52 protein-coding genes and 4 pseudogenes (2 of these 56 only partly in view) are annotated in these 57442 nt (G+C 68.7%); 30 read left to right on the top strand and 26 right to left on the bottom strand.

What is annotated here, in order from left to right; translation table 11 throughout:
* The 3 genes from ACZ4UV_RS45625 to ACZ4UV_RS45635 all read right to left on the bottom strand — a co-directional run.
* On the bottom strand, window positions 1-41 hold the start of the coding sequence (locus tag ACZ4UV_RS45625) for a DUF6112 family protein (protein ID WP_467847034.1). Its footprint begins 274 nt before the window's first position; only the first 41 of its 315 coding nucleotides appear in the window; the start codon lies at window positions 39-41; its stop codon lies beyond the left edge, outside the window.
* A 260-nt stretch (window positions 42-301) separates the two neighbouring features.
* Complete coding sequence (locus ACZ4UV_RS45630; RefSeq protein WP_467847040.1) at window positions 302-622, bottom strand: hypothetical protein; 321 nt, start codon at window positions 620-622, stop codon at window positions 302-304.
* A gap of 171 nt (window positions 623-793) precedes the next feature.
* A complete protein-coding gene (locus ACZ4UV_RS45635; protein ID WP_467847045.1) occupies window positions 794-1927 on the bottom strand; it encodes a C40 family peptidase in 1134 nt (377 codons plus the stop codon).
* Between the two features lie 513 nt (window positions 1928-2440).
* On the opposite strand from ACZ4UV_RS45635, the gene ACZ4UV_RS45640 reads away from it, so the two are divergent.
* The 16 genes and pseudogenes from ACZ4UV_RS45640 to ACZ4UV_RS45715 all read left to right on the top strand — a co-directional run bounded on the left by ACZ4UV_RS45640 (window position 2441) and on the right by ACZ4UV_RS45715 (window position 15001).
* The gene (locus tag ACZ4UV_RS45640) at window positions 2441-3196 is read left to right on the top strand and encodes a DNA-methyltransferase (RefSeq protein ID WP_467847049.1); all 756 of its coding nucleotides are present in this window, start codon (window positions 2441-2443) and stop codon (window positions 3194-3196) included.
* Window positions 3197-3446: 250 nt separating this feature from the next.
* Complete coding sequence (locus ACZ4UV_RS45645; protein WP_467847452.1) at window positions 3447-3995, top strand: DUF4913 domain-containing protein; 549 nt, start codon at window positions 3447-3449, stop codon at window positions 3993-3995.
* Window positions 3992-4471, top strand: a complete 480-nt coding sequence (locus ACZ4UV_RS45650) for a hypothetical protein (RefSeq protein ID WP_467847055.1) — start codon at window positions 3992-3994, stop codon at window positions 4469-4471. Before ACZ4UV_RS45645 ends, ACZ4UV_RS45650 begins: the two co-directional genes overlap by 4 nt.
* Before the next feature lie 735 nt (window positions 4472-5206).
* Window positions 5207-5953: a hypothetical protein gene (locus ACZ4UV_RS45655; RefSeq protein WP_467847455.1), complete on the top strand. Its 747-nt coding sequence runs from the start codon at window positions 5207-5209 to the stop codon at window positions 5951-5953.
* Between the two features lie 183 nt (window positions 5954-6136).
* Window positions 6137-6451, top strand: a complete 315-nt coding sequence (locus ACZ4UV_RS45660) for an SH3 domain-containing protein (RefSeq protein ID WP_467847059.1) — start codon at window positions 6137-6139, stop codon at window positions 6449-6451.
* A gap of 101 nt (window positions 6452-6552) precedes the next feature.
* The gene (locus ACZ4UV_RS45665; RefSeq protein ID WP_467847064.1) at window positions 6553-7035 is read left to right on the top strand and encodes a hypothetical protein; all 483 of its coding nucleotides are present in this window, start codon (window positions 6553-6555) and stop codon (window positions 7033-7035) included.
* The gene (locus ACZ4UV_RS45670; RefSeq protein ID WP_467847068.1) at window positions 7032-7475 is read left to right on the top strand and encodes a hypothetical protein; all 444 of its coding nucleotides are present in this window, start codon (window positions 7032-7034) and stop codon (window positions 7473-7475) included. The genes ACZ4UV_RS45665 and ACZ4UV_RS45670 overlap by 4 nt, the downstream gene beginning before the upstream one ends.
* A gap of 10 nt (window positions 7476-7485) precedes the next feature.
* Window positions 7486-7899 carry a hypothetical protein gene (locus ACZ4UV_RS45675; protein WP_467847072.1) on the top strand — a complete coding sequence of 138 codons (414 nt, stop codon included), beginning with the start codon at window positions 7486-7488 and terminating at the stop codon, window positions 7897-7899.
* Between the two features lie 40 nt (window positions 7900-7939).
* Entirely contained in the window at window positions 7940-8782 is an 843-nt protein-coding gene (locus ACZ4UV_RS45680) for a winged helix-turn-helix transcriptional regulator (RefSeq protein ID WP_467847075.1), read from the top strand.
* Window positions 8779-9297 (top strand): regulator, encoded by a 519-nt coding sequence (locus ACZ4UV_RS45685; RefSeq protein WP_467847080.1) that lies wholly within the window; start codon window positions 8779-8781, stop codon window positions 9295-9297. Before ACZ4UV_RS45680 ends, ACZ4UV_RS45685 begins: the two co-directional genes overlap by 4 nt.
* Window positions 9294-10529, top strand: a complete 1236-nt coding sequence (locus ACZ4UV_RS45690; protein ID WP_467847083.1) for an MFS transporter — start codon at window positions 9294-9296, stop codon at window positions 10527-10529. The genes ACZ4UV_RS45685 and ACZ4UV_RS45690 overlap by 4 nt, the downstream gene beginning before the upstream one ends.
* A 32-nt stretch (window positions 10530-10561) precedes the next feature.
* Window positions 10562-10861, top strand: coding sequence for a hypothetical protein (locus tag ACZ4UV_RS45695; protein ID WP_467847087.1), 300 nt, complete (start codon window positions 10562-10564; stop codon window positions 10859-10861).
* A gap of 289 nt (window positions 10862-11150) precedes the next feature.
* Window positions 11151-12377: an ATP-grasp domain-containing protein gene (locus tag ACZ4UV_RS45700; protein WP_467847458.1), complete on the top strand. Its 1227-nt coding sequence runs from the start codon at window positions 11151-11153 to the stop codon at window positions 12375-12377.
* Window positions 12374-13507: an MFS transporter gene (locus ACZ4UV_RS45705; RefSeq protein ID WP_467847093.1), complete on the top strand. Its 1134-nt coding sequence runs from the start codon at window positions 12374-12376 to the stop codon at window positions 13505-13507. The genes ACZ4UV_RS45700 and ACZ4UV_RS45705 overlap by 4 nt, the downstream gene beginning before the upstream one ends.
* A pseudogene (locus tag ACZ4UV_RS45710) lies at window positions 13504-14104 on the top strand (HAD-IA family hydrolase). The gene ACZ4UV_RS45705 and the pseudogene ACZ4UV_RS45710 overlap by 4 nt, the downstream one beginning before the upstream one ends.
* Window positions 14105-14131: 27 nt before the next feature.
* On the top strand, window positions 14132-15001 hold the full coding sequence (locus ACZ4UV_RS45715; RefSeq protein WP_467847098.1) for an SPDY domain-containing protein: 870 nt from the start codon (window positions 14132-14134) through the stop codon (window positions 14999-15001).
* Between the two features lie 921 nt (window positions 15002-15922).
* Here ACZ4UV_RS45715 and ACZ4UV_RS45720 read toward each other — a convergent pair.
* Window positions 15923-17281, bottom strand: a complete 1359-nt coding sequence (locus ACZ4UV_RS45720) for an AlbA family DNA-binding domain-containing protein (RefSeq protein WP_467847103.1) — start codon at window positions 17279-17281, stop codon at window positions 15923-15925.
* 223 nt (window positions 17282-17504) lie between these two features.
* Here ACZ4UV_RS45720 and ACZ4UV_RS45725 point away from each other — a divergent pair, with 223 nt between their 5' ends.
* Complete coding sequence (locus tag ACZ4UV_RS45725) at window positions 17505-20624, top strand: hypothetical protein (RefSeq protein ID WP_467847108.1); 3120 nt, start codon at window positions 17505-17507, stop codon at window positions 20622-20624.
* A 681-nt stretch (window positions 20625-21305) separates the two neighbouring features.
* Window positions 21306-21794, top strand: a complete 489-nt coding sequence (locus ACZ4UV_RS45730) for an NUDIX hydrolase (protein WP_467847461.1) — start codon at window positions 21306-21308, stop codon at window positions 21792-21794.
* A 104-nt stretch (window positions 21795-21898) separates the two neighbouring features.
* On the opposite strand, the pseudogene ACZ4UV_RS45735 reads toward ACZ4UV_RS45730, so the two are convergent.
* The 5 genes and pseudogenes from ACZ4UV_RS45735 to ACZ4UV_RS45755 form a co-directional block, all read right to left on the bottom strand.
* Window positions 21899-22051: pseudogene (locus ACZ4UV_RS45735) on the bottom strand (ISL3 family transposase); the annotation flags it as partial.
* Window positions 22052-22075: 24 nt separating this feature from the next.
* On the bottom strand, window positions 22076-23470 hold the full coding sequence (locus ACZ4UV_RS45740) for an ISL3 family transposase (RefSeq protein WP_467847111.1): 1395 nt from the start codon (window positions 23468-23470) through the stop codon (window positions 22076-22078).
* A gap of 93 nt (window positions 23471-23563) precedes the next feature.
* Window positions 23564-23848, bottom strand: a complete 285-nt coding sequence (locus ACZ4UV_RS45745) for a hypothetical protein (protein WP_467847116.1) — start codon at window positions 23846-23848, stop codon at window positions 23564-23566.
* Between the two features lie 1069 nt (window positions 23849-24917).
* Window positions 24918-28094, bottom strand: coding sequence for a DEAD/DEAH box helicase (locus ACZ4UV_RS45750; protein WP_467847120.1), 3177 nt, complete (start codon window positions 28092-28094; stop codon window positions 24918-24920).
* A 112-nt stretch (window positions 28095-28206) separates the two neighbouring features.
* Entirely contained in the window at window positions 28207-29607 is a 1401-nt protein-coding gene (locus ACZ4UV_RS45755) for a hypothetical protein (protein WP_467847124.1), read from the bottom strand.
* Between the two features lie 342 nt (window positions 29608-29949).
* Here ACZ4UV_RS45755 and ACZ4UV_RS45760 point away from each other — a divergent pair, with 342 nt between their 5' ends.
* The 3 genes and pseudogenes from ACZ4UV_RS45760 to ACZ4UV_RS45770 form a co-directional block, all read left to right on the top strand.
* The gene (locus ACZ4UV_RS45760; protein WP_467847127.1) at window positions 29950-30453 is read left to right on the top strand and encodes a hypothetical protein; all 504 of its coding nucleotides are present in this window, start codon (window positions 29950-29952) and stop codon (window positions 30451-30453) included.
* A 120-nt stretch (window positions 30454-30573) separates the two neighbouring features.
* A complete protein-coding gene (locus ACZ4UV_RS45765) occupies window positions 30574-30774 on the top strand; it encodes a hypothetical protein (protein WP_467847130.1) in 201 nt (66 codons plus the stop codon).
* A 141-nt stretch (window positions 30775-30915) separates the two neighbouring features.
* Window positions 30916-31109: pseudogene (locus ACZ4UV_RS45770) on the top strand (ATP-binding protein); the annotation flags it as partial.
* 483 nt (window positions 31110-31592) lie between these two features.
* Here the strand turns inward: ACZ4UV_RS45770 and ACZ4UV_RS45775 are convergent.
* The 5 genes and pseudogenes from ACZ4UV_RS45775 to ACZ4UV_RS45795 form a co-directional block, all read right to left on the bottom strand.
* The gene (locus ACZ4UV_RS45775; protein WP_467847132.1) at window positions 31593-32366 is read right to left on the bottom strand and encodes a hypothetical protein; all 774 of its coding nucleotides are present in this window, start codon (window positions 32364-32366) and stop codon (window positions 31593-31595) included.
* Window positions 32367-32520: 154 nt separating this feature from the next.
* Window positions 32521-32800 (bottom strand): annotated as a pseudogene (locus ACZ4UV_RS45780) (transposase family protein); the annotation flags it as partial.
* 247 nt (window positions 32801-33047) lie between these two features.
* A complete protein-coding gene (locus ACZ4UV_RS45785) occupies window positions 33048-34412 on the bottom strand; it encodes a hypothetical protein (protein ID WP_467847135.1) in 1365 nt (454 codons plus the stop codon).
* A gap of 235 nt (window positions 34413-34647) precedes the next feature.
* Entirely contained in the window at window positions 34648-36018 is a 1371-nt protein-coding gene (locus tag ACZ4UV_RS45790; RefSeq protein WP_467847138.1) for a gamma-glutamyltransferase, read from the bottom strand.
* Between the two features lie 689 nt (window positions 36019-36707).
* The gene (locus ACZ4UV_RS45795; protein ID WP_467847141.1) at window positions 36708-39740 is read right to left on the bottom strand and encodes a Tn3 family transposase; all 3033 of its coding nucleotides are present in this window, start codon (window positions 39738-39740) and stop codon (window positions 36708-36710) included.
* A gap of 192 nt (window positions 39741-39932) precedes the next feature.
* On the opposite strand from ACZ4UV_RS45795, the gene ACZ4UV_RS45800 reads away from it, so the two are divergent.
* The 8 genes from ACZ4UV_RS45800 (at window position 39933) to ACZ4UV_RS45835 (ending at window position 44979) form a co-directional block, all read left to right on the top strand.
* Window positions 39933-40847 carry a hypothetical protein gene (locus tag ACZ4UV_RS45800; protein WP_467847144.1) on the top strand — a complete coding sequence of 305 codons (915 nt, stop codon included), beginning with the start codon at window positions 39933-39935 and terminating at the stop codon, window positions 40845-40847.
* 120 nt (window positions 40848-40967) lie between these two features.
* Entirely contained in the window at window positions 40968-41585 is a 618-nt protein-coding gene (locus tag ACZ4UV_RS45805; RefSeq protein WP_467847147.1) for a hypothetical protein, read from the top strand.
* A 38-nt stretch (window positions 41586-41623) separates the two neighbouring features.
* Window positions 41624-42055, top strand: coding sequence for a hypothetical protein (locus ACZ4UV_RS45810; RefSeq protein ID WP_467847152.1), 432 nt, complete (start codon window positions 41624-41626; stop codon window positions 42053-42055).
* A gap of 47 nt (window positions 42056-42102) precedes the next feature.
* On the top strand, window positions 42103-42534 hold the full coding sequence (locus ACZ4UV_RS45815; protein ID WP_467847156.1) for a hypothetical protein: 432 nt from the start codon (window positions 42103-42105) through the stop codon (window positions 42532-42534).
* 32 nt (window positions 42535-42566) lie between these two features.
* Window positions 42567-43136 carry a hypothetical protein gene (locus ACZ4UV_RS45820; RefSeq protein ID WP_467847159.1) on the top strand — a complete coding sequence of 190 codons (570 nt, stop codon included), beginning with the start codon at window positions 42567-42569 and terminating at the stop codon, window positions 43134-43136.
* A gap of 256 nt (window positions 43137-43392) precedes the next feature.
* A complete protein-coding gene (locus ACZ4UV_RS45825; RefSeq protein WP_467847162.1) occupies window positions 43393-43746 on the top strand; it encodes an SPDY domain-containing protein in 354 nt (117 codons plus the stop codon).
* A gap of 105 nt (window positions 43747-43851) precedes the next feature.
* Window positions 43852-44142 (top strand): hypothetical protein, encoded by a 291-nt coding sequence (locus tag ACZ4UV_RS45830; RefSeq protein ID WP_467847169.1) that lies wholly within the window; start codon window positions 43852-43854, stop codon window positions 44140-44142.
* Window positions 44143-44157: 15 nt separating this feature from the next.
* Window positions 44158-44979, top strand: a complete 822-nt coding sequence (locus tag ACZ4UV_RS45835; RefSeq protein ID WP_467847172.1) for an SPDY domain-containing protein — start codon at window positions 44158-44160, stop codon at window positions 44977-44979.
* Window positions 44980-45128: 149 nt separating this feature from the next.
* Here the strand turns inward: ACZ4UV_RS45835 and ACZ4UV_RS45840 are convergent, their stop codons facing one another.
* The 10 genes from ACZ4UV_RS45840 to ACZ4UV_RS45885 form a co-directional block, all read right to left on the bottom strand.
* A complete protein-coding gene (locus tag ACZ4UV_RS45840) occupies window positions 45129-45824 on the bottom strand; it encodes a hypothetical protein (RefSeq protein WP_467847175.1) in 696 nt (231 codons plus the stop codon).
* Window positions 45825-45903: 79 nt separating this feature from the next.
* Window positions 45904-46392, bottom strand: coding sequence for a hypothetical protein (locus tag ACZ4UV_RS45845; RefSeq protein WP_467847178.1), 489 nt, complete (start codon window positions 46390-46392; stop codon window positions 45904-45906).
* A gap of 394 nt (window positions 46393-46786) precedes the next feature.
* Window positions 46787-48529: a relaxase/mobilization nuclease domain-containing protein gene (locus ACZ4UV_RS45850; RefSeq protein WP_467847181.1), complete on the bottom strand. Its 1743-nt coding sequence runs from the start codon at window positions 48527-48529 to the stop codon at window positions 46787-46789.
* Entirely contained in the window at window positions 48526-49152 is a 627-nt protein-coding gene (locus tag ACZ4UV_RS45855; RefSeq protein WP_467847184.1) for a plasmid mobilization protein, read from the bottom strand. The genes ACZ4UV_RS45850 and ACZ4UV_RS45855 overlap by 4 nt, the downstream gene beginning before the upstream one ends.
* Entirely contained in the window at window positions 49149-49337 is a 189-nt protein-coding gene (locus ACZ4UV_RS45860; protein ID WP_467847186.1) for a hypothetical protein, read from the bottom strand. Before ACZ4UV_RS45860 ends, ACZ4UV_RS45855 begins: the two co-directional genes overlap by 4 nt.
* Window positions 49338-49473: 136 nt before the next feature.
* Window positions 49474-49665 (bottom strand): hypothetical protein, encoded by a 192-nt coding sequence (locus tag ACZ4UV_RS45865; RefSeq protein ID WP_351488917.1) that lies wholly within the window; start codon window positions 49663-49665, stop codon window positions 49474-49476.
* Window positions 49662-51263 (bottom strand): hypothetical protein, encoded by a 1602-nt coding sequence (locus ACZ4UV_RS45870; RefSeq protein ID WP_467847189.1) that lies wholly within the window; start codon window positions 51261-51263, stop codon window positions 49662-49664. Before ACZ4UV_RS45870 ends, ACZ4UV_RS45865 begins: the two co-directional genes overlap by 4 nt.
* Window positions 51260-51901, bottom strand: coding sequence for a WhiB family transcriptional regulator (locus ACZ4UV_RS45875; protein ID WP_467847192.1), 642 nt, complete (start codon window positions 51899-51901; stop codon window positions 51260-51262). The genes ACZ4UV_RS45870 and ACZ4UV_RS45875 overlap by 4 nt, the downstream gene beginning before the upstream one ends.
* A gap of 162 nt (window positions 51902-52063) precedes the next feature.
* Complete coding sequence (locus ACZ4UV_RS45880; protein ID WP_467847195.1) at window positions 52064-52762, bottom strand: zinc finger domain-containing protein; 699 nt, start codon at window positions 52760-52762, stop codon at window positions 52064-52066.
* A gap of 2 nt (window positions 52763-52764) precedes the next feature.
* Entirely contained in the window at window positions 52765-53655 is an 891-nt protein-coding gene (locus ACZ4UV_RS45885) for a helix-turn-helix domain-containing protein (protein ID WP_467847198.1), read from the bottom strand.
* Between the two features lie 783 nt (window positions 53656-54438).
* Between ACZ4UV_RS45885 and ACZ4UV_RS45890 the strand changes: the two genes are divergently transcribed.
* On the top strand, window positions 54439-55341 hold the full coding sequence (locus ACZ4UV_RS45890; RefSeq protein WP_467847202.1) for a helix-turn-helix domain-containing protein: 903 nt from the start codon (window positions 54439-54441) through the stop codon (window positions 55339-55341).
* A gap of 40 nt (window positions 55342-55381) precedes the next feature.
* Here the strand turns inward: ACZ4UV_RS45890 and ACZ4UV_RS45895 are convergent, their stop codons facing one another.
* Both ACZ4UV_RS45895 and ACZ4UV_RS45900 read right to left on the bottom strand, forming a co-directional pair.
* On the bottom strand, window positions 55382-56584 hold the full coding sequence (locus ACZ4UV_RS45895; protein WP_467847206.1) for an amidohydrolase family protein: 1203 nt from the start codon (window positions 56582-56584) through the stop codon (window positions 55382-55384).
* 28 nt (window positions 56585-56612) lie between these two features.
* A protein-coding gene (locus tag ACZ4UV_RS45900) for an MAB_1171c family putative transporter (protein ID WP_467847209.1) crosses the window boundary here: on the bottom strand, window positions 56613-57442 show its 3' portion. 286 nt of this gene lie beyond the right edge of the window; 830 of the gene's 1116 nt are visible here — the last part of the coding sequence; its start codon lies beyond the right edge, outside the window; the stop codon is at window positions 56613-56615.

A 57442-nucleotide genomic window follows, 5' to 3' on the forward strand; every position in this document is an offset into this window, starting at 1 on the left:
TAGGCGAGCTGGATGAAACGGTCTGCGAGAGGGACGGACATTGGTGTGGCGAGGCTCCTTGCGTACGCAGGCCAGGCGGGGGCCGACGGGAAGGGGGGAGGCGCGAGGCGACTGCCTCGGGAAGGAAGACCGACAACGGTGCGGGAATTGGCCGGCCCGGTTGATATCCGCGGCGCGGCAGCGTGGCGTGCACGAGGACATGCAGGTGTCGTCCCGAGGCTGCGGCGGGGCCACCAGCTCGTGCCAGGGACTGCTGGCGCCAGCGCTTTGCCTCACGCTCCGGGGCGGCGGCCGAGGCGCGCTACTTCGGGATCGACGGCTTCGGCGCGGGGTTGGTCTTGTAGGGATTCGCGCAGTTGTAGAGCATGTAGCCGCGGATCTTCTTGCCGTCGGCCTTCCGGGTGACGGTGCCGCGGGTGTACCAGGTCCGCTCGGCCTTCTTATACGCCCACTGGTCGTAGACGACCTTGTCGTGCCGGTAGCCGATGCCCACGACCGTCGATGTCGTCGACGGCGCCTTGTGGACCTTGACCGCACTGCAGCTGATCGTGGTGGTGTCGGTGTCGTACGCCTGTGCCGTGGAGGCGGCGGCCAGGCCGCCTGCGGCGACGGCCAGGGTCAATGAGACTGCCGTGATGGCACGCTGGGCGCGGTGGTGGGGTATCAAGGAAATGCTCCGTACTGTGGAATGGGATGGCCAGGACTGCGGGTCCGGTGAGGCTCGTCCGCGCAAGTGCTGGCGAAGCCCGGGAGGTATCCCGTTCAGGGGCGGTGCGGCCGGGCGCACCGGTGGTCAGATGACGCTCCGCGCGGCGAGGACTTCCCAGTCCGCGAGCGCAGTGATGCGAACTGGTTTTCCAGTTCTGGGTGCTTCGATCGCGAGTCCCGAGCCGAGGTACATGCCGACGTGCTCAGGCCGGGCGGGGGTGCCGCGGCTGAAGATCAGGTCGCCGGGCTTGAGCTGGGCGGACGAGACCGCCTTGCCCTCGCTGACCTGCGTGTAGGTGGTGCGGGTGAGTGTGACGCCGGCATGCGCGTACGCCTGCTGCATCAGGCTGGAGCAGTCGCAGCGGCCCATCGGGTCGGGGCCGTGCGCGTTCTTGCAGGACCCGCCCCACTGGTAGAGCGTGCCGAGCTGCTGCATCGCCCACTCGATGGCTGCGCGTGCCTTCGGATCTGCGTCCTCGGGGATCTTGTAGCCCTTGGGGACGCTTCCCTCGGGGATGCGGTCGAAGCTGGAACCGTCCTCACCCGGAGTGCAGCCGCTTGTGCCGGGCGACGGTTGCTTGCCCTGGTCCGCACCCTTGCCGTCCGTGTCGTTGCCGCCGCCGGGGAAGGTCTGGACGATGGCTTCCTGCAGCACAGTGGCCAGGTTCTCCCACTGCGCGTACGCGTCCGGCAGCCCGGACTTCTGCACAGCTTGGGCGGCTTGGGTGACGGTCATCTGCTGCCAGCCGTCCACCTTGAGCAAGTGTTCGTAGAACTGCTCGGAGGCGTAGACCGGATCACGGATCTGCTGGGCGCTGCCCCAGCCCTGGGAGGGACGCTGCTGGAACAGCCCGAGGGAGTCACGGTCCCCGTAGTTGAGGTTGCGTAGCCGGCTCTCCTGCATCGCGGTGGCGAGCGCGATGATCTGTCCCTTCTTGGGGGCGTCGAGGGAGAGACCGGTGGCCACGATCGTAGCCGCGTTGGGGACTTGTTCGGCGGGCTGGTCCAGGCCCTCGATGCGGACGTCTTTGCCGGACGCGCCGTCAAGGATCTTGGTGACCTGCTCGGCGACCTTGCCGGTGTCGATGTCAGTCAGACAGCTGCTGAAGGAGCCGCTGCTCTGCACCGCGTCGGCCGAGGAGGCGAGCATCATGCCGGTGCCGGCGATCAGGATCGGGGAGAGGAAGACGACGCCGATGCCGGCGGCGAGCGCCTTCAACCCGAGCGGACCGCTCGCCGGTCAGCGAAGTCGGACAGGGGCGGGTAGCGAGACGTCATGAACGTGTCCTTCGGGGTGCGGTGTCCAGCGTGCCGCGTGCACAAGGCGAGTTGGAAGGGCGCGGCAGCCGGGGTGGGTGATCAAGGCGGGCCGGTGTGGGCGAGTTGCCGCTCGCTTGGCGTGGCCGGGCCGTGAGCTAGATGTGCCAGGACAGGGGGTACCTCCGTGAGGCGTGGCAGGGTGTAGCCAGCGGCGGTGTGCGCCGGGCGGTTCAAAAACAGTAGGCGCAGATCGGCGGTTGACCAAAAAGTCGGCGTGGGGTGCCGGAATTCGGCACCTCGGCAGGGCACTTCTTGGCCGTCGGCGGATTCGCCTCTACAGTTTTTGGACTCCCCCCTCGTCCTCCTCGGTCCGTGGCCGTGGGTTTTCCGCATGCCCACTTCCGGCCCGCAAGGACTCTGCGCGAGACGGGTAGTTCCCTCCGCGATCCCGCACCCGAATTGGGGTTCCTCTTTGCCTTCTTCCCTGCACCAGGGCGATGCACTCAGCGTTCTCGTCGGCCTCCCGGACTGCTGTGTCGACTCCGTCATCACCGACCCGCCGTACAACTCGGGCGGCAGGACGGCGAAGGAGCGCACCACCCGCTCCGCGAAGCAGAAGTACACCTCCGCCGACGCCCAGCACGCCCTGCCGGACTTCACCGGCGAGAACATGGACGGCCGCTCGTACGGGTTCTGGCTGACGCAGATCATGACCGAAGCCCACCGCCTCACGAAGACCGGCGGCACCGCGTTGCTCTTCACCGACTGGCGCCAGCTCCCCACCACAACGGACGCGATCCAGGCGGCCGGTTGGCTGTGGCGCGGGGTGCTGGCCTGGCACAAGCCGCAGGCCAGGCCGCAGATGGGTCGGTTCACCCAGAACTGTGAATTCATCGTCTGGGCGTCCAAGGGCGCGATCGACGGCTCCCGCAACCCCGTCTACCTGCCCGGCCTCTACAGCGCCTCGCAGCCCTCGGGGGCAAAGCGCCGGCACATCACGCAGAAGCCCGTCGAGGTGATGCGCGAGCTGGTCAAGATCAGCCCCGAGGGCGGCACGGTCCTCGATTTCTGCGCTGGCTCAGGCTCCACGGGCGTCGCCGCCCTGCTGGAAGGCCGCGACTTCATCGGCGTGGAGAAGACCGAGCACTACGCGTCGATCGCGGCCGACCGGCTCACCGAGACGATCCGCGAAACGCTCACCCAGGACGACGTGGTTCTCACCGTCTGATCCGCTGCGGCATATTCCGCTCCGGGAACCCGCGCACCCTCCCAGTCTGTTCCCAAGTCCGCCGAGAAGCTCGTGCAACCCTCCGGCGGGTCGGTGCGCCGTGAATTCCGCTTACCTGTCATCTCGTGTCTCGTAGGAGGCCGTACCTTTCATGCCCGAAGCCATAGAACCCGCAGACGGCGGGGAATTGGAACCGGTTCGCATTCCGGACCCGCAATTGGAGGGGATCGAGGCGAGCGTCCGACGGCTCATGGAGCAGTCGGCGCAGCAGGCCCAGCAGCTCGACCAGATCGCGTCCGCCCCCGTGCCGGGCGGATCGCCGTTCGCGGCCTTCGGTATGCCCAGGCTCGGCGGGCCGCCGGCTCCGGCCGTTCCGCCAGGGCCCCGGCCGATCCTGGAACTGGACGGAGAGGAGCGCGAGGACGAACTCGACGCCCTGTCGGACTGGGTCGACGACTTCTACCTCCCGGTCTACGGGGCGGAGGTCACCACCGCGGCGCCTTGGTGTTTGCAGTGGCAGGAGCACGACGACGTCGTGGCCTGGCTCCATGCCCTGTGGCTCGCCTACCAGCAGCACAAGGACCCCGAAGCCGGGCTCTCCGGCCTGTTCGTGTGGCACCGGGACTTCCTCACCCACGCCGTTGCGGCGATCCGCGCGCCGGGCGGGCCGCTGTCGGCCTGCATGACCTCTCCCGACCGGCCCGCGCACCGCCTTCTGCCCGGCCCGCCGCCATCGGTACGCACGGAGACGGCGTCGGCCACGGCAAAGGTCGCCGAGCCGGACGAGCCGACGTCATGACCGCGGGACAGCCCGCCTTCGGCCTCAGCTTCGACCCGCGCGCGCTGACCGATCTCCTGCAGGCACCCAGCGATATCCGCGACCTCACCCTCGCCTACCTGCAGGAAGTCGTGAACGCGCAGCGCTTCGGGCTGCGCCTCGACGGCGATCTGGAGGGTTATCGAAAGCTGTTCGTGGATTCGCGTAAGGACTGGCGCGTCGTCTACGGCGTCCGTCCAGCGCCCGCGGAGTCCGCGCACCCGAAGGAGATTCACGTCGTCGCGATCCGGCCGCGTGCGGGCAACGACGTCTATGACGAGGTCGGCCGCCGGCTGGGGATGACCCGCCGGCCGCTGAGCGCCCGCACCCACGCGGCTCGCTCCCGTTCCCCGCAGCTGACCACCCGCACCCCCGCGCCCCGGCCCGGCCCGTCATCCACCGCACTGCCGGGCCTGCCCCGCCCCGCACACAACCTCGCGCACCATCAGGCCCGTTGATCGCCCGGAGCGTCGCCTATGCCCCCTGAACCCGCGCCGCCACCAGGCTGGCGTGTGCTCTCCCCGCTCGACCACCGCATCGAAGCCGTCACCGGCCACGACATCGGCTCCCTGTGGGCTTTCCGAGACCGCGGCGTCCTCGACGAGCCACACGCCCACTTGGTCGACCGGCACCGCGAGCTGGCCAAGACCCAGACCGGCATCACCTTCTACCTCCGACTCCTCCATCGCCTGTCCAGCGGCGAGTTCGTAGTCGATGACGCCCTGTTCACACGCATCGATCGCACCGTGGACCAGCTGGAGGACGCCACTGACGCGCGTGAGGCCGCTGCCCGGTATGTGCTCGCCGCTCTGGAGCCGATCGAGGCCGCTGCGGCGGCCTCGGCGCCCTACTCGCAGCAGCTCTCGACGGACGACCAGGCCGCGCTGCTCGCCGTCGCCGGCGGCGCCAAGCTCTACGAACACCTGTTGACCGGCCGTATGTCCGTGACCACTGCCTCCGGCACCCGCATCCCTCACGCCAAGCTCCAGCGGCTGGAGGACGCCGGTCTGGTCGTCCGGGACACCGGCCACCCCGTGCACGCCGGCCAGCCGGTCGTCCTCACCGACGCCGGACGCGCCGCGCTGTTCGCCGCCCGGCGGCCCCCCACGACCCTGGCACCCAAGCTGCCCGGCCCGCCCCGGCACGTCGCCATCTGCCCCGGCGCAGCGGCGCTGAACTCCACCGAAAGGCCCTTGTTGTCTCCCACCGAACCGGCGCCGGCTCGGAGATCCATCCCCCAGGTCGACTTCAAGCTGGACGACTTCGACGCCGACGAGGAGATGTACCGCGACTTCTACCGTAAGGTCGCCGTCCGCGAGGACATGCTCGTCCCTCTCGCCGAACACCACAACGAAGCGCACAGCTACTACGTCCTGTTCGACCGCACCGCCACCTGGGGACACCCCGGTATGCCGCAGGTCCTCGCCGTCCATCTGCAGCGGGACCGGGAGAAGAAGACGTTCACCTTCGAGCAGGCCCCCCTGCCGCTGCCCGCGATGGCGGAGTCCTGGCTCATCCACCGCGGCTGCCCGCACGACGCCATCAGCCTTGATCCCGAGCTGGGCCCACCGCCGGCGGACGAGGCGACGCGGGCGCTGGAGCGACGCCTCGCGGGCGACGGCGACCACTACGCCCTGGGCTACTCCTACACCAGCGACGACCTGGACGACATGGCCACCGTTGTGGCACTGCGCGCCCTGGACGAGCGAGCTCCCAGCCCGTTCCGTGTCGTGGTTGAGGAGGTCGACACTGACACCTGGACCCACACCCTGCGCGAGGGCGGCTTCGACACGAAGGAGGCCGCCCTGCAGTGGTGCGAGGACCGCCTCACCGGCGACGCCGGCCCCCTCCCGTCGGTCCGCCCCGCAGCAGCCGCAGTCAGTCGCCCGGCCGGTGTGCCAAAGACCCCTGCTCCGTGCCCGCCCGGCCGTCGGTTCTGAGCCGCCACCCTCGACCGTGGCCGCCGGAATATAGCCGACGATCGCCGGTTAGCCAAACCGGCGATTCTCCGGACTCTTGTACAGCCGCTGGAACAACTCCCGCAGCGTTCTTCCCCGCAATCCCCATGCCTTCACGGAGGTTTCTTCCGCATGCGCTCCACTCGAATTGCCATATTTACGGCAATGCTCGGCGCGCTCGCCCTGCCGGTGCTCTCCGCCACCACCGTCAGCGCGGCACCTGCTGCCGTCTCCGCGGCCCCGGCGAGCAGCTGCCCGTCCAAGCCGCCGCTGCGGTACGAGGTGCACGCCCAGGCCGTGACCATCCGGTCCAAGGCCAGCTCGAAGTCCACCGCGCTCGGCGTGCTCTACAAGAGCCACAGGTTCAGCGTGGCCCAGAAGAGCGGCAACTGGCTCTACATCACGGACAAGGCGACCGGCGTCAAGGGCTGGGTGTCCGGCACGTACGTCTACCGCGACGTCCGCATGTGCCTGGAATGACAGGAATTCAACAGACGCCCATAGGCGGCTGAGCCGCCGAATACGGCGTCCCCTCACATTCCCCCAAGGCATCGGCACTTTTTCAGAACAGGAGTTTCCTTTTGTCCGACGGCATATCCGATGACGCTGAGGATGTCGTGGGCGTGCTCACCGAACGGATCGAAGCGCGCTTCGGCATGGACATGGACCAATTGAAGGCCGCGGTCGCCGCAGCTCCGGTGGCGAATCCTGGCGCCACCGATGTCGTCAGGTGGCATGGCCTTCTCGTCGAGGCTCAGTCCGTGCTCGACCGCGCGGAGGACGATCTTCTCGCCGCGCTGGAGACCCAGCCCAATGAGGTCGATGACCCGACGATGGGCCTCGCCCACCGCGTGAACGCGGCCGTCACCGCCCGCGACGGCCGGGCCATGGTCGTGCGATGGCTCCTCGACCCCGACGCTCCGGGCAAGAAAGACCTCGCCGCCGAACGGCTCGCCCGCCTTCGCCCCCGAACCGGTCCGGCGGTGCAGACCAGCGCTCCCCACCGACCAGCGGGTACACCCGCGCCGGCGTCGGCGTGGCGGGCGGGAAGACCGGCTCGATGAGCCCGGTCAGGGCCAGCACCATGGACGCCGACCTGCAGCAGGTCTTCGGCAGCCCGCTCCCCGAGCTGCACGAAGCGGCCGTCGGCCACGATGCCTCTCCGGCCCTCGCCCGTGCCCTGGAACTGCGCTCGTTCCTGGCCCTGACCGAGGAGCAGGTCGTCCGCGTCCGCGACCGGGTGCACGCGGACATGGATCCAGACCGCGACATCGGCGAGCTGTCGGCGGACAAGCTCCGCTTCGACGCGCAGTGGCTGGAGGCCGCGCTCGATGCCCGCGACAGCTACCGCGCGGCCCTCGGCGAGCTGCTGCGCACGATGCCCCCGCCCGACCAGCAGGCCAGGCCCGTCCGCATGACGCAGGTCAAGGCCACCGCCACCCTGCCCCCGTCCGCCGCCCCGGCACCTCAGCGTGTCGGGGCGGCCCGGGCCCGCCGACCCTGAAAGCCCCGGCTTGCCCCACCTCACGTCCACCGAGATAGCCGGACGGATCGAGGACCTGTACGGCGCGCCGCTCGCCGACCTCGAAGCCCACGCTCAGGATCAGCCGCCCGGCATGCTTTCCGCCCTGCTCAGCATGCACGACGACCTCGCTCACGCCGAGCGCAGCATCGACGTCCACCGCGATCACGTCGCCCGGCTCGTCCACCCCGAGCGGCAGGTCGGCCGGCACGAGGTCTCTCACCTCCTCGACGGTTCCCGTCGGCTTGCTGAAGCCGTCGCCGTGCGTGATGTCCAGGCCAAGGCAGTTGCCGCTGTCCTCCAGAGCCTCACCCGCGTCCCGGCCCCAGCGCAGTCCCCGCCGCCCCCCTCCCCGTCGCTACCGGCTCCGCCCCTTGGAGCCCAGAGCGTGGCGCGCAGCCGCTGACCCGCGGGCGATTCCCCTCATTCACCCAGGAGTTCCTCCCTTGGCCGTTACTGCTCTGCCTCCCGACACCGACGCCGACATCGCCCGGGTCACCGAGGCCCTCGCCATGATCACCCCGCGCTGGAACGTGAGGATCCTGCTGGCACTCTCAGGGCCGCCGCTGCGGTACACCGAGCTGGCGGCCAAGGTGTCTTGGCTACAGAGCGGCCAGCTCCACCCCAAGCTCAAGTCGCTGTGCGACGCCGGGCTCGTCGAGCGCAGCGAACACACCGCACGGCATGTGGCTTACGGCCACACCGAGCGGGGCGTGGCTCTGCTGCCGGTCCTGCCGATGCTCGTCACCTGGGCCGAGGAGCATCTGGAGACCGCGGACCGTCCGCTGCCCGCGATCGAGCAGATCGAGGACAGCCTCACCCTGCTCACCCGGCGGCACGCCGCCGCCATCCTGTGGGTGCTGAAGTCCCGTGAGGAGGTCAGCGGGCGGGCCCTAGCCCGGATCGTGATGCCCAGCAGCGACTGGACCAATGTCTACCCCCCGTTGCGGCAGCTCGTGGCCGACGGCCTTGTCGACTCCGAGGGCACCGGCCGGCCCTACCGGCTCTCGGCGGCGGGCGGCGGGCTGGGTCCGGTGCTCAGCGCGCTGTCCGCGTGGTCCGCCGGGCAGCCCCTCAATCGGGCGGCCTACCACCCGGTCTGGGGGCAGCCGCAGGCGAGGTCCGCGCCGAGGCCGTGGGTCAGCAGCCCGTCCCGGCCGGCCCCCGCGGCGCTCCTTCCGGTCCGGACGGGCGAGTCCGCTCCGGCCTGGCAGAGCCGCGATCTCTTCTCCCATGCCACGATCGCCCGCCCGAAGGCGGCCGTCCCGGCAGGAGGCCCGCGCCGATGACCACCCTCTTCACCCCCGTCGAAGTGCGCGACGCGGTCGAGCTGCTGGCCTCTCGCTCCTTGATCCGGCTGGTCACCGAGATCGACGACAACGGGGCGATACCGCCACGACGGCTGGCCGCCACCCTCCCCGACCTCTCCACGCACGAACTGCGCCGCGCGGTCGAAACAGCCCGCACCCACGCTCTCGTCCGGACCGCGCCCGGCGCCGGACTCAGACTCACGGACGCTGGTGCGGAGTTGGCCGACCTGTATGACGCGGCGGCGCGATGGTCCCGACGCCACGCCTCCCCGGCACCGGTCTGTGCGTTCAGTACCCGCGTCCGCTACGTCCTCGACCTGCTGACACCCTCGCTCGCGGCCGACAGCGCCGACAGCCTGGCCCGGTTGCCCGCCGCGCGCCTGCCTAGTGCTGAGGCCGAGGCGGACCTTGCCCGTCCCCGCGCCCTCCTGCTCCGGTGGCTGACGGGCAACCCGCAGTTCACCGCCCTTCCCGATCCCGAGCCGGTCGCGTGAGCGCAGCGGTCACGCCCCGGCACGCGCGCTACATCGCCGGGCTGGTGCGCGGTATCTACCTACCGCGCACAGCTGAGGCGTTGGCGTCTGCGATGTCCGCCTACGGCATCCCGCTGTTGGTCCTGGCCACCACGCGCTCCGCCGCCCTGACGGGCACCGCGTTCGCCCTGGAATGGATCCCGCGGCTGGCAGCGTTCGGGTGGGCCGGATCGATCGTGGACCGGCGCGGGGCATCCGTGGTCTTCCACCTTGCTTCCCTCGGACGCGCGCTGGCCCTCGCCGCAGGCGCGGTTCTCCTCCACCTCCACCCGGTCGGCGCCATGGCGAGCGTGACCGTCATGGCGCTCGCGGCGCCCACCGGAGTGCTCACCGAGTTCAGCTACATCGCGGCCGAGACTGCGGGCGCCGCTGCCGGCCGCCGGGCAGGTGCACGGGCCCATCGTGTCCAGGCTGTCCTGCTCGGTATCGACCAGACCGCGACGCTGGCCGGCCCGGCGCTCGCCGGACTGCTCCTGCTCGCCGGGCCGCCGACGATGCTCGCCGTGATCACCGTGCTCTCGCTGCTCGCCGCGCTGCTCGCTCTGCGCACACCTCCCTCACCCGTCGTCCCGGCCCGCGCGCCGAAGGGGCGGCCCGGCTCCGGCCTCCTCGCCGGGTGGCGCACCATCTCTTCGCTGCCCGCGCTCGGCTGGCTGGTGACCGGGCTGACCCTGTCCAACCTGGCCACCGGGCTGCTCCAGGCGGCCGGTCCGGTGATCGTCGTCGAGCACTTCGGGCAGTCCACCACCGCCGTCGGCCTGGTCTGGTCCGCAGCCGCCGGAGCGACGCTCCTCAGCGTCGCGCTCTGCCGGTTCGCGCTGGACCGTCTGGGCCTGTGGCTGGTCGGCGCCGCCTGCGGTGCTCTCGCCTCGGCCGCCTGCCTCGCCACCGCCCAGGCCCCCGACTACCTGTCCTACCTGGTCCTGGTCGCGATCCTCATGGCGGCGGACGGCGGCATGACGATGGTCCTGCGCACCCTGCGCTCCCGCCTGATCCCAGCGGAGAAGTTCGGCAGCACCCTGTCGGTGACCGTTCTCATCCTGCTGCTGCCGTTCCCCGTCGCCGGCGTACTGACCGCGCTCACCCCGCCTGACGCGTTGGACCACGTCATCACGGCCTGCGCCGTCTTGCAGGCCCTCGGCCTGTTCCTTGCCTTCGCCCGACTGCGCACGGATCCCGCCTTGCGCACCTGACCCTGCTTCGCCCCCAGCCTGCGGAGAACCTCATGCCCCCCACCGTCCTCGGGAGGAACCGCCCCAGCGGTCGCACCATCACCGAGCAGTTCAACTCCTTCGACGCGCACAACCCACACGTCTACCGCGCTCTGGGACGCCTCGCCAACCGCCGCTTGGCCGCAGGCGCCACGCGGGTCAGCCTCAAAGACCTCTTCGAAGACCTGCGCCGCCAACTTCCCTACGGAGTCCCCGGGCTGAACAACAACTTCACCGCCCTCTACGCCCGCCGTCTGATCGACGACCACCCCCACTGGGTCAGCGTGTTCGAACTGCGCCGCCGCGCCGCCTGACAACCCCCTCCTTTCCCATCGCTTCCGCGCCCTTCTCAGCCGGACGAAAACTGCCCGTCGGGCCGCCTGGCAGTCCCTTGTCAGCACAGCCCCCGCAGTCTACGGACTGCGCGAGCAGCCTTGGCCCGAGGTCCCACCACGCCGCAGGCCGCGCGCCGGCTCTTCGCCGAGCAGCCGTCCTGTGCTGCTGCGGTCCGTCACCTCATGCCCGCCCATTTCCTCCCTCCCATCCCAAAGGAGCTTGCTCTTGTCCGACCGTCCCGTCGTCCTGGTCGTTGCCGCGGCCGACATGGAGGCCGAGGCATACCGCGGGTACTGCCTTCAGTCCGTGGCCGCCGCCTATGACGTTGTCCTGATCACCGGCCAAGAACCGTCGTGGGAGGTGCCGTACCTGCGGGACTGCATGGTCGTGTCCGATCCGACAGACCAGGCGGAACTGTCCGCGGCCGGCCGGATACTGGCCGAACGCTACAACCTGGCCGGGGTCTTCACCTGGACCGAGTGGTACCTCGTCCCTGTGGCCCGCCTCGCCCGCCAGCTCGGCCTGCCCACCACTACCCCGGAGGCCATGCAGGCGTGCCGCAACAAGGCCATCTCCCGGGCCCTGTTCGCACGGCACGGCGTGCCGTCGGCTGCTTCGGTGAGCGTGCGCACCCTGGCCGAGGCCGAGGCGGCGGCCCAGAGAATCGGCTACCCGCTCGTGCTGAAGCCCGCCGCGCACGCGGCCAGTGTCGGCGTGATCCGCGCCGACACCCCCGAACAGCTCACCGCTGCCTTCGCGTTCGCCGACCAAGCGGCCGGGCTCGGGCGGGAGTCCACCAGCGTGCTCGTGGAGGAGTATCTCGATGGGCCCGAGGTGTCGGTCGAGTGCGTCACCTACCGCGGCGAGACCACCGTGGTCGCGGTCACCCGCAAGGCGGTCAGCGCTCCGCCGTTCTTCGAGGAATTGGCCCACTGCGTGGACGCGGCCGACCCGCTGCTCGACGTGGTGACTTCCGTGGCACGGGCCGCGATCCGCGCTCTGGGGATCACCAACGGCGTCTGCCATGTCGAGATGCGGCTGGTCGACGGCCGGCCACGGCTGGTCGAGGTCAACGGCCGGATCGCCGGCGACATGATCGGCCGCCTCGTCCGGCTCGCCACGGGCATCGACCTGCCGCGCGCCGCCGCCGACATCGCCTGTGGCCGGGCCCCCGACCTCACCCCGACGAGGTCCTCGGCCGCCGCGATCCAGCTGCTCTACCCGGACACTTCCGGCACCCTGCTCCGGCTCGGTTTCGACGGCGCCAGCCCGGACTGGCTGGACCGCGTGCACTTCCAGCACCAGGCTGGCGACCAGCTGCTTCTCCCGGCCGACGGCGGCAACATGTGGACCGCGCGGGTCGGCTACCTGATCACCACCGCGCCCACCGCGGACCTCGCACAGGCTCGCGCCCAGGAAGCTGCCCGCCGCATCCAGGTCCACGTCGAGCCCCGCCCGGCCGATGAACCTGTCGCCGGTCGGCGCCGCACATGAGCCGTACCGACGTTTCCCTCCGGCGCAGCCGTGCCCTGCTGACTGGCTACTTCCTTGGCCTGGGCGTAGTGATGGCAGTGTGGGGCGCCCGGATGCCGGATGTCCAGCACGCCGCCCACCTCACCACCGGCAGCCTCTCCCTCGTCCTGCTCGCCGCCGCTGTCGGTATGGTCGCCGGACTGCAGGCCGGCGGCCGCCTCACCCAGCCCGAACGCCTCCGCGCGCTCCTGACTGGCGCAGCTGTCGCACTCGCGGCAGCACTCGCCCTGCTGGGACAATGCCGGACGCTGGCCTCGCTGTTCGCAGCGGCGCTGGCCTTCGGCGCCGCGCACGGTGTCCTGGACGTCGCCGCCAACACCGGGGCGGTCCGCTGCCAGAACGCCTACGGCAAGCCCATCATGTCGTCCCTGCACGCTGCGTACTCGATCGGCGCGCTGGGCGGCGCCGCCTTGGCCGCCGCCACCGCCGGCACAGCCCACAGCGCACTGTTCCTGGCGGTCGGTGCATCGCTGGCGGCGAGCGTGCTCGTGGCCGGGCCGCGCACCCGCACGCTGAGCGGCACCGGCCCCAAGACCTTCGATCCCCAGGGGGCCGAGGGGGACCGGGCGCCGGGGAGGGTATGGCTGCTGGGGGCGCTCGCGGCTGCCAGCCTCGTGGGGGCGGGCGCGGCAGCCGACTGGGCCGCCTTGCACGTGCACGCCCTGCACGCCGGTACGGCCCTTGCTGCGAGTTCCTTCGCCCTCTACAGCACCGGCATGGCGACCGGCCGGCTGACCGGCGACCGGCTCACGACCCGCTTCGGTACCCCTGCCCTGGTCCGCGCCGGCGCGCTGCTCGCCGCCACCGGACTGGCTGTCGGCGTCCTGGCCGACAGCGTGGCTGTGGCGCTGGCCGGCTGGGCGGTCTTCGGGCTCGGCCTGTCCGGCACCGTCCCCTCCCTGATCACCGCCGCCGGGAGCCAAGGGCCGAGGGCCGTTGCCACGGTTTCCGTCACCGGCTACCTCGGCCTGCTCGCCGGCCCCGCCCTCATCGGCGCTCTCGCCAGCACCACCGCTCTGCTGCTGCCCGCCCTCCTCGCAGCCGCCGTCGCCGCTCTCGCCCGCCGCGCCCTGGAGAACACCACCCCTTGACCCGCCCCACCAGCCTCGACGCCGTCATCCTCGACTACAACGGCGTCATCGGACGGCAGCCCAACCGCACCCACTGGCTTCGACTGGCCCGCACCGCCTCCTGGCCCGAAGCCGATCTCGCTGGCTTCCAAGGCGCCTTCTGGAACTCCCGCGACCTCTACGACGCCGGTCAGGTCAGCGACCTGGCGTACTGGGCGCGCGTCCTCGGTACCCACCCCGGCTCCCGCCTGCTTCGCGAACTCCTCGCCGCGGACACGAACATGTGGACCGAGACCGACGAGAGCGTCCTTGCCGTCCTCCGCCGCGCCCACGCCACCCGACTGCGCATGGTTCTGCTGTCCAACGCACCCCTCCACCTCAGTAGCGTGCTCGACACCCACAGGTGGCGACGCATGATGACCCAGGCGCTGTACTCAGCCCGACTTGGCCGCCTACCAAGGGGCCCTGCGGGCCACCGGAGTTCGCGATCCACGACGCGTTCTATTCGTGGACGACCGCGCCGACAACTGCCAGGCCGCTGCCCGATTGGGCCTTCGGACGCTGCACTACACCGGCTCCAGCAATGCCCTCCAGGAAGCCCTGGTAGTCGCTGCCTGACCCGCCGCCTTCACCACTCAGGAATCTGTGAACCCCCTCGACGACCTGCACACGATTGTCGGAGACGTCTTCGTTTCTCCGCGCTACCTCGCCAGCAGCACCTTTACCGGCGACCCAGCCCTCGCCCCGCTCATTGACCTCGGCTGGGACCTTCATCACGACGACCTCGGCAACGTGTACGTCACCGCCTCCGACCGCAAGGTCCAGCTGGGCTACCTCCCCGAGGGCGAGGACGACGGGCTCTGGCGCATCAACGCCTACCGTGATCCTTTCGGGCCGCCGACTTGGGGCGTCTGTTTCAACGACCGTGTCCCCACCGAGTTCGTCCAGGCGTTCACCGCTGCCCTTGCCACGGCGTACCAGCAGGGGCCGGATGCCTACCTCACCCGGCCGGTCTCCGGAACCGACGACCACGACCCTTTCCTCGCCGTCGTCCCGCTCCTGAAACAGGGCTGGGAGATCGAGCGCCCGCGCTGGGGAGTCTTCGCCATCCAGGCGCCGAACGGACTCGCCGGCCTGGAGTTCACCACCGGCGACCTCGACCCGGAAACCGAACTGACAACCCGAGACGCTCGCTGGCAGCTGTGGGCGGGCAAATCCATCGACCGGGCCGCCTGGTATGCCACGGCCAGCACCGACACCCCCGTCGCTCTGCTCACCGCCGTCACCCAGTGCGTCGCCGACCCGGCTCCGCTGCCCCGGTGGCGCGAGGAGACCCTCAGCTACATCGAGGGCATGGCCCAACTCACGCCCATCCTTCCGCCCGGACCGCCGGCCCCAACCCCGCTCGACGTGCAGCGGGCCGTCGCCTCCCGCCGCCCGGCCGTGCTTCCCGCGTCCAGCGTCCCGCGCTGGAGCACCACCAGCCGGCCGTCCCTGCCCGGCCCGCGCCGATAGCACGCTCCCGATCCCGACGGGAGATCCTTCTTGTCCCTGCAGGCTCCTGAGTTCTTCGCCGAGCTGTGCCTCCCCTTCCACGACCACATGTGAGGTCTCACCATTGTTGCGGCACTGCATGGGGCTTGTAGCACCGCCCGCGCGGACGTGAACTCGACGGAGCTGCTCGTCATGACCGGCGCCATCGCGACCGCCGCCGAATCCACCCCCAACGCCGGCGGACGCCTCCTCGACATCGCCTTCAACGGCATAACACCTCCCTGACCGAACAGGCGGACCCTCGCCCCGGGCGGACCGTGACCCGGTACGTCGCGGGGCTACAACGAGGCCGGCCACAGATATCGCATAGGTCACACAGGACCGCGGACCGCAGTGGCTCCACCAGCTCCGACCGTACGTCTTGAAGCTGCTTGGTCAACTGCTCCGCGAGATCATCCAGTTCAGCCCGGCGAGCGGTGATCCACTGCCGCTCCCATATCCTCGCAGCCTCCCTCGGCCTCGTGGCGTGCCGACCTGCTGACGGATCGTAGGCGGGGGTCGGTCGCGGGCGCAGCCGAACCGGGCATCCGCCGGAACCGGACCTGCCCGATGATCTACGCCATGGTCGTCGGCCGCCGACCGGCGCGAGTACCCGAGTCGTCACTCACACCAGACCCTTGACCTGTGACTTCACGATGCACGCGGCTCAGCGGCTGCTCAGCATCCGTGCTCGGGTTCGGTAAGCTCGTTGAGGCTGGTGGGCAGACATCGGTTGTATCTCCATCCCAGCAACCCTGTGATGGAGCTGGGGTCGTCGTGCGCGATGTCCATTTCCCTAAGCGAGGTGGCTTGAGTGACTGCGCAAGCTGCTGCGCATGGCCGTACCAGCTGGAGCGACAGCCGGCACGCGGGGCTCGAAACTCCGGGCCCGCCGAGGGGCCGTCATGTTGCGAAAATGAGGTTGTGCTCCCTCGCCCAGGCCGTGAGGGCGCCTCGGTTGTGGTCAGTGAAGCCGGCGGTGCGCAGTTGCCCGTCCGTGGTGATCAGCCCCGTCTCCGGGATGCCGTAGGCGTGAAGGAGTTCGTCGGCCAGTACGGCGGCGGCCTGGAGTAGGCCTCTTCCGTGGTCTGCCACGTCATCGAGCAGCACGGTGGCTTCGGAGTAGGCGTACTCGCACGGCTGCGTGCTGGTTTCCTGGCGTCGCCCGACACCGCTATGCAGGCGGTCAACGGTCATGGGCAACGGATCGCGGTGCTCCGCGACCGTATGCATGGACGCATCGGGATGGGAACCGATGTCGTTCACCAGCACAGCCCTGACCATTGCCGTCCCGCTGGCCGCAGCCCGGTCACGGGCATGGCCAGCCAGGAACGGCAGCGCACACAGCAGCTTGTAGACGACCTCCCCCAGTTCGACGAACTGCAGATCGACTTCATCGCCTCGGATCTTCGACTGGTGCATGTAAAGCGGGAGAACGATGGCTGCGCTGCCGTCGCGATGCAGTTCCGCCCGCGCACCCTGGTCCCCTCTGCCCTCCTGAGCGATCAGCCGGCGCGCTCCAACCGTGGCATAGCCGAACAATCGGTCACCCTGCCCGAGGTACAACTCCGCGCCCAGGAGTTCCACCCGGTATCGCTCGAAGGTAGCTGCGTTGACGATCATCTCGCCTGGAACCTCCGGAACCAGGGCAACGACGAGGTGTGGAGTGGTGCGCTCTACGACTGCCATGACGATGTCGCTTTCCACATCGGCCAGTCGCTCATCGCGCGCGACTGCTGCTGTGTACCGGGCCCGGTATGCGGTGGCCACAACCGTTTCGGTGAGCCACTCGGTCTGGCTCCCACCGCGCCGGGGATAGCGAAGGACGTCCTTCGAAGGTTTCGTCGGAGTGGCTGTCACGGCATGGGGAGCCTGCGGGCTGCGAGGAACGGTCAGGAGGATGAAGCCAGTGCCAGCAGCGTCGGGGTTCGGGATGCGGATCGGTTCGTAAGGGACCGGCGGGGCCGTATTGTTCGCGATCACCTGTCGCATACGCCTCAAGTGGTGGTCGTCGAGGTCGACATCGCAGACCAGGCTCGGCACACCCTTGGCCTCCGCCATGCCGAGAATGAGGACGCCCCCTCTGTGGTTGGCCAGAGCGGCAACGTCCTTGGCCAGCTCCTCTTTGCCTTTGTCGTTGGACTCGTAGTGGTCCCGCTTGTAGTCGAGATCCTCTGCTTCGGCTGCCTCATGGTTACCCACCAGGTCCTTGATGTCTTGGTAACTCAAGTCGTCCAGCCGGGCTCCGAACAGATCTTCCAAGCGCCGTGATCGCATCACCATGTATGAAGAACTATCCCCGGGGCCCCACCTGCCGCAACGGCTTTGGATATGCGCTGATCAAGGAGCCGGTACCCGAGAGTGCCAGATACGCAGAGGGCCCGTGGCCACTGGCGTCCGGCACGGACCTGCAGTACTGCTGTGCCTCGCCTGCGGCCGTGGGCAGGGCGGCCGGTTGTCAGCGGCGAGCCGTAGGGTCGCTGCCATGAGTGACGAGGAGGCTGTGCACAACGGGCTGGTCCGCAGGATGGAGAGGAACCACGAGCTGCTGGCGGCTCCGTCGGCGACAGCCCGGCCGCTGACGGTGTCAGCGCCGCTCTTGCTTAACACAGGCGATCTCCAATGGGAGAGTGTTGAGCACCTGGTGGCGTGGCTGGCGCGGCGGGTGGAGGGCTGGGAGGAGACCTGGCTTTACGGGGAGCGCGGACAAAACCAGCACGGTATCGACGTTGTGGGTGTGACGGGCAGGAACGCGGCGGTCTTCCAGGCCAAACGCCTGAAGGAGTTCACCCAGTACGACCTCGAACGCGCGGTGGGCCGCTACGTGCGGGGCAAGCGGCCTTTCGGGGCCCGTCGGCTGGTCGTGGTCACCACCCACGACGCGAACCGTACGGAGATCAGAGAGAAACTGTTCGAGTTGCGCGGCATGTACCCGGACTTGCAGATCGAGTTGTGGAACCGCAAGAGCCTGTCGGACCTGCTGCGCCCGCACCCCGACATCGTGACCGCGTTCTTCGGGGCGGCTACCACCCAGCTGTTCTGCCCGGCACCCCCGGCGCCCGTCCTCTCGCCCGCGGAGGCGAACGAGGGACCCAACGCCCAGGCCCTGTTGCGCGGCCCGGTGGTCCATCTCGGGCTGGACGGAGACCTTACAGCCGCGGACCAGGCCCGGCAGGAGAATCCCGCGACGGCCGCCGCCGCATACGGTCGGATCGCCGAACAGCTCGAACAGACCCTGTACCGCCCCTTCGCACGGGCGCTGCGCGCCCGGCAGGCCGCTGCCCTGCACGCGGCCGGCGACTTCGACGCGGCCGTGCATGTTGACATGGCCCGTATGGCCCGCGATCTGGTCGAGGGCCGTGCCTTCGAGGCCCGCGCCACTCTGATCCGCCTGGCGAAGGAACAGGCGGAGGCGGACGATGCGCTGATCCGCACGGTGAACACCCTGGGATGCCTGGCCGAGTTCGAATTCGAGCACCGGGTCACGCTCGATGACGTCGCCGCACACCTCGACGCCCAACTGGCGGACGACCCCAGCGTGCTCCAGGCAGCCACCCTGTTTGCCGAGCACGCCCTGGCAGAGCACCGCACTGAGCTGGTGACCCGGAGGGCACACCACTTCACCGTGATCGCCGAGACCAGCGGCACCAGTGACCTGGACGGCGCCCGCCTACGAGCTTGCCTGGCCGACGTCAACATCACCGGCGAGGCTTGGCGCGAGCTGCACCGCACTGCCCGCCACACCTACCCGATTCCCGTCCGCGGCCTGCTCGCAGCCCGCCGCGCCCGCTTCCTGGCCACCACCGGAGACATGGACGGCGCCGTCGACGGCTACTATGATGCGGTCGAACTCGCGCTGGCCGCCCGTACTCACCAGGACGCCGGGGAGTGGCTGGCCGCCCAACGCCTGGTCCTCAGCCGCAGCGCGGAGACACCCAGGGAACGAGAGAGGCTCTTCAGCGCCCACGGCTTCGAGCAAGTCCTGCGCCAAGCCAATCAGGACAGTATCCTCCGCGCCGGCCCGGATACCCGGGCATTGGCCATGTTCGACCTGGCGCGGGAGAAGTTCCACGACGCCCGCCAACACCTGCTGCAGCACCGGCGACGCGCTGTTGCCATGGGAAGCTGGGGACACCAGCACGAGGCCGAACAACTCCTGGCCCGACTCCACATGAAAGTCGGGAACACCACCACGGCGATGACCCACCTCATGAACTCCGGGGCAGCCGACACCGACAAAGCCGTGCGCGAGTTCATCCCGGACCTGCCCGCCCAGGCACTGGACTGGCCCGCACCTGAGGACCTGGCCAGCCGCCCGGTGTGGGAACGCGCCTGCGCCTTCGCCATCACCGAACGCATGGCAGACGCACTCACGGACACCTCGGCCAGAACATGGATCGACGCAGCCCTGCAGGAAGTGGCCACTCCCGGCGTCCCCGGGGCCGGCCTCACCGCCCCCACCGACGCCGCCTGGGGCACCCTCGCCAAATTCGCCCCCGCAGCCACGCCCGCCCAAGCGCAACGCACAGCGTCTCTGTCCGAGCAGGCCGCCGTTCCCGACCGCTTTACCACGGCGCGCGCACGGGCATGGGCCCTGGCCGCCGTCTCCGAGGTGCACGGCGCGCTGGCGCCTGCAGCTGTGGAACACCTGACCCGGGCCGTGCTGAGCAACAGCGGCCTCATCAGCACCGTCGTCAGTCATGCTGAGGACTTGTTCAGCCGCCACCCGGAGATCATCGCCGAGGCCTGCACGGCGCCAGCACGCCAAGGGAGCCTCGACGCGCTGCGCCTGCTCCTGCTGGCGGGAGCCGAACCGGTCGTGTGCCGCGAGGTCCTCGCCGACCGGCTCGGCCGGGATCCCGGCACCGAGCCCGGCGACCGCACGCAGCTCGGCACAGCGGAACTGGTCCTGCTGGGCGAACAGGTGCTGCCTCCCGCCGTGCTCACGGCCTGGGCCCCACGGCTCGCCGCGCAAATACAAGAGCCAACGGGGCGGGGCGAACAGCGCTGGGTCCTTGACGCGATGACCGTGGCCGCCTCAGCCATGCCCCGTGACCAGCAACAGCCGTACGTGGACCTCGCTCTCCGGGCCGCCCGCGGCGAACTCGCCGCCGGCCAGGACGAGGAATTCACGCGGGAGCACCCTCTGGACCGCTTCCGCTTTCGAACGGGGCCGTCCCTGCTGCCCCAGCAGGCACTGGTGAGTGCCGCACGGCTGGCCGGGACCGACCCGGACATGGCGGGCAGCATCGTCACCCTGGCCCTGACCCAGCTCCGACACGCCAACGACGCGGAAGCGCGGCTGATCGCGAGGGCCCTCAGCCACCTCGCACCGCGCCTGCTTCCGCCGCTGACCACCCTGGCCGTCCACCACCAGCCATGGATCCGCTGTCTGGCGACCTCCCTCAACAACGCCGACGGCGCTGACCTCCGCCTGTGCAGAAACCTCCTCGCCGATGATCCGGACTGGCGCGTGCGGGTCAATCTCGCCCGGAATCTGCCCGACGGACACAACCTGCTCGCCCGGATGCGGCAGGACGTCAACCGCCAAGTCCGCCAGGCAGCCCGACGGAGCTCCCGGCTGCCAGCCCCAACCGACACGTAGAGCGCTCGGCGCTGGATGCGTCGTGCACGGTGGTCCTTTCCTCTGCGCGCTGCCTCTGGGGGTGCATGAGCCCGCGTCTGGCCAGCGCGCTGGCCACTACCCCGGGGCAGCGATGAGGGGCGCCCACAGCGGGTGGGAGTTGGCCGGGACAACGAGGTGCGCCTCGTGACGGGCGCGGGTCATGACGACGTAGAGCAATCGTGAGCGGTTAGGGAACAGTTCGCCTTCTTCTGGGCCCTAGTATTCGTCGTCCGAGTCAGCCAGCAGCTGTGACAATCTGCCTGCTTAACCCGGCTGAGACTGGGGCGTGGCTGGCGGCGGCGTGGGCAGGGACGGCGGCTGCACCAAGCCGGTGACAAAGGGCTGCGCTCCGACGAACAGCAGCGCTGCCAGCCCGGTACCCAAAGCCGCCGGTCCAGACAGGAGCCGACGCCGAGGCCAGGAGCAGGTCGAGCAAGGTCGGCCCTGCGGCAGCGGTGGACAGCCACAGCGCCTTCGCCAGTCCCGTGCGCCCGTGCAGCAGCGGGCAGAAGTAGCCGAACAGGAAGCCGTATCCGGCCCAGCGCAGCAGATGATGAGGCTCCTTGAAAATGGCTCTGACCGCAGTTCCGTGAAAGCCCAACCCCTGTGCCACCTCCGCTGGTCGATCGCAGGGCGTGGCCCTAACCTGACGAGGTGGTGATGCCGGAGGCAAGGTTGGTGCCGCGCCCAAGCGCGCGCATGGTGTTGCTGGACGACACCGATCTGCTGCTGCTGTTCTCCGCCAGGAACAAGGAGGACGGTTCCGTCCGCTGGTTCACCCCTGGCGGCGGACTTGCACCAGGCGAAAGCCATGGGCAAGCAGCCCTGCGGGAGTTGCAGGAGGAAACCGGGCTGACGAGCGTCTCGCTGGGTCCGGAGATATGGCGAGGGCGTCCGTGGACAGCGATCCGAAGCGGCGTCGCCTATGAGGTTCGCCAGCGTTACTACGTGGCCCGGGTGCCTGCCTTCGAGGTCGATACCTCGGCTTTCGAAGAGATCGAGAAGGCCGCGATTACAGGGCACCGCTGGTGGACCGCGGCGGAACTGGTCACGACCTCGGACGTAGTGCGGCCGACTGAGCTGCCGGAATTGCTGGCGTCCTTGCTGAAGGACGGCCCACCGGCTTCGCCGATCATGGTGAACGGCTGAGTGTCGCCGACGGCGCGGGTGTTGGGTCTGCCTAGATTGATTCCAGAGACCAGTATGGCTTTGACCGGAGCGGGAGGTCGTGGCTGGGTGAGGATCCGGGCCCGGAGAAGTTCGAACGAGGCTCGTCCATACACAGCCCTCTTGGGGGTTTTCACCCTATTTGCGTGACCTTCGACGACCCCGGAACTCCACGGCAGCGTGAGTCCGGCAGTGACGGCGTCGAGGTCCTGGCGGAGGAAGCCAGCGAAGCCCTTCATCGGCTTCGGTGCGTCCTGTTCGGCCTACCGGATCCACCCCAGCAGGAGGTATCCGCGCTGGTGGCGGACCAAGTCCGCGAAGGCGCGGGCCAAGTCGCAGGCCCGGGTGATGTCCGGGCAAGCGAGCCGGACTTGAAGGAGGCGCTCGTTTTGACTGTCGGTGAGGGTCTCGCGGGGGCGCATGATCCAGGAGGTGATCTTGCGAGGGCTCGGGATGTCGACCGGGACCGGTTCTGCGGTGCCCGCGCGCAGGGCGGCCAGGTGTTTGCGGACGACCTGGCGGCTGCCCCGGTAGCCGCGAGCCTGGATCTCCAGGAACAACCGGGTACCGCTGACCTGCCCCTGCGCCTCGGTGCAGCGGGCATTGAGGTATGCCTTGAATGGCTCCAGGACGCCATTGGGGCGGCGCTCGCGGGCCGAGGCGAGCAGCTGGTCGAGGTTGGTGTCCCGGAAGCGGTGGACGGTCTTGCGGTCGAGGTCCAGCCGGCGGGCGATCGCACTGATCGTCCAGCGTTTCTCCAGCAGGCGATGGATGTCCTCGTAGCGGTGGCGGGTGCGTTCGATGATCTGGGTGCGGGGCAGTTCCGCGGGCCGTAACAGCATCGGGGTCACCTCGGGCACTTCGATCACCGGCTCCCCCTCGGTGCGTTTGCGCAAGCAGTCACGATGCTGGTGGCAGGTCTTTTCCACCGCGGCGGACAAGTTCTGCAATAGGTGCCAGCGATCGGCGACTTCGAGGGCGTTGGGGGCGGCTTCCCTGACCGCCTTGGTGTAGGCAGTCGCCCGGTCCCGGCAGATGATCTCTGCTCCGGGATGGGTCTTGAGCCAGGACACGAATGTCTCGGAGGTGCGGTCGGGCAGCACGTCCACGACCCGGCCGGCCTCAACGTCGACCAGCACGGTGCCGTAGGTGCAGCCCCTGCGGAAGGCGAACTCATCCACCCCCAGCACCCGCGGCGCACGGTCCGACACCGTCGGCGCCGTCAACAGCCTGAGCAGCCGGGTCTTGCCCGCGGCCAGCCGCAGGCGGCGGCACAACCGCGCGGCCGGACGTCCGCCCAGCTCGATCGCGATCGACCGCAGCCAGCCTGTCAGCCCGGTGCTGGAGCGGCGGTGCCGCTCGGACAGCCCTGGCACCTGCTCAACGAACGTCTTGCGGAAACAGCTCCTCCGGTCACAGAAGTACCGGCGCACCCGCAGCAGCCGGACTACGACCCGGCGAGAGCCCAACGGCCTTTCATCCAGGACGCGTTGGTACGTGCTGTGCATGCGCATCGCCTGTTTCCGGCCGTCCGGGCACCGGCCCGGACGAGCGGTGGACACAGCCTCCACCACAAGGACGTCGGAGGAGCCGCTGACACGCTCTACTCGCACATCGATCCCGGGAAACAGCACAGCCTCGACCGTCTTGCTCGCCATGGCAGGAAACACTCTGCCGAAACGATCCCTCGTTCCCCTAGCTGACCTGGGGATTCACGGAACTGCGGACAGAGCCAATTTCAGAAATCGTCATCACAGAGCGGGCAGCAGTGCCCCCACGGCGGTGAGCAAGGGGTATGAGCCTCCTGGATGCAGGTCAGCCGAGCCGACCAGGTCGAGGACGGTCCAGGGCCGGCACGGCCTGCGCGGCAGTGCGTAGGGACTGAACAGCGGACAGCTTGCGTTCGGACCGCCCTGGGGCGTCGAGGTCGGCGGCGAGTTGCCGAGCGAGGTGCTCAACGCGTGCTCCTCGGCCTGCGCGGCGAGACCACGTGTGCCCGCGGTGAGGTCTTCGATCCTGCCCGGATGGATCGGCATACGTCTCCCAACAGCCGTTAATGCAACAGCAGATGGGACACACCCTGCACGAACACCCAGCTAGGCAAAGGGCGTTGTTCGAATCCGGAGAGTAGTTGTGGCACGCCGACGCACACAGCGTGACTTGGGAAGGGCTAAAGTAACTACTGCTTCATGTGGCCCCTCACGTGCTTCGCCGGACAACCGGTGAGGGCCCTGGTCCCCAGGGCACTTTGGGGTCACAGGAGGTGGACGATGGTGCGTCGCGACGATTGCGGCGGCCGGCACGGGAAACGGAAGCCGCGGCAACGGTTGACGTTGATCGACTGGTTGCCGTTCCTGCGAATCATCATCGAATGGCTGCTACTGCGGTAGGGATCGCACTTACGCGCCCCTGACTGGCCCCGGCTGTACGGCACGGACTCATGCAATGAGCCCGGCCGGATATCAGACGGCCGGGCTCATTGCAGAGCGTCAGGCAGGGGCCTGATTCCCGGCGGCAACCGGGGGTTGGGCCCCTCGCCGTAGCACCAAACTCTCATGAGTATGTAGCTACACTACCCCGGGGTTGCGCACCAACGAAAGTTGGTTCTGTGGAAAAAGTGATCCACGGATCGTTGGATTCGCAGGTCAGCGCGCCGTGATGACTCAGATCTGAGTCATGGTGAGTAAGCCATAAGAGACAGACGCGGGGTAACTACCGAGGGGTAGTTACATGGGCAACGATCCCTCTGAGTCGGGTGCTGCGGCTCTGATCTCGGCGCAGTTCGTTCGGCCTCAACGCCGAGGGGCAGCTGGTGACCGCTACCGGAGGTTGACGCCCGCGCACAGCGCAACATGATCACCCGGACGAAGAAGGCCGGACACTGGCGGCATGCCCTCGCCGAGCAGCTGCACGTTCAGCTGTTGCTCGACCGGGCGTTGTTCGCGAGCAGGTCACACCGCAGCGCCTGAACGTTACGAGCTCTTGCACCTGCCCCGGTCCATCCCGCTCTGCGTGATGGACCAGCACTACGCGTTCCCCGGCTGGCATTAGGACGGCAGCCGGGCAGTGCCTGGGGCTGCCCGGCTGCGCGTCTCGTCCGTGGATCTACTGGCTGCAGTAGACGGTGAAGTCGCTGGCGCTGGTGTCCCGGACGAACTTCTCCGCGCCCGCGAGAACAAGAAGCTGTTGATCTGTGACCGCACTCGCCTGGAGACCTGGCTGGACGATGATCGTGTGGAAACGCGGCCGAAGCAGACGAGCCTGCTCGTGGATGGCCAGTAGTTCCTTGGACCCGCTGACTTCGTAGGGGGAGATGCCAGGGTTGCGTCGGGCGTACTGGACGGTTCGGCTGTGCAGATGATCCAGCAGAGGCAGGGCGTTTCCACGCCTCCACTTGGCGCCGCGCATGGCCTGCCCGCATACCTCGTACAGGTCCTCGACGCGTGCGCCGGGGGTGGGCTTGGAGGAGTATTTGCAGTGCACGAGCGTCACGTCCAGGTAGCGTCCGTCGACCTTGAGGCCGACGAGGTCGGCCGCCTCACCCTTGCCGTCGTCGTCGAGGAGGACGTCGAAGGACTGGATGGCCCGTAGGTGGGCCGACATGTAGTACTGAATGGAGTCGGTCCGGCGCTCCGCTCTCTGTGACTCCTTGCTCAGGTCCACGCCGTGCCACTCCAGCGGGGTGAGCAGGGACGGATCGTAGGGACGACGCTCATAGCGTGGAGCGATGAGCTTGCCCTCGTCGTCGATGAGGCGGTCGCCCTCCAAGAACAGGTCGGGCCTGTGCGCGTTGAGCCATTCCTCAAGGGGCTGCGGCTGCGCAGCCGGGCCACTGCCGACGATCACGGCATCCTGCTCGCGCGGACGGTAGACCAGACCCTTGGTGTCGTAGTCGGCCCGGTACGACACGCGCCAGGCCGGCGTTGTGAGGGAGAACAGGAACGGGCCGGTCGTGGAGTAGTCGTCGACTTCGAAGCCCACATCGGTGAGCGCATAGCTGACGTTGTCGTAGGTGAGGGTGTACCGGTCCCGGGAGCCGAGGTAGACCTGCCAGGGCCACTCTACGCCCAGCAAGACGTACGGCGGCCGTGCGGTGAGGTCTTCGGGGATGATGAATCCGTCGAAGACCCGCTCCAGGTTGATGGTGCTGTCCAGCAGTTTGGTGCCCTGCTGGTCGCACCAGTCGGTCCAGGACTTGAGGCTTGGCGCGGTGGTGGGTGACCAGAACCGGCCCGAGTGGGCGGCACTGATCGAGACGCTGTCGCCGTCGTCGAAACCAGATGCGGCGATGTGGGTCTGGCTCTTGTGCTCCTGGGCGGTGGTGAAGCCCTGGGAGACGTCACTGCCGACGTGGAGGGAAAAACGCGTGAAGTAGTCACGCGCATCCTTCAGGCCCACATTCGTCGGTACCAGCCGGTCCAGGCGGGCCAGCACCCGGAAGGTGTGCTTGCCGCTGATCAGTTCGCAGTCCTCGCCCAGCACCGCCTCGGCCAGGTCCTTATAGGTGCTCGACTTCTCCGAGCCGTGGATGTACAGCAGCCGCCTGGTGGTGTCGAAGTAGAGCACGATCAGCTCGTAGACGACCTGCTCCGGCTCCTGCGGGGCGCCCCAGCGTACGGGGGTGCGCCGCTCGATGACATACCAGGCAACGGGGGAGTCTTCCCCGCCCAGGGCCATCCTGTCGTCCAGGACACGCTCGTTGTCCTTGCAGAGCGTGAGGGCGGCCTCGGGCCTCCACTTTGCGGTGGCCGCTCGGTAGGCGACCGCGCTCATCTTCGGTTCCAGCACGCTGACCGTCACGCCCTCGGGCGCACCGGTGAACGTGGTGTCGAAGGCGTTGGTCTCCTCTGCGGCCAGGGTGGCGCGGTCGGTGAGGTCGCGCAGCAGATGATTCCAGTCGGCGTCTTCGCGCAGCAGACGGCGCAGCGGTGAGGCGCCGGCGCCCGGTTCCTGCGCGACGAACACGGTGGCTTCGCCCAGCCCGTCCGCGGCTCGCGTGAACCGGCCGATGAACTGGATCATCGGGCTCAGGCTCTTGCGGGCTGCGTGCATGGCCGCGATCTTCAGGGCGGGCTCGTCGAACCCCTCACCGAGCATGTCGACACAGATGATGATGCGGCACTCGCGCGTGTGCAGCGCCTGCACGGCTGCCTTGCGGCGCGTGACTCCCACGTTCTGGTGGACCACGGTGGGACTGAACTCGGGTGCCAGTTCCCGGTAGATCAGGCCGAGTTCTTCGGCTTTCGGAATGCTCTCGGCCCGCGCCATAAGCAAGTGGTCATGGCCGGCTTCCAGATCAGCGCGCAACTGGCCCACGGCCAGCCCGGCCAGTTCCCGGTCGACGTCCTCGACACCGAACACCGCTCGGTAGTTGATGCGCCTGAAGTACTCCAGCTGCTGGGCCTCCCGCAGCGGAAAGCGGAACACGGTCCGGCCGGGCAGCCTGCGGCCGTCCTCCCGGAACGGGGTGGCGGTGAACAGCAATACCGGACGGTTCGGGTCCGAGAAGTCATCGATCACCCGCGCCCAGGTATCTGCGGGGGAGTGATGCGCCTCGTCCACGATCAGATGGGAGAACGACGACAGCAGCTCCGTCCGCACGTTTCCCACGCTCTTGTTGAGGATCTGCGGGGTGGCGACGACGACATTGCACGCCTGAACGAACCGAGCAGCCTCCTCGGGATCTTTGAATCCGTGCTCGAGTCGGCCCACCCGCGGCCTCAATGCAGCGGGTGTCACGATCTGCTCCCGCTGCAGGATGCCGAGCGTCTCGAACTTCCCCGCTATCTGGTCCCGCAGTGCCGCACTGGGCACCAGCACCAGCAGCCGTTCCATCCGCGCGGCCACCAGCAACGCAAGCATGGTCTCGGTCTTGCCGGTGCCGGTGGGCATGACCACCATGCCTGGGTCGGCAAGGCCTGAAGCCCAGTGGCCCATCGCCGCGTGCACGGCGCCGATCTGCGGACGGCGCAGGCTGCGCGGCTCACCGTAGGGGCGAAAGCCGATGGCCTCCCGATACGACTCGACCACCGCCTGTGGCGTGCAGGCGAGGGTGCCCTGCCAGCGCACCTCGCGGCCGGAGCGGCTGGGCAGCACGGCCGTGAGCCCCTCGGCTGACTCCGCTGCCGTGCGCGCGGCGGGCCAGCTGCCGTAGACATTGGAGACACGCAGCAGCCCGTCCTTGTCCGTGACCTCCAATGCGCCGCCGGGGACCAGCAGTTGCCGGACCTTGTTGCGCTCGAATCTCTCTTCAGCCCACACGGGCTGCGTGCTTATGTTCATGCCGGGTGCTCTCTGTTGCAGATCTGGGTGATGGCCCGCCGTAATTGGGCAGATGCGCGAGGCGCACGCGAGGGATGTGGATCGGCTCACGCAGCGGGCCAACGGCGACGGTTCAGCGGCGGTGTCCGCGCTCGGCAGAGCGCGCAGGGACGTTGAGGAAGTCCTCGAACCAGTTGTCCGGATGAAGGGCGGGCGGGACAGAGGAGGGCCCGACGCCGTCTGCCTCATCGGAGTTGTACTTGCTGTCGTACAGCCCCAGCACGTCGTGGTCCTGGAAGAAGAAGTCCGAGCAGGCGTCGAAGTCGTAGTCGTCGCGGTGCGTGGGCAGCGTCGCATGCGCGCTGTCGCCGGCTACCCGATGGGCGGGGGCCTCGCCCAGAGCGAGGTGCAAGACCATCTCCTCGGCCGCACAGGTGGGCCGGGGCCAGCTGCCACGCTGGAGGTCGCCTGCCAGATCGTCACAGGCCCGGGCCAGGTTGCGGCGCCACTGCAGGTTCTGGCGCCATGTCACCTGCGGCAGCTGGGAGAAGAAGCCCCACGCACCGTCATCGTCTTTGGTAACGGGACGCTCACCCAACTCTGCGGCGTCGTCGTAGGCCGCCTCAGCAAGCTCGTCCAGCGCACTGAAGAGCAGATCGGCCGTGCGCGGCGTGAGGGTCCAGTGGCACTTCTGGCAGTCTTCCTCCTCGCAGTCGCACGCTGCGGGCAGGGCGAAGAGCGAGGCGAAGTCCGGCTGCGGTTCCTCGGGCACGACCGCAGTGGCACCGGGGCTTCGCGGTGGTGCGGCATAGGGGCTGGCGGCCTGCTGGAGCCGCCAGCCGGTACCGAAGTTGATGCGGACGGGTTCGGTCGACCAGTCGGCGACCTCGTCTCCCCGTGCCCGCAGCAGCAGGTGGCCTTCCTGCGCATCGGTCAGCCAGTCCATGCCGGGCAGCTCTCCCGTGCTCTCCGCAGCGAACATGACCGCGCCCACGAGGTCGTGCGGATCGTCCTCGTCCAGTTCCTCATCCGGCATCGGCTCCCAGCCGCTGGCTGCTGCGGCAGTGAGCAGCTTGAGCTGGTCGTATACGTGGAACTCACGCAGCTGCACCACCCGGACCACCGGGCCCGGCAGGTCGGCCAGCCGGGCGTCCTTCGGCGATCGAGCGGCCGAGATGGGAAGCCCGGGCTCGTCCTCAAGCGGCCCCTCAAGCGGGTCGTCGTCAGGCCAGGAGAACAACGCGGGGGCGGCGCTGGGCCACACGCCGGCCCGAGCGCGCTGCAGGGCCTGACGGAAGGACGCGGCCGGGGCGTCCGGCAGCGCGGTTGCGATCTTCTGCGCCGTGATCTCCTGCTGCTCCGTGAGGGCCCCGTCGAGGGCGGCGGACGACAACAGCCGGGCCGCGTGCTGGGCCACATGGGCGTCCCGGCAAGTGAACACGGCCTGCACGCAGGCGGGTCCGTTCGCATGGGCCAGCACGACAAGGACACGGCTTTTGCTGCTCGCGTGCTCGCAGAGAAAGCTGCGGGGCACGGCCGGAATTGGTGGGACTGTCACAGGAGCACTCCAACGACCGCGGCCGACCACGGGCCAGCCGCACACGACAGGGAAAGCTGCTGGTAGGCGCGGTGCAGCCGCATCTCCGGACAGCGCAAGAACCGAAAGGTGACTGGTGCTGTCGATGCGATCGACAACCCGGGTCCGCGAACGACCATAGCTGGTCGCCCCGTCTGCGTAAGGCTTTTCGGCATCATTGTCCCCGGCAGGCCAGGACAGCACCCACAGGGTGCCTGCGGCACGCGCGGCGGGAGGGGCGTGGGTCTTTCATTCTTTGTCGTATCCGCGGCGGCTGTCAGACCTGCCCGCTCCCCAGACATGACTGCATCCCGCCGTCCGGCACGCGAACTGCCCCGCGACCCGGCCCGGTTGCGCCTGGTCTACACCCATGACCATCCCATCGAGCCCTTCGACTTCGAGGACACCCTGGAGCGGTGGCACGTCTCGGTGCGCCTCTTCCACGGCGAGGAAGAGGAGTGCCCCCAGGGATGCAGCGAGGCCTGCGAGCGGGCCGTCGAAAAGGGCACGGAGATCGGCTACCTGCTCCTGTGCCGGCTTCGGGATTACACCGCGGACAACCGATGGGAGGCCGCCGACGCGGAGTCGGCAGATCTGGAATCCATCGCCTCCACCGTCCTCGACCCCCAGACCGGGCAGTACACCGACGCCTTCGACGAGGCCATCGAATGCCCGGTCGGTGACCTGCTGATCCTCGACCGGGTCTTCCTGGACAAGCCGTGGTGCGGCTTCGGACTCGGTCCCGTCCTTGCCACGGAGGTGAAACGGGATGAATTGCGTCGGATGCAACACTCGGCTGTGTGACCGCTCTGCCGTTACTGCTGGTTGAGTCCGGGCGGGGTCCGTTTGGGAGGCGTTCCCTCAAAGCGGCGAGCTGGGCCTGAGTGCCTGCCGCATCAATGTTGCATTGGCTACAACAGCTGTGTGGTGATGGAGGCTCCCGGGTCAGCCCGTCTTGTTCTGGCCCCGTACGTGGTGCACCTCGACCCGGCTGCGGCGGTCTTTGAGGCGATGAAGGAGGGCTGGGCGCGACAGCAGGCGGCGCGCTTCTTGAAGCCGACGACGATCGACCCGCGGGTTCGGTTGGTGGAGCGCGTGGGGGAGTTCTCCGGCCTGTATCCGTGACAGTGGACGGCGGCCGAGGGCGAGGCGTTCATCGCCCAACTGCGCAGCGGTACTGCTCCGATCCAGATGTCCACGGCACGGACCTACGAGGTGACGATCGCGCTGTTCGTAGAGCACCTGCTGGACCGGCGCTTTGGCTGGGCCGAGAAACGACGCTCGGTCGCCGTCAGCAGCAACCTCCACCCCCCCCCCGATTCGCCGAGATCATGCCCAAGACCCTGGCCACCGCGACGGTCGACCGGTTCATGCACCACGCTCACATCGTCGTCACCCAGGGTGACAGCTACCGGCTCACCCAGGCCACCAGCGGACAAGGAGTGAAGCCCTTCAGCTGACCCGACCGACCCGAGGGCAGGGAATTATCTGGCCGCCACCGGGGACATCTCGATGGCCGCCAGCGGGGCGAACTCCTGGCCGCCTACGGGAGAACGAAATGGCCGTTGACAAGCCTGGGATGCCGCTTCCGCGGCCTGCCTCGCCGCCCTGGCCTGACGCAAGCCCACGATGAGAGCGGCGGGAACACCCAGGACGGCAGCGCCTGAGGCGATGAACGCTGATACCGCTTCGAGCTGCATGATTGGCATCATGCACGGCGGTTTGGGCATGTGCGGGGGTATCCGCTGCCCCCGGGTGCCGACAGCGCGGGCAGACGCGGAGAAACAGGACGCCGCCTGGGCGGGCGCTCCTCGGGACGTCGGAGCACTGACTCCAGAAGCACTCGACAACCTTGGCCGGGTTGGTCAGGCTCAGCACTGAGCATGTACTTGGCCAGTCGGGCCAACTTCCGTTGGCATGATTCGCCAGTCATGACCCCGATCTCAGGACTCCTTGATCCCATGCTCAGCCGCCTGCTCGGGTGTGTAGAGGTAGAGGCTCTCGCGAAACGCGTCGGCGAATGCTTCGAAAGCTTCCCCGGTCCGTGGCTGGACAGGTGGAGGGAAAGGTAGGTCGCTGGAACGACGGGGCCAGATCCTGGCGACGGAGAGATGGAACTCACGTGCGTGCTGGATGACGACGTCCACGGCCGGGAAGTAGACGTATACGCAGAGGTGCCCGATCTTCATGGGGCAGTAGAACCCGACTGGCTGGGGGGTGTCGGGAGTGGATACACCTGTGAGGTCGATCCTCACGGTGTGACTGGTGACGGTGGGATTGCGTTCGGGGCAGGACCCGAGCCAGACGCGCGTTCCACCAGGAATCGCTCGGTGCGTACGCATTCTCCGGAGCTGATGGGACGGTAGGAGGGGCTCCTGCTGAACCTGGTCGGCCATCATCGCCGTCTTCGTGGCCCAGAGCGCGATCTGGCGTTGCCGCTGGAGGGATATGAGATCGAGATCCTGCCGGATGATCAGTGGCTCCAAGGCACCCCTGGAAGAGCTCTCAAGTTTCGACATCCAGCCGTTGTTGCACGGGGCGCACACCTTCTTGACCGTGAAGTCCAGGCCCATGCTCTGCCTGGTCACGTCGAAGGCGCCCGCCCCATAGCGGGTCTGTTCGGTCTGCTGCCGCCCTGGCGGAAGATACTGGTTCAGCCACTGAGGGAAGACGTGTTCCTTGGTGACGGGGGAACCGCCGCAGAAGACGCAGGACATCAGCGGATCTTAGCGGATCGGATTCGGTGTGGTTCAGCACCGCCGACGCCCGCTACACCAAGATACCCACGTGGTTTGTGGAAGATCACAGCACCTTCGTGTCCTGTGCGGCGGGCTCCGCCGCTTGAAGTGATCAACCCGCAAACTGGAGTGCTCAGTCACACCGGCTAGCTGTGGCTGAGCGCTGCAGCCCCCACGTTCGGCCTGACAATCCCGTGAGGGCGAGGTTGTGGAGCCGGGGACTGCCAAGCGTGGCGTGATGTCGTCGGCCGAGGCGACGGCGTGCCGGGTCGCGAAGGATCTTCCAGCTCTTCATGCGGGCGAAGGTGTGCTCCACGTGCGCGCACCTCGCGGTGTGAGTAGTTGTGCTCCTCCTTCCAGGTCGGAAGTTCCTTCTGGCCCTGTTCGCGATGGTGCGGGATCGCCAGCCCAGTAAGGAGGCGGATCCGCCCTTCGCTAACACCGACGGATCGATCTCGATCTATGTGGTGATCGAAGCAACAGAGTCCTTCTGCACCAGCGACAAGCCCCAGCGGTCGGCCACCTGATCCTTGTCGTGGTCGCTGAACCGGTTCCCTCGGTCGGCCACCATGATCCCCAGGACCCTGTCACACCGCTCCCCTGCCCGGGTAGGTGGACCCGGAACTTCCCTGCAGCTCCAGCAGGCCAGGCCGGTGAGCGTCACAGCCAGGTATGGCCCTCGTCGCGGAAGACGGGCCACGGCCGGTCGGAGGTGTCTGGGGACAGCAACAGGTGCCGGATCCCTGCTGCCCAGCAGTCCTGGTCCAGTAGTTCGATCAAGTAGCGGTCCATTTCCGAGCGCCTCAGCTGCAGTGTCCGGGACAGCTTGGCGGTGAGTCCGTTGGGAATGCGCCATTCGGCCCGGCTGTGCATCTCCATGAGGACCTCGCCATCTACGAGGTCCTCGTTTCCCGGTGGGCGCACCCACTGCGCCGGGATGTCCCGGGCGGTCAGGTCTGCGGCTAGGGAAGGGCCCGAGGTCTCCACCGCGAAGGTCATCACGTCGCCGATCAGACGTGCTGCGGCAATGGGGTGTAGGGGGTAGACGCCCCACGGGACGCGCAGCGGGTCGCGTGAGACGCTGTCCAGACTCGTGGCGTGCATGTTCAAGTCGGGCTGGTCCCCGATGCGTGCGCGGCGGCGTGCGGCGTTCCATTGACGGGCTACCCGTTGTCCGAACTCCTCCGTCGTCCACCCCTGGCTGACCACGCCGTGCAGGTCGACGGCAATCAGGGCACGGCTGCCGGGCATTTTGGCGGCGAAGATCCCGTCTTTGGCGGCGTGTTGGGTCGCGGTCTGCAGCAGCTCCATGTGCGTCAGCAGCGGAGTGTCGATGTCATGGAGCCGCTCGCTGGGGTTGTCCCCGGGCAAGGCGGATCCGGTGCGGATGGCCTCGTACGCGGTCGCGATCCGCTGCTCCTGGACAGCATTGCGGTACCTGGCGTTGGTCTTGATCTCATAGGTATGGGGTCCGTCGTCCTGCCAGACGGTGATGTCGCCGATCCGCAGGCAGTAGGTCAAGTCGTGCATGAGTGCGAACTGGCCGTTGTCGCGCCAGTGGCTCTCTATGGTCTCCAGCTCTGTCTTGAGGCCAGCCTTGCCCGCCATGATTCCGGGCGGCGCGTTTCGGCACAGGGCCAGGATGTACCGGCGGTCGTGGTTGAAGGCCCTCCAAGCCAGCGCGTCGCCGATCGAGCGGAACTGTCGCGCCACCCGCTCGCACAGCTCCCGCTCGAGGATCCACGTCTTGATGTCGGACGCGTCCAGCCCTGACTGCGGTTCGGGCGCACCGACTTGCGGCGCCTTGCCGGCGCGCATGCGCTTGACCGCCTGGCTGAGGGCGTTGCGGTGGTCCTCGACTTCGAGGATGTGTCGCAGCAGGTCTTGTTGCAGTTCGTAGCCGTCCTGCGGGCTGCGGCAGGCCCGTACGCGCTCGATCAACGGCACCAGGTGTGCCTGCGCGGCCTGGTGTCGGGGATGCGTGATCACTTCTTGGGGCTCGAAGCCCGGATCGAACAGCTTCACCCGCACAGTGTCGTCCCATCATGACCCTCAACGAGACAGCTTTTCCAGCGCACGGGTACAGCAAGCTGCCGTGACTGGCCAGCACCTGGGCCAGGGGACGGGCTTGCGCGGGTGACCGCGTTGCTGTGCTTGCCAAGTCACGTATCGGTTCGCCATTTCGAGTGCTCAGTCACAGGAACGGCGGGCTCCCTCCGGCTTCGCCTTCGGCTCGGGCTGCGGCCTGCTGGTGGGGTGATTAGGGGCGTGCTGGGGGCAGGTCGTAGCGGCTGACGGCCAGGTACGTTTCCGGCGTCGCCGCTTCGAGGAGGCTCTCGTCGCCTTCCAGATCGAGTACCGGTTCCTGGGGGCGGCGCAGCAGGTCACTCCAGTCGCTTGTGGCGCCCCGTTCGTAGGCATCGCGGAGCAGGGGACGCAGCCGTGGGCGGGCTTCCTCCTGCTGTTCTCGGAAGATGCGCCGTTGGGTGAGGCGCTGTTCTTCCTGAGCCTCGTCGCTGAGTTCCAGGTCGGCGGCCGGCTGGTCCTCGGCGCGCAGTCCTGGGGTGTGCCGGGCGATGGCGAGGTCTTCCTCGTGGAGGCGCTCGCAGGCGGCGAACAGCTTCCGGGACATGCCGAGGTGGACCTCAGTGCCGGGGATGCGGCAACTCAGAAAGTCGTCGAGGCCCATGGAGCGGATTCCGGCCCGCAGGGTGTGCTGCTCGACGTCGGGCGCTGCTTCCCCGCGGGCGTCGGCCCGCATGGCGAAAGTGAGGCCATCGTCTTCCAGGGGTGTGGTCAGCTGGGAACGCCGGTGACGGGAAGCGCGGTCGGCGGGAACGGGCACGGTGCGCACCTGCGAGGCGGGAGCCGAGCGCAGCGCCAGGTAGGCGAGCATCTGGGCACGGGCCGCGCCGATGAGCGCGTCGTCGCTGTCGTCGAGGTGGTCTTCCAGGTTGCCCGGGCCGGCCGCGTCGTCGGTGCCGGACCCGGCAGGGGGGAGGGGCGGCAGGCCGGGGTGCAGGTCGTGGTCGACGGTGAGGAAGAGATCGTCCCCAGGCCGTACCGACGCCCCGACCAGGACGGTGCGGTGCGCGTACGCACCGAGGACCTTGCTGCCGGCCGCCAGCTGCGCCCACCCTTTGCGGAGCGTACCGAGACCTACGTCGCCGCCCTTGGCCTCGATCAGCCAGTACAGCTCCTCTGCCTCGTGACGCCCCCACAGGTCGGGCAGCTTCTTCTTCGGATCCTTGAACGTGTTGAGCAGGGCGGGAATCGGGCCGCCGAGTTCGAGGTGCTCGGTCTGACCGAGGCCCAGCAGCGAGCGGCAGGCCCACTCGGTCATCGTCATGCCCAGCCGGTACCCGGCGGCATTCTTCGCGCTCCGCTCGGTGCCGTACGCGTACACCGGGTTCCAGGTCAGACGCCGGCCCTTGGCGCCCGGTACGGGATGGCGGGGCTCGACGGGGTGCGCGCCGAGGTAGGCGTACAACGGGGAGACCCGGGCGACGAGTTCCCCGTGTGCGTAGCGCGGCTGGTTCTGCAGGTGCGGGGTGACATCGCGGCCGACCTCGGTCGCAGCCTTGATGATCTCCCGCCACGTCGTGGTCGGGGCATACCAACCGTAGGCCATCGGGAACCCGTCCGATCCTGGCCACGCTTTGTGCTTGGCCGTCCGCCACTGCCTCCGGGGCTTCTCCGCCGGCCCGTTTCGGAACAGGACCGGTATGTCGAAGCTGTCAGGGTAGGTCAGCGGCGGCCCGTCGGGAACGTGTGCGGGGATCATGCGCATCACTCTGGCACGGACCCAGACCGCTCCGGCGCCGGGCATCGCGCTGTCTACGGAGCCGCGGCGGAAGCGATCCGGCTGGCCTCCGGAGTGAGATTCGGGCATGCCGAAGTTGCGGAGTCTCAACTCCTATGGTCTAACAAGTCATCTCAACTGGTGGATCTGCGGTAGCAGATGAGGGTGCAGGCGATGCCGGTGAAGGTCCGATCCCGCGAGGTTCCGATCCCCGGGATGCCCTGCGGCAGGATCGGGCGACCAAGATCTCAAAAATGTGGGTTAAGGAGTATCTGGCCTGGTCAGAGCTCTGGCCAGCATTGTTCGGATCGCGGATGGGAGTTCCTTTTCGCTGCGGAGACGACGACATTGACGATGTGTCGGAACGGAAGGAAGTTCATTCCACGGGTTGGTGCAGGTGGCAGTGGCGGGCAAAAGCGAAGCCGGTACCTCGGAGGGGTACCGGCTTCGGTGTGAGGCGGAGACGTTCGCTGCTCAGTGGTTCTCAGGGGCGGCTCCGCCAGTGGAGCCGCCGGACTTCAGGTGAGATCCGGTTCGAGGTCAGGGATTTCAAACATTGTTTCGGTGGGCGGCTCGAAGTGGAATCGGCCGCGCATGTTGATGTGGCCGTACATCATCCGAGAGAGCTGGCGGAGTTCGCTTTGGGAGATGACCTGGCCCTGGGCTCGCGCTTTCTCGACGATCTTCTGGATGTAGACCGTGTTGAAGAGGGCCACGGTGTTGAGGACGAGGCCGAGAACACCGAGCCGGTTTTCCAGACCGGGGTAGTAGTCGGGGAAGGGGCCGTCGATGCCGTGGCAGATACGCCTGGCTAGGTCGGCGCGTTCCTTGTGCAGCCTGCTCTGTGCTTCGATCCCGCTCCGGTACTCGGGGTTGTCATAGAGGCGGAGCAGGTGGCGTGTTTTGGCGATGCGTCCGAAGGAGACGATCGCTGATCCGAGATTGGTGGGCTGGCCGTTGCGGGTCAGGATCCGCAGCGCGTCGTGTGCGCTGACGGCACCGTGGTGGATCGAACCGATCACCCGCAGGATGCCTTCCCAGTGCTCGGCGATCTGCGAAGGGTCGATCTGCCGGCGCGTTACGCCCTGGAGGGGGCCGTAGTCAGCTGACCTGTCGATGCGCCATAGCCTGGTGTCGTTGATTTGGTGCGGGGCGGGCTGGTAGGAGTAGCCGGAGAGGGTCAGAAGGCCGAAGACGAGGTCCTCGTGCGTTCCGGCCTCGGCGACGATGGCTTCGGGGTGTCGGTTGTCCGGGACGTTGATCTGGTCCCGGTACGTCGTAAGGGTGTTGAGTGCCTCCAGAGCGGCGCTGGGCCGGCCGCTGACCATGCGCCCGGACAGCTGGATGGCCTGCTCCGTCAGCATGGTCAGCCAGGTGACCTCGGAATTGCCTTCGGGTGCGATGAGCAGGCCGGGCTGTGGCGTGGGGATGACGAAGTGGTGGCCGTCCACGGAGGCGAGGCGCTCCCCGTCCAACTGCAGGGTGTTGAGTGCTTCGGTCTCCGCGCCGAGCATGAGGGTGGTGCATGCCTCGATCACGTCAGGGCGGAAGTATTCACGGCTGATGCTGGTGAGGCGGTCGAGTTTGAGGGCGTCCTTTTCGTCGTTCGCGACGGCTTCTAGGCCGATGTTGCAGCCGTATCCGACCATCACGGCGGCTACGGACAGTTCGAATTCCGGGTAGGGGGAAGGGTTGCCGTTGCGGGTGGTGAACGCGGCGATCCCGCCGGTCCGGCTCAGCACGTCCAGCACCACTTGGGGCAGCTCTACCTTGGGGAGCATCCTCTCCACTTGGCGGCTCAGGTTCGACGTGCGCGGTGGCCGCCCCTTTGGCAAGACCAAGTCGCTGTTGTCGAGGGTGATTTGAGCGCCCTCGGGCATGCGGGAGGCGACTCTGACGAGGTCGGCGTGCAGGCTTTTTCCAGCGCGGTCGAGGTAGGTGCTGGGGTCTTCGGGCAGATCCAAGCTGGTGAGCAGGCTGGGCCGGGCCTGTGCCCAGACCTCGTCTGACAGGAGTCGCGCGAGCAGATCCCCCCAACGGGAACAGCCCTGAACGAAGATCTCTCGTTTACACAGATGCCGGTGGAAGGTCTCCACCACGCACAGGGCGTATGCCGACAGGTTCAGCGAGTCGTCGGAATGTTCGGGTTCACCTTCCACGAGGCGCTTCCAGGAGCCTTTCAACAACGTGGTGTCGATGTCATCGAGCTGTACGTCCTCGCGATCCAGGAGAGGCGGCAAAGCGTGGAGGGCGGTCAGTGCGGCCTGGCCTGCGGGACTTGCGCCGAAGCGAACCCTGTCCACGAGGACGGGTACGAGCGTCCGTACGTCTCGGAACCGTTCCAGTGCCTTGGCGCGACGGGTCTCGTGGGTGTCGGAGTCCTGGGCCGGCATGTACTCCAGGAGGTTCTTGGCTGCCCGGAGGAGCGTGTCCCGGTCGGCGACCACCTCCATGGCAGCGCGGATGGTGTCGGTGTCGGTAACTGGGTCGGTGATCTCGCCGCTGTCGTGGTCGATGCTCTCCGCCACGGATTCCAGGACGGCGAGTAGTGCCTGTGCGGTCAGGGTGCCGTCAGGGGCGAACTTCGGGTAGGCGTCGACGAGGGCCTTGTCGGCCCATCTCTTGGGTTTGGCGATGAAGCGCTCGCTGATCAGCTTGTCGAGCATGTCGATGGCATCGTCCAGGGCGCTCGTCTCCAGGCGCTTGATGGCCGCAAGTACCGCAGCCCGCTTGCCAGTCTGCTCTTTCAGGCGTGGTACCCGCTCGGTCAAGGCGTGATCGGCTAGCTGCGCCAACTTGCGTTCGGGGATGGACGAGACATCCACATCACCGAACCCGAGAGCACGGATCTCGTCCGCGCGTGACAGTGCCTTCGCGAAGTTGTCCCACGAGGGCACGCCCACACCGCGGCGCAGGCCGTCCAGACGACTGGTGCGCTCGCCGGCGGGAACCTCCATCAACCAGTCGATGATACGGACCTGTTGACGGTTCATCTTGGAGACGAGCGCCTTCGTCAAAGCGTCTTCGGCATTAACCCGGCAGCGCGACACCAGGTCCCGCAGCGTCGAATATCTGGGGAGCAGCACACGTTGCTCGCGGAGCCAGACCACGGCCTGGAGCGTCATCGCCTTCGGACCGTCCGTGGAGTACTTCAGCCGGTCTTCCAGCCAGGCGACGAGCTGGGCCTCGCCCTCCACGAAGGAAGTCCAGCCGTGTTCCCGCCTGATCTCTCTTACGTGGTTTCGAACGGTGTCGCCGTTCTTCCCGTATAGGCGGATCTTGTCGAGCGGGTCGGAGATGCCGAGCTGCTCGCCCACGCGGAGCACCAGATCCTCGGGGATTCTCTCCATGTCGGTCTGGAAACGGCCCAGCAAGCGCAGGACCGTCAGCTGCACGGCCAGGCCGAGCCGGTTGTGCTCGCCTCGCTTGCCCTGGATCAGCCGCATGTCTTCCTCGCCGAGCCGGAGACGGGGCCACTCGCTCTCCGGGATCCCATGGACGAACGACGGGTAACCCGCGCTCAACTCCCGCCGCTCCTCTGCGCTGTGCATTGCCTCTCCTGACGATCGGATTGTCACGCGGGGCAGATTCAGGGCGCCGCCGGGGCCGGGTCAAACCGGACTTCGAGGGTGATCGGCCTTAGGGCACATTTTTGAGATCTTGGTCGTCGACCCGTTTTTTGAGCGGCTGTTCGAGTGGTTTGCGGCCGTTTCTGACGGCTTGGCCTACTACGGTCCTCGGCCATGGAGAACGTGTGGATCGAGCCGGGCGGTACCGCAGATCCCGGCTACACCGACGAGCAGCTCAAACGCGCGAGAGCGTTCGCGGAGCAGGACGTCCAGGCGACGCGGGTGCAGCTAGCCGCACGCTTCGGACTCGGTGACGTGTGCGCCGAGATCGCCGAGCAGTCCAGCCTGGCGGTGAGCAGTGCCCTGGAACCGCTGGCACGCCAACTCGGCTATGCGGCCGACACACTTGAGCGATACCAGCGCGTCGCGGCGTTGGCAGGCCTGGAACTTCGTGAACGTCTCGCCACATCCTCCGTCCACGTGCCGTGGAAGTGCGTGGTCACAGCCTGCGTAACCGACCCGGCCGAGCGCGCGCGTCGTGTTGGACTGCTGCTCGGGAGGCTCGTCGGCGCTGAGCGGACCGGATGGCCGACCGTGCTGGACGCCGGGGAGTACTGCCGGGCCCTGGGCCTGGCGGACGGAGCGTCCTGCACGGAGACGCCGGGCGAGATCGTCGCTCAACTCGGCCGTGCAGGGGTACGGGAGGCCGTCGTCGCGGAACTGACTAAAACCCCGCAAGCCGTCCTGTCCATCCTGCAGGAGCCCACCGTGCGTGAAGTCCTCCAGGACCAGGCGGTCGCCCGGTACGTGCGTGAGCAGATGCGCCCCGCCCCGGATCTGGACGAAGACCTGGTTAACGAGCTGATCGGCGACGACGAACGCGATCCGCGTGCCGACTGGACCATCCGCTACTTCGGCCTGGCCCACAAGTGCAGGGAAATCCTCCTGCTGGGTCCCGACGATTTCGCAGACGTCGACGACCCCGACGTATGGCAGTCCGTCGAATCCATCCGTGACTCGGTCGTCTCGTGGGCCGGCCGTGTCTTGGAGAAGCGCCCCCGCCCGATCCGACTCCTCACCGGAAAGTAGAAATCCGTGCCTATCCCCAATGCCGCAGGCCGCTACCCCAATGCCGTACGCGACGTCCTCGACCGGGAGGCCCTCCGGTGCATCCATCAGGGCGGGAGCGAAACCGAGCAGCTCACCCGGATGCAAGGCGTCGTCCGGTCGAAGATCAACGTGCTCTCCGCGGAATACCGCCCGGTTTTCGACCGCGCGGTGAGAACGATGTGCACCACCTCGTTCAACAAAGTCTGCAAGGAACTCCGTATCGCCGCTCTCGCTGGTCCGGCCGGACCAGAGCAGGGAGGAACCGCAGTGCCGGGGCCGAGTTGCGGAACGGGAGTATCAGGCCCTGACGACGGTGCGCTGCCCGGCTCCCACGGTCCTGGATCCGACGACGAAAGGGTCGTGGCGAAGATCCTGGTCGGTGAGGGCGGCGAGCTGACGGAGAAAACGGCTCAACAACTCGTGCTGGAAGACCTCGACCGCATCATGGAAGTCCTCCCTCTTCTTGCCGAGCGCGACTTCATGGAAGCCGACCGACTTGAGCGTGCGGCCAAGGAATCCGCCCAGGGAGCCAAGGAGCATAGGGCCCGCGGAGACCGCATCCTCGCCCTGTTCAAGCGCTACGACCGGCTCGTCGTCGACATCGACAGCATCCCCGGCATCTTCAACCTCGCCGACTACATCGCCGAGGTCGGAGCCCACGCCCTCGGCCTGGACGACGAAGACGCCGAACTCCTCCGGTACGCGGGCGCCCTGTGACCGAGTCCGCATGGCACAAAGAGGTCAAGGACTGGGGCGTGGCCACCGAGGTCCCACTTGGGAACCGCAGAGCGGACTGCCTGCTGCGTTGCGGTAAGCGGGCAGAGATCCAGGCCCATCCGCTTCCCTCGCTTGAAGTCGCCGGCCGGGAGGCCCACGCGGACCTGTGGATTCTCGACTGCCGAGCCGCACGGGCGCGCGACCGCCTCCTGGTGTGGGACGACCCGGAGTTCGGCACGCTGTTCCGCTGGGATCGTGCCTGGCAGGGCTTCGCGGTGGCCAAGCGGCCCGCCTTCCTCAACACGGAACTGGACATCAGCACGGGCTGCGGCACATTCCTTGAGGTGACGGGCTGGATCTTTGACGGATACCACGCTCTCGGCTCAGGCAGGCCCCGTACTGCTGCTGCCATGCGCTCTTGGATGCGCTACGACATCCCGCTCACCTCGCACCTGGCGGTCCCTCGGTGACCTGGGAGCCACCACACAGACAGATGGGAAAGCGCCACCGCACCGTGGTGATCGAGCTGGACGGTCTCCTCCAGCAAGTGCCGGTTGAATGCCACGCGACCGGTGCGCCCGTGGAACACATGGTGACAGCCAGGGCCTTCTTTGCCGACTCACTGTTCGGCGAATGCCCGGTGCCAGTGGCCATGCTCCTGTACCGGCCCACCGCTGGCACTCACCCGGCACTGATCGTCGTGGATGACCTGGCCGAGTCCTGGGTCATGGAATTCGACGTCTGGCACAACCAGGTCCGCTATCACATCACGAGCTTCTACCCCGTCGGCCAACTGGCGCCTCGACCACACTCGATCTTCGGCGACCTCGCCGTGTCGAAGCGTGATATCGCGAGTGTTCGCGGGTCACCACGCATTCGACATCGCCTGATTACTGAGGTGACGCGCATCGAACGGAACCCAAATGATCAGGATGGCCATCCGTGGTAACTTCCGGGCCTTCGTGATGAGGTGGAGGGCGTGTGAACAGCGAATTCCTGCTCGGCTTGATCGCTGCGGGAGCGGCGTTCGGTGGAGCTCTCCTAGGCGCCGGTGGTGCAGTCCTAGCCGGACGCAGTCAGGCTAGTGCGGCCCGCTACCAGGCCGATGCCCCATGGTTTCGAGAACTCCTGCCCTCCCTCTGTGCGGAGTTCCTCGTCCAGGCCGAGCAGGTCTACCAGGACTATCAGGCCATGTACGAGGACGCGTTCCACGAACGCTGGGACGAGATGGAGCGCCGGGCGCGGGAGTTGGATCCGCAGCGGTTAAAGCGGGCCTTCGCTGCACTCGAACTTCGCGCTCCGATGGACGTAGTTGATACGGCCACTACGCTTCAGCAGTCTCTCCTCTACGACCATGCCCCAGAACCAGTCTGGCTTGGCACGGTACGAAGAGACCGAGGCCAACAGATGGCGGCTCGGACCAGGCTGTCCGGTGCCTACCACGGCCAACACAACCTGTTCTTGAAAGTGGCCAGGACCGCTCTCAAAGTTGGCGCCTACGAGGCGCCGGCCCCGGGAGGGTGGCTGCACCTGCGGCGCCGCCAGCTGTAAACGGTTTCGGCGCTCGGCGAGGGAATGCTCACCAGAACATGCGGCTCTTGCCCTGTCTCCACGAACCCAGTGCATGCGCCTCACTGAATCCAGTCCAGCAAGGTCTGCGGCGCGAGGAAGACTAACTTCGATGAGACAGAACAGCAGTTCGCCGGGGGCAGACAGGAAAGATCGCGGAATGACTGGCCAACGTGCGCGAGGGCATGTCAACGTAGACGACCTTGCAGGAAACCCCAGGTCAGAGAGGTGATTACCTGTGACCGTAGCGTCCGTGGGCCTCGGTTTCTCCACCACCGTCGAAGCCCTGCGGCTTCGCGAATGGCAGCTCGGCCCCGGCCAGCCAACGCTGGTCATGGACCAGTTCTCCGCGGAGGAATTCCACCTGATCGTGGACGACCGTGCGGACGTGCACGTCAGCTCGAAGGACGGCCGCTTCTACCTCGGCTGGTTCCCGCTCGGACGCCCCGGCACGGACGGCGAGGGATGGAAGATCGCGGTCACTGGCACGGCCAAGGTGCGCGGCTACCGCCTGTCGTTCGACATCGAGACGCCGGCTGACATTGTCGCCGCCGCCGTGGCGCGTGTGCTGGAGACCTCACGTCGCGTATGACAGCACAGGCGCCCACCGGTACTCCGCGCTTGAGAGTGGCCGGCTGTCCGCCGGTCACCATCCCGTTCCATCGCTCACTGTTTCCCTCACCCATGGAGGCTGTTCGTGACGTCCGCGGAGATGACCGTCGGCGATCTCATCGACCTGCTGGCTGGCTTCGACCGGAGTGCTCCGGTCCGCCAGGCCATGAATCCGTTCTTTCCGATGGCACACCGCTTGGCACAGGTCGTGCAGTCCGTGGACGGGACCGGCCGGACCGTCGTCTACCTCGCCGAAGGACGCGACGAGGACGCACAACTCGGCCACCTGCCGCCCGAGGTCGCCATCGAACTGACGTGGCAGGGCCCCGTCCAGACACCCCCGCGCCGCCCCCGCCGCCGCGCCGGCGGCAGCTAGATACGCACCGAGCCCTTGGAGGCGCCCCTGTACCCCGACTTCCCGCTCGACCCGTGCACACCGCGTGGCGGCCAGCCCGCGTTCTGGGTCGGTCCCCGGCATCTGGCCGGTGATGATGGACGCCTGTACGACGTAGTCGCCGACACGCTCGACGGCCTGGGCTGGACGAGTCTGACGATCGTCCGCGGACGGCACGAGCCGGACGAGGCGCCGGAGGACCGTCAGGTCCTGCGCAGCACCGTCCTGCACATCAGTCCCGACGCCCTGCGCTGGGCACAGTGGAGCCTGGCGGACGAGCCGTTCCACCTGGGAGAACTGCCGATCGCCTGGCAGATCTCCGCTCGCGTCGAGACGAGCAGCCCGCTCGCTCAGTGGTCGGCCTACTTCACCCCCGATGTCCCCGGCGAGGCGGTAACGGACTTCCTCGTCGCGCTCGATGCCCGCGACCAGCCCGCTGTGCCGTTCGTCGGACCCGAGCTGGTCCTCGACGCTGTCGCCGCACATGGATGGTTCCGCGACATCGACCAGCCCCAGGCGGCCGCGACGGACCCGACGTTCACCTCGCACATCAGCCTCGGAGAGGTGCCGCCCCTCATCCAGGACGGCGACCCGCGCGCCCTGACCACTGGGGCCGACGAGGCGGGGCCGGCCGGATGGCAGGCATGGGCCGAGCCCGTGCTCGGCGCACCGTGCTTGTGGGCGGCCTCTTTCTCCGCCGGCGTACCGCACGACATCGTGGCCGCCTTCGCCGCCGCCCTCAGCTCGACAGCACCGGTCCTGCGCCGAGTGCTGCCCGAGGCCACCCAGGAGCGGCTCCTGCGCGCGCCGGCCATCTAGCACCTCGCCCCGCGCCGCCACCCGATGAACTCAGCCCGGCTCCTCCTTTACGGAGGACCGGGCCTTCTACTTCTCGGGCCAGACCGTAGCGCCCGATGCAGTGCTGCCCCCGACTATCTCAGTCGGGGGCAGCATGCGTTGGAGGCCGGTCAGTTTGCTGCGGTTGCCTTGGCGAGGGCCTTGCCGAGGTGGCGGTCGACGAGGGCCGGGGAGCCGGAGACGATCAGCAACAGACTGCCGTTGCGGATCGCGGTCTGCTTGACCACGGTGCTCCGCCCGCCTGCGGTGAACGTCAGGAGCTGGCTCCAATGCTCATCACCGAGGTCGTGGGGCGCAGGCAGCTTCTGCGAGGCCACGTCGATCGGGGTGCCGCCCGCGACGACCTGATAGGTCGCGCAGCCGGTCATGGCGTCGAAGATCCGCGCGATACCGTCGGACAGCGTTTTCGCGCTGTCGCTGTAAAGCTCCTCGGAGATCTCCGAGGAGCTGCCGCCGTAGGTGAAGTCCGCCTTCGCCTTGTGCGGGATGGCGAGCGTGCCGCCGGTCGCCGCGTCGCCGCCCAGCTCGCTCAGGGCCGGGCAGCCGATGACGGTGACGTCGTCGTGCTGGGCTGGACGTTCCGGCTTGGGCAGGTAGCCGTTGCCGAGGTCGCTCGGGTCGAGCAGGCGGGACGCGAGCGCGGCCGAGGAGAGCGCAGCCGTCTCCTGGACGCCGTCGGACGGCTTTCCCGCCCGGGCGGCGGAGATGGTTTTGTGCTTGTCTCCGGTGGTGTCGGTGGAGCAGGCGGGCAGGGAGAGGAGGGCGGCGGTGATGCCGAGTGCGGTGGTGGCGACGCGAACGCGCATGACGGAACTGACCCCTTGGTGCTAGGCGACGGGTGGTCAGTGCGGGCCCGCGGGCTCGGTGGGGTCGTAGGGGCGGTGGTCAGTGCCCGAGGTGGCGCAGGCAGTCCTCGAACGTGGCGTGCGTCGCATCCGCCGGTCCGCTGTTGCGGTTGTACCAGGCGGTGTCGAGGCGGGTCTCCAGCTGCTGGTGGCCGGCTCCGCAGCGCAGCCAGATCTCGCCGCGGGTGGAGAGGATGAGCCAGTCCCGGTAGGCGCCGCACTCGGCGCAGGCAGCCACCTCGCCATCGAGGACAAGGGGCTGCTTCCACGACATCATCTTGCCGTCGACCTGGTCATGGCTCGGCACGCGCAACTCGGGCGGGAGGAAGTCGCTCACGACGGCGGCCGGCTCGGCGGGCGCCGGCTCAGGCGCCAGCACTCCAAAGCCGGGCGGAACCTGGCCCTGCAGCTGCGCATGCAGTTCGGCGAACTGCCTCTGCGCTTCGCTCGGCTCCTTGGCCCGGCGGCGTATCCGGTGAAACACCCTGGCGTCCTCCTCTACCTCGTCACCTCGTTCTGCGCGTTTCATGATCGTGCCCTACGCCTCCGGCGGTTTCAATTCACAAAGTCCACAGTCGCCTTCGGCCAGGTCATCAGGGGGTTCCGGCTTCTCGGTTGCCCAGATGACGAGTTGACCACGGTGCGTGTCTCCATACGGCGAGGTGCCGTTGCCATGGTGCCCGATCACACGTCGTCGCCTCCCTCAACCGCTCAACGTCGCGACGCCTACTGGCTCGACTCGCCACACCTGCGTCATGCTCGTTAGTCCTGCGGTCGCACGATGCCGACGGCCTCCAACGCGGAGCTGGTCGTTACCGAGGTCCGATGTGGCGTACGACCATGCTGTGGTTTGCGGCCAGCGTGGTGGCGCTATCACCCTTTCTCGGTGATGCGTTGAGGCCGCACGCTGGCATCAGGCGGGCTCACAGGGTCTTACGCGATGGCTCCTCTCCGTTGCGCCGCCTGCCGGGCGCGGAGAGCCTGGTCGTCGACCCACGCGGTGCGGAACGGCTCCCTGCGGTATTGGCCTCGGGCAGATGGGACGCGTCGGCGGCCAGGTCGGCTGTTCGCCGTATCCGCCACGCGAGCACGTCGCTGACGGAGTCCGCGCTGCCGAGTGCGCGGCGTTCTGCAACGGCGGACAGGAGGGCGGCCGGGTCGTGGCCGACGGCTTCGGCTTCCGCAATGGTCGCGGCCAAGGCGTACCAGCCGGGCTCGGCGAGGATCTTCTCGGCCAGCTCCGGCAGTGCCTCGCGCAACAGCACGGTCTGCCGCTGGAGCATCGGCCTGCCCAGACGCCGGCCTCGCTGGTAGAGCACACCGAGGGGCTGGGCTGAAGCGGCCTGATAGGCGGTGCGCAGGTGCTCGGCGGCCCTGGTGGCGGCTGCGGCCTGCTGGGCGTGTCCCTTTCTGGCGTGCCAGTGTGCGGCGGCGGTGACGAGGAAGAACAGCATGTCGATCGCCATCGCAGTGGTGGCTCCGTCCTCACCGCGGCCGAGGGCCGGCCCGCCGTGGATGAGGTCGCGGGCGGCCTGCCGCAGCGCTCGATCGTGCCCGCGTACGGCGCGGACGTGGGAGCGTGAGGCCCGCTCGAAGGCCGTTGCAGCGTCGCGCAGTTCGCGGCGGGTGTGGGCTGCGGACGTCTTCGCGAGGGCATCCAGGACCTCGCCGGCCGCGGCGATGTGGGCGGCGGCGACCGCGTCGGTGCCGTGCTCGACAACGAGCACGGCCTGCCACGCTGCCGATGCCGTCCTGCGTCGGGCGGCGGCCGGTGTGCCCGGGCCCGTCCGGACCGCATCCTCCTGCCGGGGGGCCGGGTTGTCTTCAGCATCTGCGGACCAGCGCTCCCGGATACGGGGCAGCGAGAGGTCGGGTGCGAGGCGTGCGCCGGGGTAGAACACCGGCTCGCCGCCCTTGTTCCGATCGTCGGGTAGGGCGACCTTGTATCCGAGGAGGTCCCCGGAAGGTGCGGCGCGCTTACGGATCAGGAGGCCGGCGCCGGCGAGCCGGTCGAAGAACTCCTCCTCGCTCCTTGCGCCGGCGACGGCCCGCCGTACCGTCTCGCGTAGCTCTTCGCGGGCGGTCCGCTCGCGGCCCTGGCGCTCGGCTTTGTGGCGTTCGGCGCTGGTGGGTCGCTGAGCGGCTGTGCCGTCGCCGGGCGCGACCTCGTGGAGACCGAGTTCCTTCTCGATGAGCCGGGCTTCTGCCTGGGCACGGGCGCCGGAGCGGTAGTCGTCGGGACGGTGGCCGTCCTCGGTTACGAGGGTGGCCACGATGTGGATGTGGTCGTCCGCGTGCCGTACGGCAGCCCAGCGGCAGCCGGACTGTCCGTCGCCGGGGTCGATGCCGGTGGCGGCGACGATACGGAGGGCGATATCGGCCCACTCCTCGTCGGACAGGGGCCGGTCCTTTGGGTCGGCGCGGACAGAGGTGTGCCACACGTGCTTGGCCGGACGTGCGTGCTCGGCGAGGGCTATCACGGGCTGGTCCAGGAGCTGCTGGAGGTCCTTGAGGGTGGCGTTCGGGTCGCGGCCGGGGTCGGGGGACATGCCGTCGAAGGAGGCCACGAGGTGGGGGTCGCTGTGTTCCTCGTGCTTGCCCGGGCCGTAGAGGTAGGCGAGGAGCCCGATGGTGCGGGACCCCGAGGAGTTGACGCTGGGGATCACGAGCTGCGGCGCTCGATCAGCCGGGTGGCGGCTTCGTGCGCGGTGTGGGCGGCGCGCCGTACAGCGGCGACCGCCGCTTCGAGCTGGGGAGCGTCGGCACCGGAGTTGAGTGCCTTGACTGCCTGGTTGAGGTTGCTGCCGGCCCAGCCGAGGCGTCGCCGGCTGTCGAACAGGGCGGTGATCACTTCGCGTTCGTCGGCGATCTCGGTGCTGGTGCGGTCGAGGTCGCGGGCAGCGGCGAGCGCGGAGCGGGCGAGGAACCCGGCGACGGACAGATTGCACTGGGCGGCGGCGGACTTGATCAGTGCGAACTCTTCTTCGTTGAAACGGGTGTTGGGCTGGTGCAGGCGCTTCTTCTCGGACGGCTGACGCGGGCGCTGACGGACGCGAGGTGCACGCTGGCGGTGTGCACGGTGGTCAGTCGGCTTCTCCTCCTGCCCCGGCTTCGATCCGCCCCCGGTCGAAGCCGGAAGGACCTGCGCCCCCCGGTGCAGGTCCTGGCCCGCGCCGTCGGGGGCGGGTTCGGCGGAAGCTACGCTTCCGCCCCAACTTGCTCGCTCCGAGACCGAGTTGGAGTTGGGGGCAGGTTCCGCGGTGGTGCCGTTCTGGGCGGGGTTCGTCATCGGGTTTCGGGCCTCGTGGAGCGGGTGCGGTGCTGGATGGTCGCGGCCAGCGCGAGGACATCGGTCGGTCCCGCAAGGATGCGGACAGGGCCGGCAGGGTAGTCCTGGACGAGCCACTGGCCGGTCGGCGTGAGGACGGCGGCGTGCAGGAGTCCCCGGTGGACCAAGACGTGTGCCCAGGCCATGGCCTCGGCAGTGGTTGGTTCGGAGGGGAGAGGGGGATGCGGAATCACGGCGTGTCTCCTTGAGGGGGGTGGGTGGCCCGGCACAGAGCTGGGCCACCGGTTGCAATGAGGGCGGTTGAGCTGGGGCTTTGCCGGTTCAGCCGCATTCGAGGCAGCGCTCGACGTGTCTGCTGAGCGCCCGGGCCATCCGCTGCTTCGTCGAGGTGGCGGTCTTCGCGCTGGACTTCGCCGCGGGCCTGCCCTCGTGCCGCTGGGAGTGGGCGAGCATGAAGCCGATCTCCCGCACGTACTCCGCGCGGACGGTGTCGAACTGGTGGCAGGTCTTCATCGGTCGGTGCTCCTCGTGGTCGTGATGTCCTCGTTCCGCAGCTCCTGGAGGACGAGGCCGAGTCGGTCGTTCCCGACACCCGTCAGGCCCTGGCGGCGGATGATTTCGCGCAGCTGGACCCGGGTGATCGCTCCGTTGCCGTCCCTTTCGAGCAGGGCGGCAACATGGGGGCGCACTTCGTGGACAAGCTGGCGCTCGGACTCGCCCAGTTCGCGTGCCTGGCGCTCGGTCTGCGGAGAGCGGGACCGAGCACGCTTGCCCTTGTTCTGAGTCCGGGACTTCCTGGCCGGCTTCCTGGGGAGTGGGATCTTGTGTCCTCGGTCCTGGGTGGGCTCGGTCCCGGACTGGTTGGTGGTCGGTCCTCGGTCCTCGGCGCTCTCGGTCCCCGACTTCGCGAGGCCCGGTCCCCGACGAGAATCTCGGCCCTGAGCTGCTACTTCTCGCGCCTTGCTGTCGGTCCTCGTGGCCCTAGCGCCTCGCGCTGCGGCTTCTGGATCGGCGTGTTCGGTCCCCGGGACCGCGCCGTCTCCAAGCGGCCTGGTCCCCGCGGGCGTTCCCGTTCCGTCGCCCTCGGTCCCCGAGCCGACCTTGGCTTCCGGGGCCGCCTCATCGGGGACCGGTCCCCAAGGAGTCCTTGGTCCGCGGTCCGGGACCGGCCCGTCGGAACCGTCGGGACCGGGGACGGGGACCGGCACATTCGATGTCGGCTGGGCGGGGACCGTGGCCGCCGATGTGCTGCTGTGCGCAGGGGACCAGGGAGAAGGGAGCGGGACCGTGGCGAGCGCGAGCGCGAGCGCGTGTCGACGGGCGGCGAGCTGGTCGAGCAACTGTGCCCGCTGGAGGGGGTCGGTGCCGACCGAGGCCCTGCCGACCGCCTTCGACAGGCGCCGGGTCAGCCGTCGGCCGCGACGGTTTTGCTGCTGCTCGGGTGTGCGCTCGGCGAGGCGGGCGGCGAGGGTGACCGCGCGGGCAGTGGCCCGGTCCCGGGTGATCTGAGCGGCGTCGCGGTCACGCGCGGCGATGCCGAGGCGGGACAGCAGCCGTTCGCGTGCCTCCCGGCCCAGGACGGCGATCAGTCCGTTCGAGGCGGCGCCGGGAGTACGCAGGCGCAGTTCGATGCCCATGGCCAGGTGCCACAGCATCGCCGCCATGACCGGTCCGACGAAGGCCCGGACCGTGCCGCCGACGGGGCCGCTCTCGGCGTAGGCGGGGATCACCTGCACCGTGGTGATCACCCAGACCAGCGTGCCCGGCAGGCCAGGGGCGCCCTGGACGGCAAGGTTCTGCCGTGCCATCAGCGCGGTCGCGAACAGGGCGAGTTCGGCCGCGGCGAACATGCCGGCGCGCTCGGCGGTGCCGGCCATGTCGAGGTAGTCGGCGGCGAACCGCCACGAGGTGTCGGCGCTGTAGGCGGTGCAGCCCAGGGCGGCGACGGCGGCGACCTTTACCGCCGGGCCGCCGAGACGCTTCTGCGGGCGGGTTCCCCGGCGCCGGATGGTCCAGGCGGTCAGCACGAGCGCGAGGGCGGCGGGCACGACGGCGGCCAGGAGGAGAGAGAGGTCCGAAGTAGCACCGAAGGCGAGGACGGGGTAGGTCATGCTGCCTTTCCAAGAGGGGCGTGCGCCGGCGCCGGCGCTGCCGGGCGGCCTGTCGGCTGCTGAGTGCCGGGAGCTGCGGGCGCGGGGGTGCCCTTGGCCTTGGAGGTCTTCTTCCGCTTCTTCTTGGGGCGGGGCACGCCGTAGTTACGGTCGCGGTCGAGGACCTTGTTGGCGGCCTGCCGGAGCAGGTCGCGGGCGTGCTTGTGGCTGATCTGCAGGGCGGTGGCGAGCCGGTCGGGTCGCCAGCCGCGGACGTAGGCGTGGTCGATGACGACCTGCCGCTCGGCCTCGGTCAGGTGCACGTCGCGTCCCTGGAAGAAGGCGGTCACGCGCCGGTAGTCCAGGCGCTGGTGCAGGTTGTCGTGCAGCGGGCGCCGCTCGGCTTCGGTCAGACCGCCCCAGACGCCCTCCTTGAGGACGTTCTCCAGCGCGAAGTCCAGGCACTCGCGGCGTACGGGGCACCAGCCGCACAGCTCCTTCGCCTCCGCGATCTCCTCGTGATCCCGGGGCCCGGGGAAGAACACCGCGTCGGCGTCCTCGACGTCCATGCTGTGGCACGCTCCGCGGGTGTGCCAGCTGGTGTCTCCGATGCCGCGCAGGCTGGTGGCCGGCGCGTCGTGGGTGGTGATGTGGCGCAAGGCGGGTCTCCGATGTGCTGCCGCGCCGACCGACGGGCGCGGTGCTCGGCGGGTGCGGCGTCGGGTGCCGGCTGCGGCGCGTGGGCGTGCGCCGCAGCCGGTGCGGGACAGGGATGTTGAGTGGCGGTGCAGCGGACGGGGTGCACGCGCCGGGTACGCCGGTCAGGCCAGGGCGGGCTGCTGGGCCTGTCGGGCGGTGGCGAGGTCGAGGCGGCCGGGGTGCGGGGTGGCGCGCGCGGTGGTCGCACGGACCCCGTCGTCGGGGCCGATCCGCCGGCGACGGCAGGGCTCGCCGGGCTGGGCCTTGCACCACTCGCAGCGCACGCTCAGGGCGTCGGGCTGCCCCTGGACGATGGCCGCCTCCCGTGCTGCCCGAGCGGGTCGGTAGGGCGCGAGGGCGGCTCGGGCGGCGGGCGGGATGCAGGAGCCGACCTGGTCCAGCATCGCCTCCAGCCTCGGGTCGGTCCCCTCGCGCCCGCTGGTGATCGCCCGGGCCTGTGCAGGCTCCGCGAGACCGGCGGCGACGGCGCGGCGGGTTCCGGCCAGCTCGGCGGTCCAGGCGGCCTGGTCGTCCGGATCGGCGGACGGCGTCGGATCGGAGTGCCGGGCCAGGCGGTCGCGCCGGTAGCTCTCCCAGGGACGGGCCAGGTCTGCGGGCAGGATCTGGTACGGCGAGGTGCGGATGTGCTGGCGGGCGGCGACGCGGACGTCCCAGCTGTGCGGGGTGGCCATCGGCACGTCGCCGAGCAGCTCGTGCCACTGGGCGAGCTGGTCGCGCGCCTCGCCCTGGTCGGTGCGGATGGTGCGGGGGTCGAGTCGGCCGATGTAGGCCAGCAGGGCGGCGATTTCGCGGCGGTCCACGCTCAGCCCTCCGTTCCGGTCGGCTCGTCCAGGGCGGCCAGCAGGGCGGCGGTGTGGGCCTGCGTCCGCGTCATGCCCCCCGGTGCGGCGGTGTTCTTGCCGGGCACGGCGTACAGGTTCGGGCGGCTGGGGGTGTGCTCCCGCGCGACCCAGGAGCGCCAGTCGGCAGCCCAGGCTTCTGCTGGCCTTGGGGTGTGGGCCGCCCGGTGGGCACGCCACTTCGCGTCAGCGGCTCGCAGACCTTCCTCGCCGAGGCGGTCGAGGTGCCCTTGCTGGCGGGTCCAGGTGTGGGTGGCGGGGTCGACCTGCCACTCGGCAGCCGAGAGGACGGCAGCACCACTACTGCTGTACCTCCGGTTCAAATCCGGTTCACTACGGTTCTGTGTGCCGGTTTCCGGTACATCGCTGTGCCGGTTTCCGGTACGTCGAGGTGCCGGTTTCCGTCGGGACCTGCCGGTTTCCGGTACTGCCGGTTTCCGGCCCCTCACGGGGGATTCCGGCACCTCACGCGGGCGGATTCCGCACCGCCGCAAGGCCGAGATCCGGAGCGTCGAGACGGCCTCGGGCTCTTCCTGGGACGCGTGGCCGGCGTTCTCGTCGCCCTCGGCGGTCTCTGCCACCGCCTTGGCGGCGAGGGGGAGACGGTAGACCGTGCTGCGCTGCGGGCCGGTGAGGTCGTCGAGCTGCTCCAGTTCACCGGCATCGACCAGGCGGTCGATGGCCTCGCGCACCGTGGAGACGGAGGCGTGCGTGCGCTTGGCCAGGCTGGACAGTGAGGCCCAGGAAACGCACTGATCGTCGGCCACCCGGTCGGCGATCGACAGCAGGACCAGGCGCGCGGTGCCCCGGCTGGAGCTGTGCTCCCATACCCACTCGCGGGCTTCGCTGCTCATCGGCCGCTCCCGGAGAACGGGCCGGGTCGGCGGCCCGCCGGGGCCGGGATGGTGTGGTCCGGCTCGGGGCGCTGAGGCGCCGAGGCGGAGGTGGCTGCCGCGCAGGCCAGGCGGAAGGGCCTTTTGCGCAGGGCAGGAGGCATGCGATACTCCCCTTCGCAGTGTTGCCACGCTGACGCGCCCCTCGGAAGGACTCAGCGTGGTGATGGTGGGCAATCTCCGCCCTTGCCGGGGCGGGTATGCCGCTTAGCGTTCGGCGTCCGTGAGTTACCGCTCTCGGGCGCCATCGCTGTATGGGGACTGTCTCGGTCCGGTGGGTGCCTGCTTACTCCTCACGTCCGTCATCCGGGGCGGGCCGCCCGGGGACCACGAACATATGCGCGGAGCCGCGACAAGATCCAGAGTTGGTTCTCAAACTCTGTAGTAGTCGCAGAACGTGACCCCGACAGGGCGCAACGTCACTCTTGTCGCCGTCGGCCTCATGCCGGTGGCCGAGGATCCAAAACGATCCGCGCCTCCGGCATCGTGCGTGATGCAGGTGCCGCGGTGTACGTCAGGCCGGACGGCGTAAGAACTGGTGCGACATCGTGCGGACTTCCTGATGAGGGCGAGGGGGGCACCCGGCGTGGGGCGGGTTTCACCGCCGCCCGGCGGAACTGCGGGCGACTCGACAGGCCGCTGACGTGCAGGGCTGTCGCGTTATCGCTAAGCTGAAGCTATTCTTAGAAGAAGCGAAAGTCAACACGATGTTCCCGCTTCATTTTGGAGAGAATGCGAGGTCAGATGTCTGCCCGCCGCTTCGACCGGAACCTCGCCCGCCGCGTGCGGCGAGCTGCCGACCGCCACCAGAGCGAGGTGGCGACAGAGCTGGGTATGACCGACTCCGCGGTGGCGAACTGGGAGGCCGGCCACACCTCACCCGACCCGGAGAAGCTCCCCGCCTATGCCGCGGCTCTCGGGAGCGATCTCGACGATCTGTTCCCCCGCACCGGCCTTCCTGATCTCGCCGATCTGCGCTGTGATGCCGGCATCTACCAGAAAGAGACGGCGGCGGTGATCGGCACCAAGAGCGCCAGCCCCGTCGCGGGAGCTGAACGTGGGGAGCGCCGGCTCCAGGCCAAGTACATCCCTGTCCTGGCTGCGAAGTACGGCGTCAGCGAGACGGAGCTGCGCCGGGCGGAGGATCGTTCCTTCGCCGCCGCAGAGGCGAGGAAGAACGGCACAGAGCCAGAGCCCGGTACCCAGGCCGCGGCTGGGGACTCGGGTCGGCCGCCGGAGTCCCTCAGCGAGAAAATCACCTTGATCTTGCAGCGCTCCTACCCCGGCTCGCAGGGGCCTCCCTCGGATGAGGAGATGGCGGCCGCGGTGAACGCCCACGCGGGTGCGGATGTCATCACGCAGAACGACTTCGAGGATCTGCGGACCGGTGTCAAGGACGCGGCGGCTCCGGTGGTCCTGGACGCGCTGGCCGCCGTGTTCGGTGTGTCGCGGATGTACTTCGAGCCGGACGAGGCCGTGGCTGCCCAGGTCTATGAAGGTCTGCAGCTGCTGGCCAGCGCGAGGCAAGGCGCTGTGGGCCGGGTGAGGGCCCGTGGCCTGGGCGGGCAGGGTCTGCCGCCCAAGACGCTGGCGCTGATCAACCAGCTGGCGGCGGAGATGGCGGAGCAGGAGGGCGGCTCCCTGTAGTCCGGCCTGCACCCCCGCAAGGGTGCAGGCCGGAAACGGGTTACGACTGCTGCTCGGGCCGCGACCCCAGATCGTGCACCTGCCCTGCGGCGACGACAGCGCGGATTTCCTTGAGCGCACTCAGGTCGGACAGTGGGTCGCCGTCGACGACCAGCAGGTCCGCGCTGAGGCCCGGCTTGATGCGGCCGGTCGACCCGCCGATTCCGAGAGCGTCGGCGGCGTCGGCGGTCGCCATGTCGAGGACCTGGTCGTTCGGCATGCCCAGGTGCGCGTAGAAGCCGAGCGCACCGGCCAGCGTGCCGTCGAACCCGGTGCGCTGCACCCCGGCGTCGGTTCCGGCGATCAGGCGTACACCGGCCTCGGCCATCTCCCGGACTTGCCCAAACAGGACCTTCGTTCGCTCCTCGCCGAAGATGCGAGCTGCCATCTGCCAGTGCGGGCTGACAGCCGGGCAGACGGCGATACCCTGCTCGACGATCTTTTTGAGGACCTCCTGGCGCAGGGCGAACCCGTCCTCCGTCATCCAGGTGCAGTGTTCGATGGTGTCCACGCCCGCGTCCACGGCCGCCGCGATGCCGGCCGCGCTGTGGGCGTGCGCGGCCACTGGCACGTCGGCCTGGTGGGCCTCGTCCACCAGGGCCCGCAGCTCGCCCGCGGAGAACTGGGGCTGCCAGCTCTTCGGCCCGTCCTTGGTCAGACCACCCCCGCTCGCCATGACCTTGATCACGCGGGCGCCGGCCATCAGGTTGCGGCGTACCAGGTCACGGACCGCGGCCTCGCCGGAGACCACGCCACCCAGGAAGTGGCAATGCCCGCCGGGCACCGTCAACGGCGTGCCCGCCGACACGATCTGCGGTCCCCGCGTGCGCCGCTGTTCGATCTCCTCGTTCAGGCGCAGGGCCAGGTGGTTGCGATCACCCAGGTCCCGGACGGTTGTGACGCCGCTGGAGACAAGCTGTTCTGCGCGCTGGCGCATGCCCGCGAGAAGGGCATCGTCGTCGGACTCGCGGAACGCGGCCAGCGGATCGGCGCTGCCGTCGAACACCAGGTGGACGTGGGCGTCGATGAGTCCCGGCACGACGGTCGCGTCGGGAAACGCGAGGTGCACCCCGTCCGTTCCTGCGCGCTCGGCGAGCTGCGCGCGCGGGCCCACATCTGCGATCGAATCGCCCTCGACCAGGACGGCACCGTCCTCCAGGTACGTCCCGGAACCGGTCAGGACCCTGCCGGCCGTAATCAGCATGTGTTCTCGTCTCCTTGCTCTGCCCAGGTCACGCGGCCCGCCGGAGGTTCTCCGACACCGCAAGCAGCTGGCGGACGTCTGCGTCCGTGCCGTCCCCCCTCGGTACCGCCAGCGCGACCGCCGGCCCGGGAGCCGGCACCCCCTGCTTGACCATGTCGGCCGCGGTGCGCAGACGCTCGGCCAACTGCGCCGGCCCGAGGTCCAGCACGTTGATACCTTCCCACTCGTGCACCACGTAAGGGCTGATATCCACCAGTCCGTCACGGCACTCCACGATCCGCCGGTGATACCGGCGATGCACACCACGCGAGCGCCACCGGTCCCACGTCCCCTGTGAGGCCGGACGCAGCTCGTTCTCGGGATAGACCTCGATCAGCAACTGCCACAGGGGCGCCAGCCGGCGGTGATCCCGACGCCGGCGCAGCCACAGCTTCGTGGCGGTGATCCTCGCGCTGGCCACGGAGTAGGTGACGCCCGTGGCGAAAGCCAGGCTGGAGACCACCAGCAGCACCGACACGTAGGCGTTGACCCGGATCGGCACAAGACCGCCGGTCCACCGGATGGTGACGAAGACGGCGCGGATCGCGCAGGCCAACGCCATCCCGCCCAGGCCGATCGCCGTCATCCACAACCCGGTGGCGTACGGCCGGCCGGACATGCGGGCGTAGCGGGCAGACCACCACCCCGCCGCACCGACCGCGTACATCATGTACAGGCCGGCGACGGTGTAGAACAAGAAGATCGGCAGCGCGGTCATGTCCACCGTCGCGTACGGCGCGCCCAGCTCCTGATCCGGCACGCTCACCGCCGCCACAGTGATCGCCACCGCGACCAGGCCCATGACCAGGGCCTCACGCC

The organism is Streptomyces sp. NPDC028289 (assembly GCF_055565975.1).

What these genes read in the sequence shown, in the direction of transcription:
- ACZ4UV_RS45645 (WP_467847452.1), top strand. Translation starts at nt 3,447, where the DNA reads ATGGAGCAGTCGGCGCAGCAGGCCCAGCAGCTCGACCAGATCGCGTCC.
- ACZ4UV_RS45650 (WP_467847055.1), top strand. Translation starts at nt 3,992, where the DNA reads ATGACCGCGGGACAGCCCGCCTTCGGCCTCAGCTTCGACCCGCGCGCG.
- ACZ4UV_RS45660 (WP_467847059.1), top strand. Translation starts at nt 6,137, where the DNA reads ATGCTCGGCGCGCTCGCCCTGCCGGTGCTCTCCGCCACCACCGTCAGC.
- ACZ4UV_RS45670 (WP_467847068.1), top strand. Translation starts at nt 7,032, where the DNA reads ATGAGCCCGGTCAGGGCCAGCACCATGGACGCCGACCTGCAGCAGGTC.
- ACZ4UV_RS45685 (WP_467847080.1), top strand. Translation starts at nt 8,779, where the DNA reads ATGACCACCCTCTTCACCCCCGTCGAAGTGCGCGACGCGGTCGAGCTG.
- ACZ4UV_RS45695 (WP_467847087.1), top strand. Translation starts at nt 10,562, where the DNA reads ATGCCCCCCACCGTCCTCGGGAGGAACCGCCCCAGCGGTCGCACCATC.
- ACZ4UV_RS45700 (WP_467847458.1), top strand. Translation starts at nt 11,151, where the DNA reads ATGGAGGCCGAGGCATACCGCGGGTACTGCCTTCAGTCCGTGGCCGCC.
- ACZ4UV_RS45705 (WP_467847093.1), top strand. Translation starts at nt 12,374, where the DNA reads ATGAGCCGTACCGACGTTTCCCTCCGGCGCAGCCGTGCCCTGCTGACT.
- ACZ4UV_RS45725 (WP_467847108.1), top strand. Translation starts at nt 17,505, where the DNA reads ATGAGTGACGAGGAGGCTGTGCACAACGGGCTGGTCCGCAGGATGGAG.
- ACZ4UV_RS45730 (WP_467847461.1), top strand. Translation starts at nt 21,306, where the DNA reads ATGCCGGAGGCAAGGTTGGTGCCGCGCCCAAGCGCGCGCATGGTGTTG.
- ACZ4UV_RS45740 (WP_467847111.1), bottom strand. Translation starts at nt 23,470, where the DNA reads ATGGCGAGCAAGACGGTCGAGGCTGTGCTGTTTCCCGGGATCGATGTG.
- ACZ4UV_RS45745 (WP_467847116.1), bottom strand. Translation starts at nt 23,848, where the DNA reads ATGCCGATCCATCCGGGCAGGATCGAAGACCTCACCGCGGGCACACGT.
- ACZ4UV_RS45750 (WP_467847120.1), bottom strand. Translation starts at nt 28,094, where the DNA reads ATGAACATAAGCACGCAGCCCGTGTGGGCTGAAGAGAGATTCGAGCGC.
- ACZ4UV_RS45760 (WP_467847127.1), top strand. Translation starts at nt 29,950, where the DNA reads ATGACTGCATCCCGCCGTCCGGCACGCGAACTGCCCCGCGACCCGGCC.
- ACZ4UV_RS45775 (WP_467847132.1), bottom strand. Translation starts at nt 32,366, where the DNA reads ATGTCCTGCGTCTTCTGCGGCGGTTCCCCCGTCACCAAGGAACACGTC.
- ACZ4UV_RS45790 (WP_467847138.1), bottom strand. Translation starts at nt 36,018, where the DNA reads ATGGCCTACGGTTGGTATGCCCCGACCACGACGTGGCGGGAGATCATC.
- ACZ4UV_RS45795 (WP_467847141.1), bottom strand. Translation starts at nt 39,740, where the DNA reads ATGCACAGCGCAGAGGAGCGGCGGGAGTTGAGCGCGGGTTACCCGTCG.
- ACZ4UV_RS45800 (WP_467847144.1), top strand. Translation starts at nt 39,933, where the DNA reads ATGGAGAACGTGTGGATCGAGCCGGGCGGTACCGCAGATCCCGGCTAC.
- ACZ4UV_RS45805 (WP_467847147.1), top strand. Translation starts at nt 40,968, where the DNA reads ATGCAAGGCGTCGTCCGGTCGAAGATCAACGTGCTCTCCGCGGAATAC.
- ACZ4UV_RS45840 (WP_467847175.1), bottom strand. Translation starts at nt 45,824, where the DNA reads ATGCGCGTTCGCGTCGCCACCACCGCACTCGGCATCACCGCCGCCCTC.
- ACZ4UV_RS45845 (WP_467847178.1), bottom strand. Translation starts at nt 46,392, where the DNA reads ATGAAACGCGCAGAACGAGGTGACGAGGTAGAGGAGGACGCCAGGGTG.
- ACZ4UV_RS45855 (WP_467847184.1), bottom strand. Translation starts at nt 49,152, where the DNA reads ATGACGAACCCCGCCCAGAACGGCACCACCGCGGAACCTGCCCCCAAC.
- ACZ4UV_RS45860 (WP_467847186.1), bottom strand. Translation starts at nt 49,337, where the DNA reads ATGGCCTGGGCACACGTCTTGGTCCACCGGGGACTCCTGCACGCCGCC.
- ACZ4UV_RS45865 (WP_351488917.1), bottom strand. Translation starts at nt 49,665, where the DNA reads ATGAAGACCTGCCACCAGTTCGACACCGTCCGCGCGGAGTACGTGCGG.
- ACZ4UV_RS45870 (WP_467847189.1), bottom strand. Translation starts at nt 51,263, where the DNA reads ATGACCTACCCCGTCCTCGCCTTCGGTGCTACTTCGGACCTCTCTCTC.
- ACZ4UV_RS45885 (WP_467847198.1), bottom strand. Translation starts at nt 53,655, where the DNA reads ATGAGCAGCGAAGCCCGCGAGTGGGTATGGGAGCACAGCTCCAGCCGG.
- ACZ4UV_RS45890 (WP_467847202.1), top strand. Translation starts at nt 54,439, where the DNA reads ATGTCTGCCCGCCGCTTCGACCGGAACCTCGCCCGCCGCGTGCGGCGA.
- ACZ4UV_RS45895 (WP_467847206.1), bottom strand. Translation starts at nt 56,584, where the DNA reads ATGCTGATTACGGCCGGCAGGGTCCTGACCGGTTCCGGGACGTACCTG.